We start from the raw sequence: 57,352 nt of genomic DNA, 5'->3' as shown, positions 1-57,352 counted from the left end.
TCACACGATAGTCCATACGCTTCTCAATACCAGGACTTTTGCAGAATTTCCCTAGAATCGTGGGATAGGGATGTTCTGGATGGCGACGGGTAATGCAACGTAGATCTGTTTTTTGAGTAGCGCGCTGTATGGCGAGACTTGAAGCGGGTTAGAATAACGTTACGTTATTTTGAGATAATCCGCGACCATGCCAAACTGGAACAAAGATGCTGCGGTTAATCACCTTCGCTTGCATGCGCAACCGTCGAGCCATAGCCTGTGCGCTCGGTATGTTCGCGAAGCTGTTGGTGCTGGTGGCGTTGAACTGGAACATACGGTCGCTGCGCGTAATTACGGTGGACCGTTGCTTTCGGCAGGATTTTATCCGTTGCTGAGTTCGGCGCATCCGATGAAAGGTGATGTTGCGGTGATTCAACCGATTCCGGATCACCCGTATGGTCATATGGCAATGTTTGACGGAAATATCTGGATTTCTGATTTTAGGCAATATCACGGATATTACCCAAGCCAAGCGTATAGAGATATTAAACCTCCTGTTGTGATTTACCGACACAATTAAGCCATGACTAAATTTATTGCGTCATCAATGAAGTTGTGGCTTGCGCTGTGCTTTATTTTTTGCCAGACCCAGGCCTTTGCGCAGGTCAATGCCTCTACGCCTGAGGCGACTGCTAGGGCTTTCTATAGCTGGTACATACCGCGACTGGCTAAGGACGGCAATTATCCGTTGATGGATAAAGAGATATACCATTACGTAAACAAAGGCACGGTTGATTTGCTTCGGTTTGATTACAAGAAAAATAAATTCGCTGATCGCGCAGAGTATTTTACAAAATCGCAAGATTTTGACGAGAAAGATTGGTTAGCCAATATGACGCTACATCCAGCAATTACGCTTGATGACGTTGTTATCGTCCCCGTGACGTTCGGTTCTAAAGAAAAGAACACAGTCGTCGTTTTTTTAAGGAAAATTGACGGAGTGTGGAAGATTACGAAAGTGGATGATCTTGTCGATTATTCGTGACGGTGAACGAGCGACAGCGTCCGTAAGTCTGCCGTGCAAAAGCCCCGGAAAGTGGGGCTTTTTTGTGCGTGCGTCTTTGTCATCCGTGTTGTTGCGTAATTTCTAGTTGTAGTTGCGACCATGTGTCCGGTGTGAGGAATGACGCGTCGTTCGATGCCGGCTGAGGCCGCATGTCGGTTGTTGCTTTATTTGCCGTTGCTGGTATTCGCGTTCAAACGCAGTGAATCCCGTCTGGTCGCGTATTAGCTGGTGCTCGAGCCGTAGGAGCTTGAGGACGGCGACGGTCCGGAACGGAATGGCGGCTGTGCCGTTGAGCCAGCGCTGGATCGTTTTTTCGTGGCGTTGGAGGATGCGGCGTAGGTCTCGAGGCGGCTTTTTGGGGCGATTTGCTGTGTGAGTCACGTCTTTCGATTAGCTTATGAAGCGTGCAAATGTCGAGGCCAGATTGAAATGTCCGGGTTCCGGCTTTTTAGAAATGTCCGGTTTCAAGGTCCATAAATCTCTATCTGAAAGGGCTTTTAAACACCGGGCCAACCCGCGTTCCGGCGGTCGCGAGGATCGCGGCGTTCAGGTCTTCCCGCGTCAGTTCGCGCTGTGTCCGGGTGCCTACCTTGCGCTCCTTCAGGCGCGGCGCCTCGCCCTGGTTCGTCCTCGACGGCGAACCGGAGATACGCCGGTTATCACGTTGTGCCTGGATCACCTGCGCCATCTGCAACGTGTGTCCCAGCCGCTTGTTATCGACTACAGCCGCCTGGTCAATCTCGGAGAGCCGGTCATACGGCACACAGGGCAGGGCAGCGCCATTGACGCGGAGCTCGATGCGCCCGTCAGGGTACTCAAATACGTCCAGATAGCGGTGAATCAGGCTGCGGTTTGCAGCCGTGTCCTCAAGCAGATAGATCACCCGGTCATACTGCACCGTCAATACCTTCGACACGCGCCGCGGCACGCGACATGTCAGGATCAGATCGAGATCGTCATCCGCACGTAACGGCCGGTGTGCATCGAATGTGCTCCTGGGCACCTTGCCAAACCGGCCGTTGAAGTCAGCCATGAAGTGGGGCGCATAAGCGTTGGCCGCTTCCTTTGTGCTGATGCCGCGCAGGCGCAGATCCTTGACAAGCCGGTCCTGCAACGTCAGGTTTGCGCGCTCGACGCGTCCCTTCGCCTGACTGCTGTTCGCACAGAATGTGTCCACATTCAACTCGTACAGCGCCCGCCCGAACTGCGTCACGCCCTTGCCAGGCGTCGCTGAATGGCTGTTGCAATGAAATACGCTGGCCTTGTCGCTATACAGTGCCACCGGCTTGCCATGCTGTTCAAGGTAGTGGCGCGTCGCCTCGAAATAACTGAAAGTCGACTCGGTGGCCGTGAAGTGCAACTCCATCAACCGGCCTGTTGCGTCGTCGATGAATACCAGCAACGTGCACGCCGGCGCGCGCTCCTCAAACCACCGGTGATCGCTGCCATCAATCTGGATCAGTTCGCCAGACACGCGCGGCGGTTCCTCGGCTGATGAAGCTTCGCTGGCCGCAGCCTGCGGGGAATCCACAGCCCGGCCTCACGCATCCAGCGCGGCACGGTTTCCTTGCCCAGTACCATACCGTGGCATTCAGCAAGTTTCTCGCACGCCAGCGTCGGCCCGAAATCGGCATAGCGCTCACGCACCAGCGCCATGGCACGCGCCCGTAGATCGATGGGCAACTCACGGTTACTGGGCTGTCCACGTCGCGCCGATACCAGCCCGGCGGGACCAGCGGCTTCATAGCGCTTCACCAGCCGGCTGACCTGACGCTCACATAGCTGCAGGCGTTCGGCTGCCAGCACGATCGTCAGACCGTGCTCGACGACTGCCTCGATGACCTTCACACGCTCGAGCTCGTGCATGCTTATCGTGATGAATCCACGTCCGTTCATGTCCGGCTCCCGGGCTGTGCGTCATGCCTGAGCATGCGCCACAGCTACAGCCCGGGGCCGGGAACCGGACATTTCTAATGAGCCAGAACCAGACATTACTAAAAAGCTCTGACACGAAAATTTTCGCTAATTTATATTATGTCAAATTTGTGGTCCAAACTTCGCCGTTTGCGGCGGACAGCCAAGGCAACCTTTTCCGCAGCTCTGCTTCGACCGGCAGCAAGCTAGAAAATCCAGAATCTCCCGCTTCGAGACGCCTGCAACCAGCAGGCGTTTTTTTTGGACCTCGATCTTACGATAAACACGCCGACGACGCGCGTCATGAATACCGCGACGCGTGTTCCGGATAAACCAGTACAGATTTCGAATTTCCCCAACCACGACCGCTAACTCGGCAGCAGACACTGTTTCATGCGGCCAAAGCTCAAACTGAATCACATAACCTCCCGGACGAGCGTAAATCCGGGAGAACGTCCTCCAAACAGCGAAACTGAACCCTTTTTGACAATCTGATTCAATGTTTTAGCTGGTCAAATAGCCGCTGGTGCCGGAGGTAGGTCCGGTGCGTCATTGAGCCTTTGCTCCGCGTATCGCGCAACGACATGACCAAAATCCAGCAATCTCCCCTCGCCGTCGCGGCTTCGATACGCATCTCGCAACAGACGCAACTCATCCGAACTGACAGTGACTAGAAAATCTGCATCAAAGACCCTACTCACCGCATCTTCTCGAGCATTCCGTAACGACGGCGTATTGAGCGCCAGCAGGTTCATCATGTACTTCGCGGGTGAGTCCAAAGGATCGAGTGGCACGACATCACCCAACTGAGTGTAAATAAAGCGTTCCTCACAGGTAATATCCAGCGGGGATATATGCTGCTCCTCGTCGAACTTATTTCCCTTGGCGTGCCCGCAATGCAACGGCATCCCCGGATCCAGTTCCCGAAAACAGGACGCAAACAAATTGTCATAGCTCAGTTGAAGATGACTGTACTTGCCACGCTGCGGTCGAAAATGCTCAATGTGACTATCGTTGAGCCCGACAGAACGCCCACAATAACAGCAGACACCCCCTTGCTCGGCAAGTAACGCCGTGTGTAAGTCCCGTTTCTGAGGATCCCGCAAAACGGGATAAGTAGGCTCCCAATCGGCGTTAGCCGAAGCCTTCCAATCTTCAAATGATGTCGGCGGCAAACCTTTCGTCACGGACTTCATCGGCCAATTACCTCTTTGCGCTTAAGCAATGCCTCCGCGCCGGCCAACTCCGGTATTCCCGGCGCCGAAACCTTCAACTTGAGCAGCAAATTGCGTGCATCAGCAAGCTCGTTCCGCTCTAGGGACTCAAATAGCGCAGACACGATATCCTCGATCTCCGACGCGCGCGGCTTCGCTTCCATGATCTGATCGAGAACGCGACTCGAATCTAAACCATAGCTAACTTGCGGATGGCTCCATCCGTCCGCATGCAAAAGGAGAATTTGCTCGGGCTGAAGCTCGCCAAGCACCTGCGGTGAATGACTGGCCGCAATAAACTGCACGCGCGGAAACGCAGCCGACAACCCCTTAGTGAGAAGGCGCTGCCATTTCGGGTGCATATGGACATCCAACTCATCGATAAGCACCACACCAGGCGTCTCTTTCGTAACCGCTAGGCCAAGGTGCGGATTCAGCAAGCACATGCGTCTCGCGATATCCGCAACCAGAGCGACGGCCACTCGCTGACCATCACTGAGATTTCGAAAGGGAGTGGGGTCAGCAGAACTCCACTCAATTAACAAGGTTTTCTGCGAAAAATCGTAACGCAGTCCCTCAACCCCCTCAACGACAGTAGACAGCGCGAGGTTCGCCAAAGCGAGTTCATCGTCATCAACTGCGCTCCACTGGATAGATCGGTCAGAAGCAAACTGCAACCGCTCCAGACTTTTGCCAAGAGCCCACTGTTGCAACCCTGTCGAATCGGACGCGGCATCCCACCAGCGCTGGTATCCGTCCGTTCGAGACGGCGGATCGCTAGCAGCAGCTATCTCATTGGGCTGGGAGGGGGGCCACTGGCGATAAGCGGGATAGAACGCGATAAGCGGAAGCGTGTGTTGTGCCGCGGTATCACCCGACTGCTGCATGCTCGTCCACACTTGCCCCGGAATTTGTCCGCCAAACTGCGAAGAATCTGGCTGGCTGGTCTTTGTCGCACTCCATTTACTGCTTTTCCCGAACGCTTCCCCAGTTGCCGTCACCTTGACGGGATACTGTGTCTCGAAACGGTATCGCCCTTCAAAGTCATCACGCTGGATCCGCACCGCATCGCGGTCGTGCAGCGGCATAACATTTCCCGCACGCATAGGCATATATAGGGTCAAGCACGCCAACGCTTCGCTGATACCTTTCAATAGCGACGTCTTGCCACTGCCGTTGACGCCAGCGATGACATTGAAGCCGGGCCGAAATGACACGTCGAATTCCCGATAACAGCGGTAGTTTTGCAGCTCAATTCGATCCACTCTCATGTCAAAAATCCTTTCCGGGGGAAAACGTCAAAAGCCGTACGGCCCCATTATCCTCGACAGAACGTCTGACGGCAGAAAATCTAACAGCCTGCGATTGTCGTTGCCCCAAATGCCGGACATCGCCACGCGCCCACAATCGAGCCCCATCGGGGCGCGATAGTCCGCAAACAGCAGCTTTGCAGTGAGGGGGGGCCTGCCCAGCCACAACGCTTGCGTTCTGCCCTCGCGCTACCACCCGCTACTCGGTCCGGCAGGCCGCGCTGAGCCGCGCGATAACCGTTCGCACTTCGCAGCACCGCCGCACCCGTACCAGCGACTCCGACCAGGTGCCGGACACTCCTGACGCTAGACGCCCGAAACCACGGGTGCGATACACTCACCGCAAAACAACGCAGACCGGGGATCTGTGTAGCGGTAGGCGTCTGTTCAAGACCGGGCGCACCGATGCCCGGATCGGGACCGATATTGATCTGTGCACCGCTGCCCGGATTGGTCGCGACCGGCACAGACGATGCAGGATTTGACGCCGCAGGAACGGACGTATCAAAAGGCGTAGAGCTTGACCCACCGGCCGTCGTGCCCGCACCACCGGTAAAGCTGCCTACGGTCGGCCACGATGCGCCAATCGAAGATTCAACGCCCGCAGCCTGGGCACCGGTTACCGGCGCATTCACAGGATACGGAAGCCCCTGATACCCTGGCTGTGATGCGACCGACGACCACAACGCATCAACGGTTGCAGCCGCCACTTTTGGATTCAATGAGTCGGCCTGATCTGCAGCGCTGGTGCCAGCGGCAGCAACTGCTGGCGATGTTGTTACGGGTGGAGGTGGTGGCGGGGGTTGTTGGGGCGCAAAGGCAGTACATCCACCGCTCGCCGTACCCATACCGGACGGGCAGGTCGGGCCCGTCCACTTCTGTCCGGACGAGGCGACCGTAAAGCTCGGTTTTCCTTCAGTACCCGCCTGGTTAGTCTGGGTACCCGTGCAGACGGCCTGATTTTCAAACGGCTCAGTGAGGGCACATTTGATGCTCCAGCTTCGCAACCCGGCCTGCTCCATAAACGCCTCACCCGCAGCATCCGCCGACGAAGCAGTAATCTGCATGATGTACCAGTACACCACCCCGGCCGACAGCGGGGCGTACGGCGACACCGTCCCACCAACGGGCGACCCTCCACCACCTGGAGGCGTACCCGAAGGTGGCGCATACACCGACACTGTTCCATCGTGATTGAATTGCCACTGCGTCAACGTATCGTTGCCAAGCGTCACCGGCACCGCACCAAGGACTGCCCCAATCCCGGCAGCCGCAGCGACAGCACCCCATGACACCGCCCCCAGCGCCGTCCCCGCAGCAGACGCAGCCGCAGCAGCAAGCGCCGCAGCACGCGCACCGATTGCAGCAGCCGTTGCAGCGATACGCGGGTCCGCTGCAGCGAAGCCGTTAGCCGCCGCATTGGCCGCGACCAGCGCCCCGAGCGTCGACCCGAACGACGCGGGAGGCGTCTGTGCATACGCCACCTGATGCGGCCCGGTGAACAGCGCACCGAACAGCAATACAGGACACACCGCAATCAACGAACGCACACGCATATCACCCCCTCATGCCCTGAATAACTGCCCATCCACTGAGCAGGCCCCACACGAACATCACGATGTACCAGGCCGTGTTTGAGTCCATCGCTACACCCCGTAGCTGGAAGAAAAAAGGGCGAGCACAAGGCCCGCCCCACCTCACGCAGGCACCCGGAATCAGCCCCCGCGCACCATGCCGATGACGATCTTCGCGCCACGCGTTGCCAGCACCACACCGACCACGAGCGCAGCAATCGACAGCACCGCCGCGATGGTCGTGGTGAAGTCGACACCGGCCAGCAGCGCCGTGTAGTCCGGACCCGCCGTTGCCGCGTTTGCAGCAGGCGCAACAGCCACGCCCGCACCGATTGCCACAGCCACGCCAGCAGCACGAGAGAGAACACCCTTCAAACCGAACATAGAACCTCCTGTTTGCAGAAAAACCGGGAAGCGCCCGGTGCGCATGTCACGCTCGCCGCAGAAAATTGACGACCGTTCCAATCCCTAAACACGCGAAATACAGACCGACAACCGAGGTAAACGCGACGCTCCAGAAACCGAACGCCTGCGTGTAGTCGAACGGCGTTGCGATGGCATCGAAGTAGCCCGCGCTTGCCGGATCGACCACATACGCCTGCACGGTGCTGAGATACAGCGGGTTCGCCTATGCGACCGGTCTGCGCGCAAGCGAGCTGGTCGGCGCCACGCTCGGCAATATCGAAACGGACGCCCACGGTGACCATTGGGTGAGCCTTATCGGGAAAGGTCACAAGGCGGGTAAGGTCGCGTTGCCGCCGCTCGGCCGCGCAGCGCTGGATCGCTACCTGGCGGAGCGACGGTTACCGGTTACACCGGTGCGATGGCGCCCGGATACGCCCCTGATCGTCAGCCTCGAGCAAGACAGCGTGGCCAGCATCAGTGCGGTGCGGCTCTGGAAAGTCATGCAGCGCTTCTTCGAGAAAGCGGCCGAAATTGTAGAGGCGGATTATCCCGCCCTCGCGGAGAAACTGCGCAGGGCCAGCCCGCACTGGATGCGGCACACGCACGCGTCTCATGCACTCGCGCGCGGTGCGGAACTGACGACCGTGCGGGACAACCTGCGTCATGCGTCGATCTCGACGACGTCCATTTACCTGCATAGCGATGAGATCAAGCGAGCCCGGCAGATCGCAGGAGCTTTCTCGTTGAGGAAATGAAGACCACGTGATTATCCGGCGGCAACGTGCTGCCCGGAATGCTGACGTTCATTGAGCGAAAGATGCTCTCTGGGCACTCACGGTGCTGGTAACTGGAGGCTATGCTCCTGAGAGAAATACTTGATTGAGTGTTTTTTCAGGCATGTACTGGCTAGCTGAGATTTCCGAATCGGCGATTCGGAAATCTCAGCCAGGATATCCGCTCAATTTTTGGAGCACGCCGCAGCACAATCGCTGCCCCTTACGGGCACTGGAAATGGTCAGTTATCGCGGTAAACCGCATCGGGCTTAAAGGGGGCCCAGCTTGAGCAGACTCGTGAGACGCGTGACGCTGACCCGACGAAGCTTGCTGCGCGGTGCGACGCGCAACAACCACGTCAGACAACCATATCCATTGCCGCTGCGACTAGACGAAAGCGCCAGATTTTGCATCGAAAGGACGCGGTATCGAGAAATTGCAGCGTATTCAAGCATTTGATTTTTAAAGGAAAATTAAAACAAACCGCCAGATTTTGCACGAAAAGGACGATTACCCCAACTGAGTGACATCGAAATGGCACGCTAGCGGATTGGCGAGGTAGCCATCCGCAACCGCGGAAGTCCCCCCGCAGCTCGTCAGTACTGCATGACTCATCGCCGACAGCGCAGTCGACGTGAGCAGAGACGCTGGCTGTTTCGCCGGAAGCACCCCGCCCCACATGAAACTCTCCATCAGATGGCTATAGGCCATCCCCGGCGATCCCGCATGAATGCCGTCATAGTCGGCGGGAAAATATTCGGCTTCCTCCATCCCCTCGGCGCCACCGGTCGAACAGCCCTCGTAGTACGCGTGCTGCGCACCGTGCCCGTAGTACGTTTGCGTGATCGCTTTGGCTGCAATCGTCATTAGATGAATCGACGTATGGCCCCAGTCGCTCAACTGAACCGGGTTGTTCATCCACGTGAACGTCGTGGAAGCGATGTGTCCGGTGTCGGTTCCCGCCGCGACGAACCCGCGCGCGGCGGCTGACACGATTCCGCTGTACGGGATTACGCCGCCGAAGCCTCCCGAGCCCACTCCAAACAGACGGCCGTTCCAGCCGCTTTGCGGCAACCACACCTCTATCCCCACCTGCTCTCCGGGTTGCGTGCTGACGGTCGCGACCACGCGGCAGGTTGGCGCAGCCAATGAGCCGGAAGTACCGGTGATGGACTTGAGATCCGTGCCCGCGGGTATCAACGTGGCGGTCGTGATCGTGGTGTTGGCGATCTGCGTATGCAACAGGCTCGCGCAGTCGGGTGCGATGGCGCTGGCCTCGATTCCATCGCTGGAGCAGCCTGAAAGCGCGGCGACAGACACCACGACCGCGAGAGATATCAACCCGCTCAGATGCCCGCGAATACCGCACGTTGCACGACGGCATAACTGCGTCACGACATCGCGACCGACGCGACGCCACACGAACACCGGGATTCGCGGCATGATTGTCTCCGATTTGTTGTAGATAGCCGGAGCAAGCGTAGAAGTCGCGCATCGATCAAACAATTGAAATGATTTTATGGCAGCAATCACGATGTGTGATCGATGCACAAGGCGGGTCATCGCCCGTTGAGTCGATCCGACCGGCGATGTCAGCTGTTTCAGGGACAGACATTGCGGCGCAAGCCAGGTTTAATGGTCGCCGATGTCGATTGGATCGTCTGGACGCGATATGTCTTTTCCATAACGCGGCCTGGTTCAATCTGAAACCGCAACCGTCGCCACCATCGCCCCGTCAATCGATGCTGGTCCCCATCCAACGTTCGTGAACCATCGATGTCGAAATGAGCTCTGCACACGCAGCAACACCCTTCTGGCTCTGGATCGTGCTCGCGCTGGTCATCTGGCGCGCGGTTCGTTCGTTGCGCCCGAGAATCATGTCGGTGACCAGACTATTGATCTTCCCCGCGCTGTTTTCGGTCTGGAGTCTGGGCAACATCGAGCAGCGCGTCGAAGGGCACGCGGTTTCCTTCGTGCTGTTGCTGATCGCGATCGCGGTCGGTTTGTGGGCGGGCTGGATCGTTGCCACTGCGGGCGCAGTCCGTGCCGATCACGAACGCAAGCTGATTGAGCGACCCGGCGGAATCGTTCCGCTGATCGTCGTGCTGGTCAGTCTTGGCGGCAAGTTGCTGTTTTTCTCTGGAGGCTCGCCAGGCACGGTGGGCATCCTGTTCTCGATCGTGCTTCTAGGCCTGCTGTGGGGACGCACGCTGCACTACGGAATCCGCTATATGCAGGCGCCTCAGACGCCGCTGGGCATGGCGCTCAGCTGAACTGAACTCACGCGCCCCACGCGATGCAACAAACGTAGCCCGCCCGCCCATCGATCCAGCGAAAACAGAGCGGCTGCGGTGCGCGTTCCAGCGAACGCACCTGCAGACACTGCACTTCGTCCGAGCGAGGATCGACGGTTGTGGCGCGCAGCACATCGGCAACCGCAATACCGAGGCCCGTCGCTTTCAGCAGCGCTTCCTTGGCGGTCCAGCAGCGCAGGAACATCTGCGGTTGCACATCGTCCGGCATGCTGTCGACCTGCGTGTATTCATCCGCACTAAGCGCAACTTCCGATATTTCCCGCCAGTCCAGCGCGGCATCGAGTTTCTCGATGTCGACGCCGACCATGCGTTGCGCCGACAGCGCAATCAGCGCCTGGTTGCCCGAATGCGACACGTTGAACGCAAGTGTCGGGTAATCGCGCAACGATGGCTTCCCGTGTGCATTGGTTTCGAATTGCAACGCTTGCGCAGGCTCCCCCGTGCGCGCCGCGAGCAGCGCGCGCAACATGTGGCGGGTGACGATAAAGCATGCGCGATCCACGAGACGGTGGAATTGGCTCGCGCGCTGCAATTCGGCGGCGTCGAGCGTATGCCGCATCGGCAGTAACGCGGCTTCGTCTTGCGGGATATCGAGGCGCCACAGTTCAACGTCGAGCGGAAGATCCGCGTGCGCGACACGTGTGGCGATAGCGGGATCCAGTCTCACGCTTCCTCGTCCTCTTCCAGCCCCGCCAGCAGATCGTCGACCGCGCGATACACACGCTCGACAACCTCGGGCCCGACCTTGCGCTCCAGTTCGCGATAGTTCGCCTCGAGGTCTTTCGATATCACCCGCACGAGATCGATACTTGCGTCGGTCAGCTCGACAAGCACGCGGCGTTGATCGTCAGCGAAGCGTTCTTTTGTAACGAGCCCGAGGCTTTCCATACGCGCAAGCACCCCCGCCATACTCGGACTCGAGATCGTACAGATGTCGGAGATCTGGCGCGGTTCCATCGGCCCCTGCTCATTGAGCGCGCGGATGATGCGCCATTGCTGTTCGGTCAACCCATGTGCGGTAATCAACGGGCGAAAGCGCTCCATCATCTTTTCGCGTGCGCGCAGCAGCAACATCGGCAGGTTGCGGTGCGAAACGAGCGTGGCATCGGTGACTGGCATGACGGGACCGTTCAATAGCAGAGGAAAGACGGGTGGGCATTCAGCGGTGGAGCGACGCTCTCTGTCAGCTTCGGGGAAAACCCGTGCATGAAGAAAAGTCTGTTGACCGCCAATCTGAGCAGGCTCAATAATACTAACATGTTAGTGTTTCGCCAAACCGCGATGCGCTACCCCTTGTTTGCAGACGTTATTGAACCTCATGTTCGCACTTGCCGACTATCTGTTTCACGTTGAAGGTGACCCGCTACCGCGCGATACCGATGCGCAGACAGCGGCCGCGCTGCTGTCGCAACGTGTGACGTGCGCGGTCCCCGTGACGGGTATGGTGTACGGCACACTGCTGAACGACCGTGCGGCGTTGTCCGCACTCGGCGATGCTGTGCATGAGGCACCCTACAAGGCTCCCCCTAAAGCGCCGATTCTCTACGTCAAGCCGCGCAACACGCTGACCGGTCACGGCACGTGCGTCACCGTGCCCGAAAACGTTGCTGGTGCGAGCGGGCCTGGCATCGAGGTCGGTGCATCGCTGGGCATCGTGATTGGGCGCACGGCAACGCGTATTACCGCCGCCGATGCATTCGAGTACATCGCCGGGTACACGATCGTCGCCGATCTCAGCATTCCACACGCAAGCGTGTATCGCCCATCGGTACGTTTTCGCGCACGGGATCGCTTCTGCGCGATCGGCCCCGCTATCGTCGCGCGGCGTCACGTCGCGGACCCGGACAATCTATCGATTGCGGTTCACATCGAGGGGCGTGCGCCTTTCGTCGCGAACACGGCGACAACCGTGCGCAGCGTCGCGCGACTGCTTGCCGACGTCACGGAGTTCATGACGCTGTCCGCGGGTGATGTGCTCACGTTGGGCGTGCCGTACGGCTCGCCTGTTGCGCACGCCGGCGATACCGCGATCATGACGATAGCGGACTGGCCGGCGCTGCGTCTGTCGTTCGTCGGCGCGGATGCCATGCAAGGAGACCGGTCATGATGCGCGCCCGCGTCGCCTATGCCGGCGCTATTCATGAGGCGCATCCTGCCGGCAACGGCGTGCAACTCGCCGATGGCCGCGTGCTGCGTGAAGAAGAAGTCGTATGGCTCGCGCCGTTCGAGGTCGGCACGATCTTCGCGCTCGGCCTGAACTATGCGGAGCATGCGAAAGAGCTGCAATTCTCGCAGCAGGAAGAGCCTCTGGTTTTTCTGAAAGGCCCTGGCGCGGTGCTTGGACATCGCGGCTTCACACGTCGCCCCGACGGCGTAGCCTTCATGCATTACGAGTGCGAACTCGCTGTCGTGATCGGCCGCACGGCACGCAACGTCGCGCGCGATGCGGCAATGGCCTGTGTAGCCGGCTATACGATCGCGAATGACTACGCGATCCGCGACTACCTCGAAAACTACTACCGCCCCAACCTGCGCGTTAAAAATCGCGACGGCGCGACCGTGCTCGGCCCTTGGCTCGTCGATGCCGCCGATATCGCGGACGTCACGCAACTCGGTTTGCGCACCTATGTGAACGGCACGTTGCAGCAACACGGCAATACGCGCGATCTCGTCACCGATATCCCCGCGCTGATCGAATACCTGAGCAGCTTCATGACGCTGGCACCTGGCGACGTCATCCTGACCGGCACGCCGGAAGGCGTCGTCAACGTCGAAGCCGGCGACGAAGTCGTCTGCGAGATCGACGGACTGGGGCGGCTCGTCAACACGATTGCAGCGGATGCGGTGTTCGGTCGCCGCCAGGCACGGCCCTGATCCGCTTCGCTCCCCGAGAACAAGGACATTGCCATGCGCATCGAACATCTGATCAACGGCCGCGAGCAAACGGGTGCCGACTATTTCGAAACCGTCAACCCGGCGAATCAGCAGGTTCTCGCCGAAGTTGCGCGCGGCACAGCGGCCGAAGTCGATGCCGCGGTGCATGCGGCAAAAGATGCGTTCCCCGCTTGGGCAAGCAAACCCGCGGCCGAGCGTGCCAAGCTGATCCGCAAGCTAGGCGAGCTGATTGCGAAGAACGTGCCGGACATTTCCGCCGCGGAAACCAACGACACCGGCCAGACCATTTCGCAGACGCGCAAGCAGCTCGTGCCGCGTGCAGCCGATAATTTTCATTACTTCGCGGAGATGTGCACACGGGTCGACGGCCATACGTACCCTACCGATACGCATCTAAACTACACGCTGTTCCACCCTGTCGGTGTGTGCGCGCTGATTTCGCCATGGAACGTACCGTTCATGACGGCAACATGGAAGGTCGCGCCCTGCCTCGCCTTCGGCAATACCGCAGTCCTGAAGATGAGCGAGCTGTCGCCGCTCACGGCTTCGATGCTGGGCCAGCTCGCACTCGAGGCCGGCATTCCGGCCGGCGTGCTCAACGTCGTGCACGGCTACGGTAAGGAAACCGGCGAGCCGCTCGTCGCGCATCCGGACGTGCGCGCCGTGTCGTTCACCGGATCGACGGCAACGGGCAACCGGATCGTGCAGACCGCGGGCTTGAAGAAATTCTCGATGGAACTCGGCGGCAAGTCGCCGTTCGTGATTTTCGACGACGCCGATTTCGAACGCGCACTCGATGCGGCAGTTTTCATGATCTTCTCGAACAACGGCGAGCGCTGCACCGCGGGTTCGCGGATTCTCGTGCAACGCTCGATCTACGCGCGTTTCGCCGAGCGCTTTATCGAACGCGCGAAGCGCCTCACGGTCGGCGATCCAATGGCGGACAGCACGACTATCGGACCGATGATCAGCCAGGCGCACCTCGCCAAAGTGCGCAGCTATATCGAACTCGGGCCGAAGGAAGGCGCAACGCTTGCGTGCGGCGGGCTCGATGTGCGCGATCTGCCCGATGCGTTGCGGCAAGGCAATTTTGTGCCGGCCACGGTATTCGTCGATGTCGACAACCGGATGCGTATCGCGCAGGAAGAGATCTTCGGCCCGGTCGCGTGCCTGATTCCGTTTAACGACGAAGCCGATGCAGTGCGACTCTCGAACGACATCGCCTACGGTCTGTCGAGCTACATCTGGACCGAGAATGCCGGTCGCGCGCACCGTGTTGCCGCTGCGATCGAAGCCGGCATGTGCTTCGTCAACAGCCAGAACGTGCGCGATCTGCGGCAGCCGTTCGGCGGGACGAAGGCATCGGGCGTGGGTCGCGAAGGCGGCACCTGGAGCTATGAAGTGTTTCTCGAACCGAAGAACGTGTGTCTGTCGCTCGGCTCGCATCACATTCCGCGCTGGGGCGTATAACCGATCGGCACGCGCATCGCGTTACCACGCGGCGCGTCACTGGAGACATCGATGGGCAAGCTCGCGCTGGCGGCCAAAATCACGCATGTGCCGTCGCTGTATCTGTCGGAGCTGGACGGTCCGCACAAAGGCTGCCGCCAGGCGGCGATCGACGGTCATCATGAGATCGGTCGTCGCTGCCGCGCGCTCGGCGTCGATACGATCGTCGTGTTCGACGTGCACTGGCTCGTGAACAGCGAGTATCACGTGAACTGCGCACCGCATTTCGAAGGCGTCTATACGAGCAACGAGCTACCGCATTTCATCCGCAACATGCCGTATGCGTATCCGGGCAACGTCGAACTTGGTCATCTGATCGCGGACGTCGCCAACGAAATGGGCGTGAAAAGCCGCGCGCACAGCGAGACCACGCTCGAGCTCGAATACGGCACGCTGGTGCCGATGCGCTACATGAATGCGGATCAGCATTTCCGCACGGTATCGGTGGCCGGCTGGTGCATGTGGCACGACCTCGCAACAAGCGCCCGCTTCGGCCTCGCCGTGCGCAAGGCTATCGAGGAACGTTACGACGGCACGGTCGCGATACTTGCAAGCGGCTCGCTGAGCCATCACTTCGCGGACAACGGCACCGCCGAGCAGTTCATGCACAAGGTCTGGAGTCCGTTTCTCGAGCAGATGGACCGCAAGGTCGTCGATCTCTGGGAGGCCGGCGACTGGTCGACGTTCTGCGCGATGCTGCCGCTCTACAACGAGAAATGCTGGGGCGAAGGCGGTATGCACGATACTGCGATGCTGCTCGGTGCACTCGGTTGGGACCGTTACGACGGCAAGGCCGAAGTGATCACGCCGTATTTCGGCAGCTCGGGCACCGGCCAGATCAATGCGGTTTTTCCGGTGACGCCGTTACCCGCCTGACCCGATCGCGACCAGAAACGAAGGAGTTCGCCATGCCCCATCTGACGCTCGAATACAGCGCAAACCTCGCCGACGATACCCGCCTCGGCCCGCTCTGCAAAGCGCTCGCACACAGCCTCGACGGACAACGCGACAGTGATGGCGGCGCACGCGTTTTTCCGACCGGCGGCATCCGCGTGCGGGCGATTCGCTGCGAGCATTACTGCGTTGCCGACGGCCGGCCCGACAACGCATTCCTGCATGCGAACCTGAAGATCGGCGCGGGCCGCTCCGAAGCGGTCCGGCGCGCGACCGGCGACGCGCTGTTCGAGATCATCAAACAGCACTTCGCCGCCGACTACGAGCAACGCGGCCTCGCGCTCTCGCTTGAAATCAACGAGTTCGGCGAAGCCGGCACGTGGAAGCACAACAACCTGCACTCCCGGCTTAAGGCCTGAGTGAGCACACTGCCGCACGGGACCCTCATGCTAGACGAACAGACTATCCGCGACCTCGCCGCCCAGCTCGATCACGCCGAGAAAAACCGCACGCAGTTGCGCCATTTCTCGCGCACCTATCCGCAGATGACCGTGCAGGACGGTTATGCGATCCAGCGCGAATGGCTGAAACTGAAACTGGCTGAAGGACAGGTCGTGAAGGGCCGCAAGATCGGACTCACCTCGCGCGCCATGCAACGGGCATCGCAGATCGACGAACCCGACTATGCACCGCTGCTCGACAGCATGTTTATCGAAAACGGTCAGGACATCCGTGCGGATCGCTTCATCGCGCCGCGCGTCGAAGTCGAACTGGCGTTCATCCTGAGTCGCCCGCTAACCGGCCCGGGCGTGACGCTGTTCGACGTGCTCGACGCGACCGCGTGGGTCACGCCGGCCGTCGAGATCATCGATGCACGCATCGAGCAGTTCGATCGCGAAACCAAAGCGCCGCGCAAGGTCTACGACACGATCTCCGACTTCGCGGCGAACGCCGGCATCGTGCTGGGCGGTCGGCCGATCCGGCCGCTCGACGTCGATCTGCGCTGGGTCGGCGCCCTGCTCTATCGCAACGGCGCAATCGAGGAAAGCGGGCTCGCGGCGGCCGTGCTCAATCATCCGGCGACCGGCGTGGCGTGGCTCGCGAACAAGATCGCACCGTACGACGAACATCTGAACGCCGGCGACGTGATCCTGAGCGGCTCGTTCACGAGTCCGATTCCGGCGCGCGCCGGCGATACCTTCCATGTCGACTACGGGCCGCTCGGCGCGATCGGTCTGAACTTCGTCTGAGCGCATCCAGTACGGCATCAGAACTGATAGTTGATCGACATGTCCGCCACCCCATTCGTCGAACGCTGCGTGATCGGACTATGCGCTGCACGACCCACTAGCTGTTCGATCGCGCCGTCGGCGGTCATGAACCAGTGCTTGTTGATGAACCAGATCATCGTGATACCGGCGCCGACCGACTTGAGCCCTGCATTGGCCGAATAGCTCGGGTAGCCTGAGCGCGCGGACTGCGCGCCGGTCACGCCGAACCAGCGGTTCATGTAGCGCGAATCCGCAAAGGTGGCGGTCGGTCCGCCGAACCAGAAGAACTTCTTCGAGCTGCCGGGCAGCGGCATATACGCGCTGATGTCGCCGATCCATCCATCGGTGCCCCCGAGACTGCGTCGCAAATCCGCGCGCAGCACGAGCGGAAAGTCTTTGGATATGACGTAGTCGGTGGCGATCTTGATCTCGGCTGCCGGGTTGATATTGCCGAGGCCGTTCAGGTGCTGCTGATCGTCGGCGGCGCGGCGCCCCAGGTCGTAGGCAATCGCAATGCTCGTGCGCCAGTGGTCGGTGTTGATCACGTTGGCGCCGACGCCCTCGCCGGTCGACGCGAAAAACAGATCGCGATAGCGCAAGTCGATACTCGGGCCTGCCAGCACGCGGTAGCGGTCCGAGCCATCGGAGCGCGGCTGGAAGGCGGCCGCCGCGCCGAAACTGAACTGCCAGTTGGGTGTGCTGGCTGGATCGGGGTCAAACATTTTTTGCAGCGGCACTCCGGCCGAATACTGCCATTCCGCGAGCGGTGAAGGCGTCTGCGCGTGAGCGGGCGCCATCGCCACACCGCAGCCGCACGCGATCGTCCACACGAGCACGCGTGGCGTCGGCTTGCAGGTCGGTTTTTTCCTTGTTATCCACATTCCACGAACTCCCGGCTACGCGCCGTCAACTCTTGCATGCGAGCGATCGGCAAAAATGGCATCGGGCGGCGCCATGATGCGGCGCTACGGTTGCCATCACGTAACAACGACACGGCGCAATGCAGAAGTTGCCGCGGCCGGAATGCGCTAACAGCGATTTCGCTTCAAACAGGTCAGATTTGCGCGTCCGGCTGTCGCATTCAAGCAAGTGGTGTACCTGGCGCGAACACGTGTGACTCAACTCGCGAGGCCCGGCAGGAATATCTCGGAGAGAATCGCCGAAGGCGCACGCCACTGGTCTGGGGAGTTGTAGTTGCCCGAAGTCACGCACAACACGAAATCGAGTCCGGGAAAGACAAAGAGCCGCTGCCCGCCGTTGCCGATCGCCGCGACGAAACGTTCGCCGTAGCTACCGCCCTTGCCTTCCTGCAATGCCTCGCCGACGTACCAGAGGTAGCCGTAATGCAGCCCGGGATAGCCGATATCGACGAGCGCAGCCGGGCGGAAACTCTCGTGCAGCCACCCGGCCGGCACGACCGTCTTGCCGTTCCACTGGCCGTCGGCGAGCACCATCTGACCGATCCTCGCCAGCTCGCGTGGCGTCAGCCGGAGGCCGGACGCCGCGTACACTTCGCCATCGGCGTCCTTGGCCCATTCCGTCGAACCGATCCCGAGCGGTGCAAAGAGCACCTCGCGCGCGAAGTCGGGCAAGTTGCGGCCCGTTCCCTTCTCGATGATTTTCGCCACCAGTGCGACGTTGCCACCGCTATAGATCCAGCCCTTGCCCGGGTCGCCGACCACCGGACGGGAGAGCACGTAGCGGTATCGATCGGCGGCGGCGTCCATCGCGGTCTCGCCGTTCGCTGGATCGGTGTACGGCAGCTTCTCGTTCCATTGCATGCCGAGCGTCATCGACAGTGCGTCGCGGATGGTCAGGCGGGCGCGCTGCGGGTCGGCGGCGAGATCGGGATACTCGGGGAACTGCGCAAGCAGCGACTGTTCGACTGCGGGAACCTGGCCGCGGGCGAGCGCGATACCGTACAGCAGCCCGACGATGCTCTTCGTCACCGAGCGAATATCGTGCAGTGTGTCGGGACCAAACTCGACCTCGCCCAACGGGCCGCGCCGGCTCGCATCGTCGCCTTTGAAGTAGCGCTCGAAGACGATGTGGCCATCTCGTAGCGCGACCACGCCGTGCACCCCGGCAAGCCGGCCGCTTGCCTCGAGCTTGTCGAAGCGGCCCACGAGACCCGGTTTGAACCCGGCTGCTTCCGGTGTGATGATTTGCCAGTCGGTTGCGGCAGGAACCGCTGCCTGCGTGGGTGTGGCCAGTAGCGTTAGCGAATTCGCAGCGCACATTGCGCCGAGGTTTTTCAGAAACGTCCGTCGACTGGCGGTGTTCATGGGGCGATGTCTCCTGGAAGAAATCGTGCAATCCGCGTGTCGCTGCGCGCGCAACGTTTGCGGTGAGCCAGTCTAGCAAATACCGTCGGGTCGATCATCAACGTCGTGCGCGGCGTCGTCAATGAACTGCCCACGTCCGCCACATCTGCCGGTAGGCGCGCTCTACCTGGTACGCGAAGCGGCTACCGTCCATCAGCGGCGATGCTTCAAGGCGCGTACGCAAACCGCTGCGCAGCGCCGACAGCCGCGGCAGATCGCGCGCCAGTTCGACGGCGATTCGCACGAATTCTTCGTCGGTATACGCCGCAAGTTCGGACAGGCCGAGATTCGCGAGCTGGCTCAGGCCGCCGCGACCGACCGCTGTCTGTCCAACCCGCGTGACGACCGGCACGCCCATCCATAGCGAATCGAGACTGGTTGTGTGGCCGTTGTAGGGAAACGTGTCGAGACCGAGATCGATGTCGTGATACGTGGCCAGATACGCTGCGCGCGGTCGGAACGGTACGAAACTCACGCGCGCAGTGTCGATGCCCTGCGCGTCGGCACGTTCGACGAGCCGTTCGCGGCCCTCGCCTGCCGCCGACATCAGCACCAGTCGCGCGTACGGCAACGCTTGCATGACACCGGCCCACATCGCCAGCGTGCGATCGGTCAGCTTGCATGGGTTGTTCAAACAACCCAATGTCACCGCACCGTTAGTCACGCGCTTCGATGCGGGCAACGCGTTGACCGCGGGCGTGTCGGTCAGCGGGTCGTAGCACCAGAACGACTCCAGCGCGCGGACCGATTGCTCGCTGTAGTGGCTATCGTGCCAGGACGGATCGAGATGCGCATCGGTCAGTCTGTAATCGATCGCGTCGATGCCGGTCGTGCCCGGATAGGCGAGCCACGCCACCTGCACCGGCGCTGGTTTGCGCACAAACAGCAACGGGCGCCCGTCGGCCATATGCATCGTCAGATCGATCAGGATGTCGATGCCGTCGGCGCGGATCGTCTGCGCGAGCTGTTCGTCGTCGAGCGTGCGTACGTCGCGCCAGACGTCGGCATAAGCGGCGATGCGCGCCGTGACCGCGTCCGGCCGCTCGACGCTCGAATAGCAGACGATCTCGAACGCGTCGTGATCGTGATGCGCGAGCAACGGAATTGTGAACAGCGCCTGGCAATGGTCGCGGAAATCGGCGGAGACATAGCCGATGCGCAGTCGCCGGTTGGGCGCACGATCGTTGCCATGCGGTTTCAGCGTGGTTCGCAAAGGGTCTTCGTGCCGCGCCGACCAGCGACGCGATTCGTCGCGCACCGTCTGCGCGTCGTCGCAGCGGAACGTCAGCGCATACAGCAGGTTGCTGTGCGCGATCACATTGTCCGCATCGCAATCGAGCGCACGCCGGTAACTGGCGATCGCATCGTCGAGCGCGCCGCCGTCCTTCAGCACGTTGCCGAGATTGTTGTGACTGACTGAATGCGTCGGATCGATCGCTAGCGCGCGGCGCAGGTATGTTTTTGCGTCGTCGGTTCGACCGAGTGTGCGATACAGGTTGCCCAGGTTGTTGCAGGCAGCAATGCTGTCGGGACGCAGCCGCAACGCACCGGCGAATGCGTCGGCCGCAGCCGCGAATTCGCCGAGCGAACGGTGCGCGTTGCCGAGGTTGTTGTGCGCGTCCGCGTGATCGGATTTCAGCTCGATTGCGCGACGGTACTGGACGATTGCATCGCGCGGACGACCGGTTGCGTGGGCGGCATTGCCGAGGTTATACGCGGCCTCCGCCGAAGTGGGATCGAGTTCGACTGCGCGTTCCAGCAATGCCAACGCCTGCGCATACTCGCGCCGTTCGCATAGCGCCACGCCAAGATTCACATGTGCCGCTGCATTGCGTGGGTCGCTTTGTACTGCCTTTCGGAGCCACATGGTCGCTTCGTCGAGGCGCCCGGATACGCGCAGCACACTACCCAGGTTGGTCAGCGCGTCCGCGTTAGCGGGTTGCACGGCCAGCGCGCGACGATATGACTGTTCCGCTGCGCTCAGGTCACCAAGATGCCGATATGCATTGCCAAGCTGATTCAGCGCCTCGATGCATGCAGGGTCGAGATCGAGAACGCGAAGCCACGTATCGACGGCTGCGCGCATGTCGCCTTTTGCCTGCAGAGTATGGGCCAGGACGAAAAGTATATCGACGGATGCCGGTTGTCCGATGAGCAGATCGCGGCAGACGTCGATTGCGTCGTCGAAACGCTGCAATGCGACGAGTACCTGAGCGCGACCGAAGCGGTAGCGTGTCTGATGCGGCTCGCAGGCAAGCGCGCGCTCGACCGATATAAGCGCGCGCCCGGCGTCGCCGCATTGCAGGTCGAGGATACCCAGTCTGAAGCTCGCGTCTGCATGCGCAGGTCGCTCGGTGAGCACGGCTTCGTAGAGTCTACGTGCCGTAGTCAGATCGCCGGACAGGTGATGGGTTTTCGCCTGTGCGAGTAAAGCGGCGATGCCCTCTTCCGTTGCGCGTGCATCCGGATTCGCAGCAGCGGCCGGCCAGTTACTCATGCAGCGGGTGTACCCATGCGCGACGCCTGCAGCCGTTCAAAAGCATCGACGATCGGTTGCACGAAGGCATTCTTGTGCGCAAGCGGACCATCGGCCGCCTCGCGATGAATCAGCATCGTCGCGTTTGCTTCGAAGACGAAAACCCGTCCATCGGGCAGCAACGTAAAGTCGATGCCGCCATAGTCCAGATCGAGCCGGCGCCCGATCGCCGCGATTGCCTTCGCCGCGCGTTCACCAAGCGCCGTTCGCGGGTCTTCAAGAAAGCGTCGTTCCTCGTCGATCTTCGAGCGGTTCACCGTCATATCCGCGGAAAAATAATGCACCATCCAGTGCGACGAGATCGCGAGGTGATAGGGAAACGGCTCGCGATCGACGAACACCGTCCGGTACTTTCGGTAATGGCCGTCCGCGCTGCGAAAGTCGATGAATTTCGTCAGATAGCACGGTGCGGAGAGCGCCTTGAGCGCGCTCCATAGTGTGTCGAACGATTCATGCAGCACGAGTCCGTCGCCGCCGTGCGTAGCAAGCGGACGCATCAATAGCGGAAAACCGATGCCCGCAACCTCGAGCCGCTCGGCCAGCGTGCGGTATGAAGCGGGCCGCGCTTCGACGCGAATGCACGGCGCGGTCACGACGTTGTCGATGCCGGCCAGCAACAACGCCATCCGGTGACGCTGCGTACGGGCAACCCTGTCTGGCCGGTTCAGCATCGCCTGCCCGCAGCGCTGCGCAAAACGCTGCAACCGTGCGGTGAGCGGCTGCGCGACGTCAGGCTCGCCGATTGCGTTGAACACGAGATCGAACGGCGGTAGTTGCGCGTCTTCTGTGTCGTGCGCGTAGTCGATCGCGTACTTGATGCGGTAGGTGGTATCGGGCGGCAGCAAGGTTTCGAACGGCACATTGCCGCACGCGTGCCCCGAACACAGGATCAGCAGATGCCGCCGCGCATTCTGTGCCGGCTCGATAAACACGCGCTGCAGGCTGTATGCACGCGAGCGGTGTTGCTGGGCATCCGCAGCCTGCCCTTGCGCTTCGAAAATCGCGGCGAGATTCTGGTGGGCGATCGCGAGATCGGGGTGCACCTTCAGCGCGTGGCCATACCAGTGCTTCGCCGCGTCGTGCTCGCCCTTCATGTAGTAGACCGTGGCGAGGTTGTAGAGCGGAATGGCGGCAAGGCTGGGCTCGCCGGCAGCGATCGTATCGAAGGTGGCGAGAGCGATGCGGTGTGCGAGAAAACCGGTGTCGTCGCCCGCCGCTTGCAACGCTTGCGCCAGCGCGGCATGCAACGCGAGATTGAGCGGATCGTCGTCGAGTTGTCGAGCGAGAGCGGTCACGGCGGTCGGCGAGTCTGGCGCCCCTGCGACGGCAACGGCATCGTCGCACGCGGTGTGGAGTGTGCTCATACGTGCTGCAGCGAGAATTCGGTTAGCGTGTCGCACAGCATGTCGACTGCAGCTTCCGTCACCGCGTTGTACAGCGACGCGCGCAAGCCGCCGATCGAGCGATGTCCTTCCAGTCCGACAATCTGCCGCTCGCTCGCCGCTTCCAGAAACGCGCCATCGAGCCGGCTATCGCCGAACGTAAATGCAACGTTCATCTGCGAGCGCCACGGCGGCTGCGCATGGATCATGACTGCGTCGCCGAGCGCGTGCAGCGTGTCGTAGAGCCGCACGGCCTTGCGCGCGTTGATGCGCTGCATCGCCTCGAGTCCGCCGATCTCCGTACGCAACCAGCGCGTCACCAGCGCCAACACATAGATCGCGAACACCGGTGGCGTGTTGTAGTTCGAACCGTGGGCGATATGCGTGCGGTAATCGAGGATTGCAGGGAGTCCGTCGGGAATGCGTTCGAGCATCTCGCGATGAATCGCGGCAACCGTGACGCCGGCCGGTCCGAGATTTTTCTGCGCATGGGCGTAGATCATCGAGTAGCACTCGGTGCGCACCGGTTTCGACAGAAAATCCGACGACATGTCGGCGATCAGCGGTACCGGCAACGTATGTTCTCGCGCGGGAAACTGCAGACCTTCTACCGTCTCGTTCGTCACGTAGTGCAGATACGCCGCCGATGCTGCGACGTTCAAAGCGTCGAGATCAGGCAAGCGGCAATAGCCACTACTGCGGCCATCCCACGCAATCTTTGCGGCCCCAACACGTGTCGCTTCTTCTGCGGCCCGCCCGCTCCAGTAACCCGACGCGATGTATTCGGGCGCACCGGCATTGCCCATGGCGCCGGGCGCGAAGTTCATCGGGATCATCGCGAACTGCAGGCTGCTGCCGCCTTGCAGGAACGTCACCGCGTAGTCGTCGGACAGCGCGAGCAGCGTACGCAGGTTCTGCTCCGCTTCATCGAGGATCGCGCGAAACCACGCCGACCGATGGCTCATGCCGAGCACGGAGAGCCCGGTTTCCGGCAACGCCACAATTGCCTCGCGGGTTTGCCGTAAAACCGATTCCGGCAATACGCCGGGACCGCCGGAGAAATTAAGGGCATTGGTCATCGTCGGGGACCGGAATAAATTCGTTAGCTCGATGCAAGCAAGGCCGCGCGTGGACGCACGACGAACCGCACTGCCGGTCCAGACTAGCAACGCGTTTCGTCATGCAAACAATCGATGAAGGGGGTGAAGCGCCGTCAATTCGGCGATATAGGCGGGATTGCGTAGAGCGAAGGCGCAGATCGCGGCTTTTGTCCGGCCACGTGGTTGCTCGACATATAGGCGCAGGTCGCGAGCGATCCTCGATACTTGCGGATTACGCCAGAACAGCTTTCAAATTACTTCCGTCAGCAGCGGGGAATTTTGCTAACTGACAGCTACGGAGATGCTGGTTGCCGTGTCGGGTGCCCAGTCGCAACGCTGCGACAGGCGCACAAAGCACCCGCCCCGTCACGCCCTTAGCAAGACCCTACCCTCCACTTCGCTGAAGAACGATGCTTTGATCGAACGATCCCCACACCGCTATCGAGCGAGGTCTGCTGTTATCCCAACTCCTGATCGGTGCTGTCACAACGCCGGACAGACTGCTTGTCAGCGCACTGCCGGGGAAGCTGAGCGCAAGCCCGCTAAACCGGTTGACGATGCGATACGCGAAGGCATCGCCGGTGACGACTTTCTGGAAATACCACTGCTGCTGCACCGACGAACCGGCCGGCGAGAGTTTGACCGGTGCGCCCCAGGCTCGACCCGCGTCGCTATTGTCCACGCCAAGGTAAGCACCGTCGATCGAGATCGTGAAGAATCCATCGCCCGTCGCTTTGAACCCCCACGCGCCAGATGCGAGTGCCGGCACATTAGCCAGTGGATTGCCCGGATGTGCAATGAAGTATTCGCCGTTGGGCGAGTCAGCGGTAATCGAGTGACCAGCGGCATCCGCGTAGTAGACCGGTACGGGATCGGTCGACGGATCGAGGTGTGCGGTGATGTCGATATATTCGCCGTCGGACTGCGAGCAACTGAACGCGCAATAGGTACGGAAGGTCTGGCCGAGCGGGCTGGATGACGTTTTCGTTGCGGTGTCCACGAACCATCTGTACCAGGAGGCCGAACTGTACGGGACACTACCGGCATAAGTCCATTGCTGGGTAGCAAGATCACTCGACGTATAGAGTTTTAGCGTCGTGGCAGGCAGGCCGTAATCGAAACTGGGGGTTCCGGGCTTTGAGATCGTTCTGTCCTCGGCTACCGCGATGTACTTCTGCAGATAGACGTTCCATGAAATGCTCATAACCCGCAGCGTTGCGTTGGTGTAGCCCGCGTCAAGCAAACTGCCTGTGTTGCCCGTGGGGGTGACAAAAGTCTCGCTTCCGGTGGCGTCGGCCGCGGGACCGCCCTGAGCAGTGAGATCGACAGACGGGCCCTGAATATTCGATTCGAGCGAGCTCGACACAGGGGCGCGCGCGCAGGGAGTCGTAGCCGCGCTCGATGCGTCGCAAGTCCAGTTCGTTCCCAGTACCTGTTGCCATTTCCCGTTGTAGAACTTCTGCCACGACGAAGACGTCATCTTGCGGCTAATCGGCGCTCTTGCGACATGTGCCCACATGTAGTTGTCAAAGCCAGACGGAGCGCCGTTCTGACCGAGTATTCGACTCGTATAGAAGATATAGAAATATCCCGATGCGTAGTCGACGAACAGCCGGGGGTCGCCGTCGCCATAGTAGTAGTAAGGCGTATGAGGGTCGCCTTTGCCGTACGGCGAGGTCACGATCGGAGACTGCAGGGTCCAGCTCGCCCCACGGTCTCTCGAGATAGCGTAGGAAATCGCGTCGACCCGCGGATTCGTGCCGAACAACTCGTTATGCACGATGCCATACCAGTCCCCTGTATCGGGATCGACCCAGACGCCGATCATGTCGCAGTAGTCGGCCTGCGTATAGGAGGTTTGCGATTTGACCGGTTTTCCGAACAACTCGATTGCTACCGGGTTACCGTCGTTGCAAAGCACGCGTGTATCGTACTGGGAGTGAGCCTGCGACAGCGAAACGGAGTCGGCATTTGCGCCGCTATAGAAATCCCACACGTGATCGGCAGGGACATCGTCGTACTGCGAGTAGGCGTTTTCGAGGAAGAACGTGCCATCCCTATCGATGAAGAGCGAGTTGGGGCTATCCGAGTAGATGCTCATCGGTACCGGCGCCGACGCATGGAACGTGACGGCCTGCGCGGGCGCGGCCTGCAGCAGCCCGAGCAGGATCGCTCCCAGTGCGGTCAGCGAAATACGGCTTCCAGATCGCTTCATGATTCCCCTCGTTTCCATAGAATCGACGTACATCGGTAGACATGGCCGATGCGTTGGCGCGCTACCGTCAGGCAAGCGTTGCCGCGAATTCGATCGGCTGCGCATCCAGCTGATGGAGATCGAACACGATGATTTCGTTGTAGCCCGGCCTGAGCCACGGTGCCGGGCAATAGAGTCTGGTCTGCGGACCGATGTGCCAGTAGCGGCCGAGATTCCGGCCATTCACCCATACCATGCCCTTGGTCCAGCGACTCATATCGACATAAGTATCGCCAACCTCGTTCAGTTGAAACTCCACCTTGAAGAACAGGCCGCCTTTTCTGGCATTCGTGGTCCCAGGACGAAGATTCGCTATGAATGCGTCATCCATCGGCAACAGGTGGACCTCCCATCCGGTCAGCACGCTGCTCTGGCCGCTCTGATCCTGCAGCGCGACCGATTCGAGAATGCCTTTGCGATCGACGATCGCATGACCGAAGTTGACCCGCCCCATGCCCTCCACCAGGATTTCGAGTACAGGAGAAGGCGACGTCACTGCGGTTGATAGCGGCAACGGCGCATGGTGCGTGACGTGCAGACGCTGCGCGTAGGCGGCCGGTATCGCCGCCCGCGAAATGCCGCCCATGTACTGATCGCCGATGCACACCGTCGCGTAATCGTGAACGTCTGTGACGGTAAGCGCCCCACCGTCGTAACGTGGCAACTGCTTGCGGTACAGAATGAACCCGAACGCCTGGCCGTACATCTCGAACGGCTGCGGGTTGACCGTTTGGGAAGCAGGCAGTGCAGCAGGCAGGTTGTCCCAGATAGAAGCATAGGGAACGGGCGCGAGTGCCTCGGACCGGTTGCGCGTGATCGTGGCAATCGGTCGCGGCACCGCAGGAAGCGAGGATGGCAGATAGCCAGCGATGAGATTCCGGTACCTCGTGTAGTGCGCGGTCGCAACACCTTGTTCGCTAATCGGAGCCGCGTAATCGTAGCTCGTGATATCGGGCTGATACTCGCCGGTATTGACATCGGTATTGGCGCCCGAGAAGAAGCCGAAACTCGTACCGCCATGAATGACGTACAGATTGAACGACAGCTTTTGCTGCATCAGCGTGGTGAGCGTTGCAGTGATGTCGGTGGCGGTGCCTTGCAGGAACGGGTCGCCCCAATGCGTGAGCCAGCCTGGATAGACTTCGCCCGCCATCGCCGGCACGCCCGGATAGGCATGCCGCGACGCCGCGATATCCGTGGCCGTTCCGCCGCTCAACCCGATCGCGCCACCTGTCACGTTCGAATGATTCTGCTCGAGCTCCGTGAAACCGTCTTCCGTATAAAACGGCCCCTGTATCCCGCCTTGAACCCAGAGCTGGCGAACCTCCTCCATATAGGTCGGGTCGTTCGCATAGGAGCCAAACTCATTCTCGATCTGGATCATCAGGATCGGTCCGCCGTTGGCGACGAGCAAGGGATTGATGCGCGGTATCAGTTCGTTGATATAACGCGTAACCGCGGCCATGTAATGCGGATCGCTAGCCGAATTTGTCCTTAGCTTGATGTCACGATGGCGCAGCAGATAAGACGGAATACCACCCAGGTCCCATTCGCCGCAGATATACGGACCGGGACGCAGCAGCACCCACATATCCTCATCCTGACAAAGCTTGATGAATGCTTCGATGTTGCGATTTTCCGTTTCGAAATCGAAGTGACCTGGCGTCGTCTCGTGGTAGTTCCACATGATGTAAAACGCGACGGTGTTCATGCCCATCGCCTTCGCCATCCTGATCCGATGCCGCCAGTATTCGACCGGGATGCGTGCAGGATGCATTTCGCCGCTGCGAATCTGCAGCGCGCGCCCATCCAGCAGAAACTGACTGCCGTCCGGGCTAAACGAGAAGGTATGGCGTGCTTTCACACGTGGACTGACAGATTCGGCGGAAACGTTTTTAGCGGTGTTCGTGGAATTCAGGGTGCCGCTATCGTTCTCGCTACCGTATGCCGATATGAACGGCACCAGCGCGGCCAACGAGACAAATCTTCTTCTATCCATTTCGCCTCCTCCAGCAAGTTCGACTTTGCGTAACCGGTTTTTTTAAGCCCATCACTGTGGACTGCCGGGCGACGATACACAGCGGATAGAGAGGTGTGCAAACTTTTGATGACGATTCCAGATACTGGATGCTTTGGCATCATCACGCCATGTCGCAAGCTTCAACAATACTCAAAGCCACTGGTCCTTCCATGTTTCCCGAACGACTCTATATAGCGAACCAGCGCGCAAGCGACCTTCGTAAAGCGGTATCCAAACTCATTCAACAGGGATAGAGATGAAGCCAGACAGGAGCTGTAACGGTAGCAAGCAGGGCCGGCTAGCTGCACTCAGTATCGTGACGATCGGAATGCTGGCGCTGGCGGGATGCGGCGGCAGTGATGGTGGTTCGTCCTCGAGTAGTGCCGCGAATCTGAAGCAAACCTCAAACAACCAGGCAAACCCCGCAGCAAGCAATCAGCCTTACGTCGATACGATCGCCTATTCGATGAACGCCACCGATGGTCTGGCCGCGTCACAGGTCACCGAAAAGGCCGCCGTGATGCAGCACCAGTGGAAATCCGGCAGTACGACGATCGACTACACGACCACCACCGGTCACCTGACCGCCGCGGACGCGCAAGGCAACCCGGAAGCGTCGATGTCCTACGTCGCCTACACCGCGCCGAGCACGAACGGTGCGCCGCGCCCGGTGACGTTCATCTATAACGGCGGCCCGGGTTCGTCGTCGATCTGGCTGCGTCTCGGTTCGTTTGCGCCGACGCGCGTCGCCACGCCCGACCCGCTGTTCGGCAACAACTGGCCGAACTATCCGCTCGTCGACAACAAGGAAAGCATGCTCGACGTGTCGGACCTGGTGTATATCGATCCGCCGGGAACCGGGCTCTCCGAAGCCGTTTTGCCGAACACGAACCAGGTCTTCTGGGGCTGCGATCCGGACGTCAAGGTGATACGCGATTTCGTCGAGCGCTATATCGCCGTCAACAATCGCAGCAAGTCGCCGCTGTATCTGTACGGGGAGTCGTATGGCACGCCGCGCACCGACATGCTCGCGCTGTCGCTCGAGTCCGCCGGTGTCCATCTGACGGGGATCGTGTTGCAGTCTTCGATCCTGAACTATGGGTCAACCGACGATGTCGCCGACGACCTGCCGAGCTACGCGGAAGTATCGGCCTACTACAACCAGGTTTCGCCGGCACCGGTTAGCCTGAGCGCCTATGCACAGCAGATGGAGCAGTTTTCGACCGCTCAGTATCGTCATCTGAACAACGGCACACCGCCTTTGCGCACGCTGCAGTCGTGGTCGCAAACATCGGGCATGAGCGTGCAGGCATTGCAGAGCTACTTCAGTCAGAACTGGTTCTCGGACACTCTGGTCAGCAACGGGCAGATCGGCCGTTATGACGGACGCGTGACGTTGCCGGACTCCGACCCGCGGCTGCAGAGCGACAACGATCCGTCGGACATCCTGATCTCGCAACCGTTCACGAACGCGCTTGCAACACAGATGCCGCAATATCTCGGCTACACGGCGCCGAACTCGACCTACGTGCCGTTGAACGACGGCATGACCTGGGACTTCTCGCATGGTGGCCAGTCTTATCCGGACACGATCCCCGATCTGCTCGGTGCACTGACGCTCAACCCGCGGCTCGAGATCCTGTCGGAAAACGGCTATCACGATCTGGCCACGCCGTTCTTCAATACCGAGAAGCAACTGGCACGACTCCAGACGGTGCCTCACCTGAATCCGAACCTGCAGGTGAATTTCGTCCAGGGCGGTCACATGATCTATCTCGACGACGTGGCACGGCCGCAGGTGAAAGCGCACCTCAAGCTGTTCTACGCGGCGAAGCAGATTCCGGGTGCCCTCACGCTGACGACGCTGCCGCAGCCGTGGCGTGACGAAAGCCCGGCGAGTTCACCGACCGTTAGTACGCCCAGCACTGTGACGCAGGCGGCCGCGCCCTGAGCGCTGCAGCAGTGCGCGTTTTTAACAGCAACCTGCTGTTCACCCATCTAATGCGAGTGATCATGTCTCTTATCAATTTGCTGCGACGTATGTCTCCGTTGATTGTCCTCGGTGCTGTCATGAGTAGCGCTCACGCGTTGCCGCCGCAAGCGGTCGCGCCCGTGACGTTGCCGCATGGCAGTCATGGTGTCGACGGTCCGTTCTTTCCGCAGAACCGTGTGGCGGCCGTGACGCCGTCCACCGGCGCGACCTTGCAACAGCAGGCGCAGCAGCGCGTCGAAGCACGACTCGGCGCCAACACGGCGCTTAGCAATGGCGCTTCTGTTACGAAGGCACAGGCGCAAAGCAGCGGTCTCGGCTATGTCGCTAAACACTTCGAAGAGATCGATAGTGCCCATACCGGGCGCGTGTCGATGAGCGATGTCAGGCAGTATCTGCAGCAGCAACAGCGTTAAGCGATAACAACGCGATAACAGCGCGACAACAGCGATCCGGCCGCCCCCGGATCGCCGTTTACCACCTTTTTACTTGCCGCCGAGATACAGATATCTACAATATCGGCAACATCAAACCGCGAACGGGTCCCATGAATAACCGATGTCGTCGATCGTCGAACCATCTCACTGCCTGACCGGCAGGACGTCCGCGTGCCCTTTCTTCTAGCCGCCGTCTTGCCAGCAGGCAGACGGTGCGCGCCGCAGTAGCCTTTCCAGGTTCTCTATCTAGCGCCAGCTGAACGCGGGGTTGTCCCGCGTCTGGATGATCGTGCCTTGCGAGTGAGACTCGCAGCGCGGCGGGATGAGTGCGCGCGCATCGAATGCGGCATCGCGCTGTATTTAGCGCTGCCAGGTCAATGCTTTCTACGTAGCAACCCTGCGCTACGCATCACACCGAGGTCTCTCATGTTTGAAATGAACAAAAACTATAGCCGCGAGTACATCCACACCGTCTGCGGCGGCAGCAAGCAAGCTTTTCTTCCGACGAAGAATGGCAAGGTAGTCGCCGCGTGCCTGCGGCCCGACCTGAACCCACACGCACCTGAGGTCATCCTCTGCGACGGCGGTGCCGCGGCCCGTGCCGCCGGCAGAACGCTCGCAAGACAGGCCGGCGAGATCCCGGTGTTCATCAAGATCGAGACCGATTCGTTTCGCTACGTGGGTCAGTTCGCCGTAAGCGAATCTTTGACGGCGCCGCTCGACTGCGCGCCGTATGCTCACAGGAGCAGTTTCACAGCTGCCCAGATCTCGCGCGTGATCAAGATGAACCGCTGCTAGCTTGCGCGAGGCGTGCTGGAATGAAGCGCCGCCGTTTCCAGACCGGCTATGCGTCCGCATAGCGTGGCCGAAAACGGCGGCGTATTCATACACAACTCATGCACAACCCGTGGCGGTATTACGCAGCGGCCGCCGTCAACTGCACCGGCAGATAGTTCTGCAGATACTCCTCGAATTCCGCCCGCACCTCGGGATGCCGCAACGCGAATTCGACAGTCGCCTTCAGATAGCCTAGCTTGCTGCCGCAATCGAAGCGCGTGCCGAAGTAGCGATATGCCAGCACCTGCTCTTCGGCAAGCAACGACTGCAATGCATCGGTGAGTTGCAGTTCACCGCCTGCACCGGGCTTCAACGCGCGAATGTGCTTGAAGATGGTCGGCATCAACACATAGCGGCCCACTACGCCGAGATTGGACGGCGCCTTTTCCGGCGCGGGCTTCTCGACGATGCCCGAGAGCTTGATCACATCCTCTTCCCACTCGCGGCCGTCCACCACGCCATACGAGCGGCTGTCTTCGCGGGCGATCGTTTCGACGCCTACCACCGAGCTGTGATAATGGTTGAACACGTCGACGAGCTGCTTCATGACCGGCTTCGTGCTGTGCAACAGATCGTCCGCGAGAATCACGGCGAACGGGCTCTCGCCGACCAGTTTTTCGGCGCACAGCACCGCGTGTCCAAGACCGAGCGCGGTGGCCTGTCGCACATAAAAACAATCGACGTTGGCCGGCTTGATGCTACGAACGAGTTCGAGCAACTGGTCCTTGCCGCGTGCCTCGAGCTCGGCCTCGATTTCATACGACTTGTCGAAGTGATCTTCGATCGCGCGCTTGCTGCGCCCGGTCACGAAGATCATCTCGGTGATGCCGGCCGCAATGGCCTCTTCTACCGCGTACTGGATCAGCGGCTTGTCGACGATGGGCAGCATTTCTTTCGGACTGGCCTTGGTGGCCGGCAGGAAGCGTGTTCCGAGGCCCGCCACGGGAAACACGGCTTTAGTGACTTTCAGCATGGTCTGCATTCCCACATCGGTTAATCAATCTTTGCGGTCCGTTAGCGTGGACGACACTGAACGCCACGCGGTCCGGAAACTGTCCTCAAAAAGGTTAGCGGAAAAATATTCGTTTTCCGTAATGAATTCATGCGATCGATCGTGAATCGGGCCTTTCGATCGCATGCTGTCACATCGCGAAATCTGATCGGGAAGTGTTACGTGATGAAGCGGCTGACTAAAACTCAATGCGCAATTATTACGTGAAATACGGCCGCGGCTTATTCGCTTTCGTCGAACGGCGGGAGCTTGCCCGGATTCATCCGGAAGCGTCCGATCGGTTCGTTGCGCAACGCTTCCCGGTAGGCGGATACGCCCACCAGAACCAGCAGGACGGCGATCCCCGCGAGCAAGTGCATGTTCATGGCTTTACTCCTGGTCAAATGAGTCCGAGACTCAAACTAGCACGAAAAAATCGACAAATAATTCAGCGACCCCGCCAGTTAATTTTTTCAATCCATTCGAGTCATCAATTCGACTTGTTATTTCAGTTCGTGAGAAATTTTTATTCATTTTTCGAATTGCCGTTGCTCTACGATAGACCATGCGAGCCCGTGCCTGCAGAACATGTCGTGCGTCGGGTCTGCGTTGTGTATATAAGCAAATCACGCGGTATGGATAAGGAGCGCGCATGAGCGATTCGGCCTTCGAAGCAACCGGCACTTCGCTGCCCTTTCAGGCGCTGCCGGCCAGCGGAGCCCGCGCGGAAAGCGCCAGCAAGGATCACGTCATCGACGCCATGCGCGGTTTCGCGGCGCTGCTGGTGGCCTATTTCCATTGCCGGCAGGTTGAATGGATCGGCATGCAAAGCTTTCACCAGACGGTGGGCCGGTCGCTCGATTTCAGCAACATCGTTGCGTATCTGACGTTTCCGGTGGCCTGGGGGTCGGCCGGCGTGCCGATTTTCTTCGTGATCAGCGGTTACTGCATTCATCGCGGCGCGGCGTTGCGGCTTGCCCAGAACCCGGCCTGGCGGCTCGACGCCACCAATTTCTGGGCGCGCCGCTTTGCGCGCATCTATCCGGTACTGTTCGCGGCGCTGCTTCTGACGCTCGCGCTCGACTGGGCCAGCCTGCAATTGCCGCCGGTCAGCCATAAGATCCGCGAGATCGGCCTGCAGGCGTTCCTCGTCAACCTGTTCTCGCTGCAAGGCGTAGCCGGCAAGACCTATGGTTCGAACGGCGCGCTCTGGACACTGTCGCTCGAAGTGCAGTTCTATGCGATTTATCCACTGTTGTTCGCCTTGCGGCGGCGTATCGGCATCACGCCGGTGCTGGTGCTCGTCGCGCTCGTCAATGTCGTGTCGGCATTCGGGCTCGAGCGCCATGACATCCAGTTCTTCACGTCGTACTGGCTGTCGTGGACGCTCGGCGCGTGGATTGCCGATACGAAAGCGCACGCGGCTGCTTCTACGCAACGGCCGTCGCTATTGCTCTACGGTGCGGCGGCGGTGTTCACGGCACTCGGCTGTGTCGCGTTCCATTTCGGGCAGTACGTTGCGTTCCAGTTGTGGGCGCTCGGTTTCGCCTGCTACCTGTATCGCGCGCTCGACACGCGCCGTACCGCCGGCGGCCCCGCGATGCGCGCACTGTCGCGGCTCGGCGACTTCAGTTTTTCGCTGTACGTCGTGCATCTGCCGATCTTCGTGCTGCTGTCGTCGCTGCTGTTTCGTTCGGCGCTGCAACAGTCGATCTGGCCTTCGTTCGGCTATATGCTGGTCGCCATTCCGGTTGCGTATGGGTTTTACCGGCTGGTCGAGCTTCCGGCGATGAAGTGGTCGGCGAGCCTGAAACCGCGCAACGCCAATTCCGGCAAAACCTCGAAAACGGCAGTGCAGGCCTGACGTCACGCAACGCAACGAACGTCAACGATCAGCGCGGCAACCCGGCAACGCGCCGGGTACCGCTGCGCGGTACCGGATTTCGCCGCAAGGCAAACGCGTACCTCGCCGCGCAGTTTTGCGCGCGGCGGCAGACCCTCAGCCCGCCACCGCCTTCAAGATCCGCTCAACCGACGCCACATAGTTGCCCGGACCGAAACGCTGGCGAGCGACACGGTTGCCGTTCGCGACCAGTTGCTCGCGCAGGCTCTCATTGGCGCGCAGTTCGGCGAGCGTATCGGCAAGACCATGCGCATCGCCTGGTGTACACAGCAGACCGTTCACGCCGTCGTCGATAATCTCGACCACACCGCCGGCGCGCGCCGCAACGACCGGGCGCTGCGCGAGCATCCCTTCGACGATCACCCGGCCGAACGGCTCGGGCGTGATCGACGTATGCACGACGACGTCGACGGCTCGCATGCAGGCCGCGATATCGTTCTGGAAGCCGACAAAATGCACGCGATCGCCGATCCCGTGATTGACGACGAACGCACGCAGCGTAGCCTCGTAATCGTCCTCGCCGAACAGCGGCGCACCGACCAGCACCGCATGCATATGCGGGTTCAGCACGACGGCTTCGAGCAGCACGTGCTGGCCTTTCCAGTGCGCGAGGCGGCTGAACGAGCCGACCAGGAAACCTTGCTGCGGCAGATTCAGCAGCGCACGCAACGTCGCTTGCGGGACATCGGCCAGCGCGTCGAACGGCGCAGCGGAGATGCCGTTGAACACCACGTCGACGCGCTTGCTGTCGAAGTTCGTCAGTTCGACGAACGCGCGCTTCGACGCAGCGGAATTCGCAATGACATGGGCGAGCCCGAGTTTCGCGCACCACTTGATGATCGCGAGTTGCTTGCCGCCAAAGTGCTCGCTGGTGACGATATCGCGCAGATGCCAGACAACCGGCTTGCGGGCAAAGCGGCCGGCGAGCGCGCCGATCACCATCGCGCGCTGCGTGTTTGCATAGATCACGTCGGCGCGCCGGGCCTGTTTCACGACCGCGCGCACCAGTGCGACGATGTCCTTGAACGCCGCCCACTTCGGCACCGACCCACCCCGCTTGCGTACCTCGCGCAGCGCACCCGATTCGAACACGTTGACGGTAACGCCGGCCTGGTCGAGCGCGGTGCGAAACGGGCCGTCGTCGAACAGCACGACCTCGGCACGCGCCCGCAGCGCCTTCATGATTTCGAGCAGCGACAGCTCGGCCCCACCCAGCACACCGGTCTGATCGACGGCGAGGATGCGTGGGGTATTCGCCGACGGTACGTGCGTGTCCGCGGGCGGTGCATCGAATGCAGGGAGTGCCGCGCCCTGCATCTTGGGCACGGCAGCGCGTACATGAGCGAAGAAACGCTCGCGAAAATGTGTAGCGGAGAAACGCTCGGCGTTACGGCGACAATCGGCGGCGATAAAGCGCCGTGGATTGTCGGCGAAATCTTCGACTGCCGCGATGATCGACTCCACGCTCTGCTCGGCGAAGAACAACCCGGTTGGCTGCGGGTGCGTGAGATCGCGGACCGTTTCGAGTGCGCCGCCCTTGCCGTAGGCGATCACCGGCGTGCCGCAGGCCTGCGCTTCGACGACCGAAATACCGAAGTCTTCTTCGGCGGCGAAGACAAAGGCCTTCGCGCGACGCATCCGGTCGTGCAGCACCGCAAACGGCTGATAGCCCATGATCTCGATGTTCGGCGTCGCCTTCGCGCGAATCTTCTGCATGTCGGGACCATCGCCGATCACGACAAGCTTACGCTCGGGCATCTGCGCAAACGCTTCGACGAGCAGATCGATCTTTTTATACGGCACCATTCGCGACGCGGTCAGATAGAAATCTTCTTTCTGCTCGTTCAGCGTGAACGCATCGACGTCGACGGGCGGAAAGATCACGTCCGCTTCGCGCTGATACACCTTGTGAATGCGGCGCGCGATAAACGCCGAGTTCGCGACAAACGAATCCACCGAATTCGACGTACGGACATCCCAGTTGCGGATGTAATGCAGGACGAGGCGCGCCAGCATCGACTTCGGTCCGCGCGTCAGTTGCGACTGTTGCAGGTACTGATGCTGCAGGTCCCATGCGTAGCGGATCGGCGAGTGCACGTAGCTGATGTGCACCTGGTCGGGACCGGTCAGGATGCCTTTGGCAACGGCGTGGCTGCTCGAAATCACGACATCGTAGGCCGATACGTCGAGCTGCTCGATCGCGAGCGGCATCAACGGCAGATAGCCGCGATAGCGGGTCCGCGCAAACGGCAGGTTCTGGATAAACGACGTCGTGGCCGTTTTGCCGCGCAGGAACGTGCGGTCGTCGAGAAAATCGACGAGGCTGAACAGGTCGGCATCCGGAAAGCACGCAACGATCTGCTCGAGCACCCGCTCGGCGCCCGCACAGGTCACGAGCCAGTCGTGCACGATCGCGACACGCACTTTGCCGTGCGCACCTTGCGGCGTGCGTGCGGCGGCTACAGGGGTACTGACAGCCGGCGTAAGCACCGGTCCGGTCAATCCACTACGTGCGGCAGGACGCAATGCGGCTTCTTCGACGAGATCGTGGTTCATGCGCTTTTCCTCGAGTTCAGTCGCACCAGCAGCGAACGCGCGAGATCGCGCAAAGCAGGCGTCATCGTGAGCGACCAGCCCACGTTCGCGCCGACCACCAGCACCACGGCGAGGGCCGCGGCACCGATACCGGACAGGAACGTCGACAGCCACAACGTGCCGAGCAGGAACGCGAGATGCGCGAGCATGTCGAGCACGATCGGACGCATACGGATCGCGGACAGCCACAGCAGCACGCCGTAATCGAACAACGCGCGGGCGGCCACGATCACCGCCGCACCGGTCAAACCGAAGTGCGAGATGCCGATCCACAACGCACCTGCATAGAACGGCAGCTCGAACAATCCGACCCGCGCAGCCACCGCGGGATTGACCTGCGACTGCACGAGAATGCGCGTCACACCGGCCTGACCGACGAGCCACACACCGATGATCAGAATGCGGCCTACCGGGCCGGCTGCATTGGCGATCTCGCTACCTACCCACAGATGCAGGAACGGTTCGAGCACGATGATCGCGACCAGCGCGATCGGTGTGAACACACCATTGAGGAATTCGAGCGATTGCCGCGTAATCGTGTCCGCATGATCGCGACCAACGGCGGAAAGACGTGGAAACAACGTTCGCGCCAGCGCGGTCGGGACAATGTTCAGACGCGTGACGAGGTTCTGCGGCACCGTGTAGTAGGTGACGAAACGCGCGCCGAGCGACGTGCCGAGCATCACGCGATCGAGCGATTCGGCGATCATGTTGGTGACGCTCGCAATCAGCATCCAGCCGCCGAAGCTAAACAGCCCCTTCGCGACGCCGAACTGCGGCGCAAGAATGCGTTTGATATCGAGCACCTGCAATGCGGAATAACCCATCAGCAGCGCGGCAACCAGACGCGCGAACACGGCAGCCGCCAGCACGAATTGCAGCTTCGGCGCAATCAGCCACGCCGCGGCAAGCGGCAGCAACTGAAACAGAAACGTGCCGAGCGTCTGGTTCGTGTTGTAGACCCCGAAGCGCTCCGCACCGTTGATCGCCCCCGCAAAGACCCACGACACGTTCGCAATCGGAATCGCGACCGCGAGCCACGGCAGCGCCATATAGACCTCATGCTGCAACTCGGGCGAGACCTTCGTGAAGTAGGCGGTGTAGATGAACGCGCCGAAGTAGATCGTCAGGCCACCCAGGACGCCGGTCGCGAGGTTGAGCCACGTCGCGCTCCAGAACACGCGTGCGCTTTCGGTCGTGTCCGCGCTCGCGCGCGCCTTCGAGATGTGATTCTGCGCGGCCATGCTCATACCGAGATCGAGAATCCCGAAGTAGCCGATCAGCGTCCAGACGAGGCTGATCACGCCATAGCGCTCGACGCCGAGCAGCTTGATATAGGCCGGCACCGTGACGAGCGAGACGAACGTGGGCAACACCAGCCCGAGGAAATTGATCGCTACGTTCTTGAGGATGCCTTTGTCCATCGAGTCCTTCCGGTTCGGTCACGCGCGCTTGCAGGTGCGCGATCGCATCGAGTAAAGCACGTCAAAACGCTCGTTGTGCGGTGCGGAAAATGAAAATAAATCGGCGCTTGCATGCTTTCTGCATGCTCAGCGCATACGAGGCGGATGCGCGTTAAGCCGGTTTCCAGCGATACATCATCACTTTGCCGCGCGCGTCCTCTTCGACGAAGATCAGGTACTCGCCGTCGCTGCGGCGGTACGCGCTGATGCCGTTCGGCACATCGACCCAGCCGGACGCGCGTCCGACCTCGGGACCCGGCCGGATCACGCCGACTTCCTTGCCCGAGTCGCGCTCGTACACATGCACCGCGCCGACCGGTTCCACTGCGAATACGTACTGCCCTTCCACCGTCAAGCCGATGATGGTGACGATCGGCTTGCCCTTCGTGTCCCACGGCAAGGTGATCGTGTAGCGCGGCACCGGCTTGCCCGTCGACCAGTGGTCGTAGCGCACCAGCTGGCGACCGACTTCCTTCCAGAAGCCGGGATCGAACTTCAGGTCGGCGGTATAGCCGCTGACGTACAGCGAATCGGTCGCGGGGTCGTAGATCGCGCGGCGCAGTTCCGTGAACGGTTGCGGTACCGGGTAGGCGGTGATGCTGTCGTACGAATAGACAGGATTACCGCGCCCATCGAGCCCGCCGAAGCGGAAGCGAAACACGCCCTTGTTGTCGCGCGCGCGCCAGATGTCGCCGTTCGTATCGACCCACCAGCCCCAGCCGCCGACCAGTTTCGGACCACTGGTATTTGGCGTGAATTCGTTGCTGTCGAACTTGCCGTCGCCGTTCGCATCCCGCCACATCCAGTCGCCGCCGGCCGGCGCGTTCGGGATCTGCGCGACGCCGCGCGGGCGGCCTGCAATCAGGCCCGACGGCGCGGCGACTTCGCCGTCGTGCGCCGGGTCGAAGCGATAGATCACGAGGTGATCCGAATACATGTCGGTCAGATACAGAAACGTGTGGCCCTTCAGCTTGCGGGCGATCGGCAGGCCCGGCCGGTCGGTGTCGAACACGGGGTCCTGCGGATACTTGAAGCGGTTCGACAGAAAGCCCGCATAACGCCAGTCCTGGCCGGCCGGCTTCGACAGATCCAGCTCGAAACGCTTGTTGCCCGTATAGACGCTGTCCGGTCGCGACGGGTCCATCCACGCGCCGTCGACGAACAGCAGCCCTTCCACTTTCCACAAGCGCTGGCCGTCGGGCGCGTAGCTTTCGAGCGTCGCACCGAGCCCCGCACCGATCGATGCGAAGCGCGGGCCGACGCCGTTGGTCGACACATACACATTGCCGCGCGCATCCACACCGACGCCTGTCAGGCCGTTAAAGCGTTGCGGTCCCGGCTTGCCCGCGATGCCGGAAAAAATGCCGCCGCGTTCGCCGAGCGTGCCCGATTGCGTATAACGCCCGCCCGCGCCGTCCGCCTTGCTGAAAAACAGGATCTGCTGACGCGGTCCGTTATCCGCGATCAGCACGCGACCGCGCGGATCGACGGCGATGTCCGCGGCATCTGTGTCCGTGGGCAATGACAGCGTGTCGCCGAGGCGCTCGCCGCTCGCGCTGAAATGCGCGACGCGTGCACTCTTGCCGGTCGCCGTATCGGTCAGCACCCACAACGAGCCGTCCGCGGCCAGCGCGAGATGGCCGGGTTCGTGAACCGTCCACGCCGACTTCTTCAGCATCGATTCCGCGTCGTACACCTCGATGCGGTCGCGCGATGTGTTCGATACGTACAACGTCGTGTCGCTTGCAGCGAGGCCGCCGATGTCGCTGCTCACGGGCGTGACGTCATTCGCAGTGCCCGGCGTACTGTCCGCGCGTGTAGGCGTCGGCACGTCGTTGATCATCAGAAAACTGGCAGCGAGTTTTGCGCGCAGATCGAGCGGGTTCGCGGCCGGTTGAAACGGTGCGCTGAGTCTGGTGTCGCCGATCTCGCGCCGCGAAATGCCGTACCACTGACGCCCTTTCTCCGGCCAGATTCCCGGTGAGACCAGGTGCCCCTTCTCGTTGCCCACCGATATCGCCACAAACGCATAGCGCCGGTTGATCGCTACCGCATTGCCGCCGCCGTTGCCCCAGCCATGCGTGCCGCCCGCGAAGCCGAGCATTTTGCCGTCCTGATAGACGCTCGCTTCGGCACCGCTCTCGTCCCACGGCGCATTCGTGTACACCTTGCCGTCGGGCGCCACGGCGATCGCCGTGATGTTGATCTGCGTCCACGTGCCGTCGTCGAACCCGAACGTGTTGCCGATCCACGAGGTTCGCGCGTTCAGCGCGGTTTCCGCACAGGCCGCCGATGCGACGAGAAAGACAAGGCTCGCACACAGGAGCCGGGCAAACCGGGGACGCAGCAAACGGGGATCTCCTGTAGCGAGGTCGAACGGGACGGGAACAGCAAACGGGCACAAGCCGGGCACAAGCGGGCAGACCTGCCCTGACTGCACATGACGATACGTGCAAGTCTCGCTCCAAAGAAAATCTAAAATAATTCAAAAATATTCAAACGCGCTGTGAATCCGCCCGATAAGCAGAAAGAAATAGATCGAAATGAAACAAACCGCGTTATCTGTGCACACGGCGTGCCTGACAGATCGTTTTTACCGCCTTGCGCGGAGCGGGTTTGCAGTTTTTGCAGATATATCCTGAAGTCAATTCACTTCACTGCGCCGTTAATCCGATCATTCACCCGATGACGGTGTGATGTCATTCGCAGCATTCGACTGTTTCATTCCGGTTTTTTTGCAGTTTCTTTTCCTTAGAATGGACTCCACTTCCGTGGCCACGCGGAAAGCGTCAGCGTGTGCGCGTCACGCGCCGCATGTGGGGTTTTCCGCGGGCCGGTACGGCGCACTTTCCGGACGGTTCATGACAGCCAGCGCATTGCCTGCCCCACCCTCCCACCAGCAGCGCATCGTGCAGCTCGACGGTTTGCGGGCGATCGCCGTGCTCGCGGTGTTTGCCCAGCATGCGCTCAAGGCGCCGCTGTGGATGGGCGTCGATCTGTTCTTCGTGCTGAGCGGTTTTTTGATCACCGGCATCCTGCTCGAGCGCAAGTCGCGTCAGCAGAGCTACTTCGGTTATTTCTATGCGCGGCGTGCACGCCGCATCCTGCCGCCCTACGTGCTGCTGATGATCGTCTCGTCGCTGCTGTTCGGCCTCGGATGGGCGCAACACTGGCAGTGGTACGCGTTCTTCGCGACCAATATCGGCGATGCGCTGAACCAGAGCGGACATGACAGCCTCAATGTGCTGTGGTCGCTGGCGGTCGAAGAGCAGTTCTACATCGTCTGGCCGTTTGTCATCCTGCTCGTGCCGCAACGTGCGCTTGCGTGGGTCGCGGCGGCGCTGATAGTCGGGGTGCCCGTATTGCGCGCCATTGCGACGCCGTGGTTCGATTCGTTCTGGCCGATCTACTACCTGACGCCGTTCCGCATGGATCTGCTGGCCGCGGGCGCCTTGCTCGCGGTCACCGTACGGCGCGATCGCGATGCGCTCGAACCGTTCAAGCTGCTCGCCGTGGTTGGCGCGCTCGTTGCACTGGCCGTGCTTGCGTGGCTGCATCTGCACTATCCGCGCTTTCGTGCCGCGAATACGCCGCTGTCCAATGCGGCGCTGTACAGCATCTCGCTGGTGCTGTGCACGTCGCTTGTCGTGATCGCGTTGCAAAGCAAGGGGATCGTCAAACGCCTGCTGAGTAACCCGGTGCTCGTGTATATCGGCACCATCAGCTATACGATCTACCTGATTCACCTGACCGTGCTGTATGCGCTGTGGCCGCTGCATCACAGCCGTATCGTCACCGCGGCGCTCGCGCTGATCGTCACGCTGGCGTATGCGAGCGTGAGCTGGTTCGCGTTCGAGCGGCGCTTGATTCACGGCGCGACGCGCCGCGGGTCGGCCGTACCGGTTGTACCTGTTGCAACGGTGCGCCCTGCGCCTGCCGATGCCACGAGGACCAGCGCATGAGCGGCCGCACGCGTTTTAGCGCGTGGCTGGCCCGGATCTCGATCGCCGCAGTGGCCGCGACGGCATCGCTGCACTGCGTCGCAGCCGGCACACGACAGGTGCTGATCGAAGCCTATGGAGACTCGACCACGCTCGGCATCACGTGCCGCAACGGCGGCTGCGGTCCGCAGGCGGACAACGCAGTCACGTTCCTGCAAGACCAGTTGCACGATGCGCACGGCGAGCGTGTCAGCGTGACGAATCTCGGCGTGGGCGGAACGATGGCTACGCAATTGCTGAGCGGCACCGGGCGTGGCGCCGGCTTGCAGTGGAACGAACGGATCGCCGCATCGCATGCGCAGATCGTGACGTTCAACTACGGCATCAACGAAGTGATGCAGAACCAGACACCCGAGCAGTTCTACGAAGCGGAAACGGCGCTCGTGAAAGCGGCGCGTGCGCAAGGCAAGTTGCCGGTGCTCGAAACGTCGAACCCGATGCCGGATGGTCGTCGCAACGCGCGACTCGCGGAGATGGTCGCGATGACGCGACGCGTGGCCGCCGAACAGCACGTGCCGCTCGTCGACCAGTTCGCGTATATCACTGGTCTGCCCGCCTGGCAGACGATGATGTCCGACGGCGCGCATCCGAAGCCGGAGCTTTATCGGCTGAAAGCACAGCAGGATTTTCGCGTGCTCGATCCGCTCGTGGCGCGCATGCTTGATGGCAGCTCGTAGCAACGCGTAGCTATTCGTAGCTGTTTGCAACGGCGCGCAGATTCCGATTATTTACTACCGAAGGCAACTCATGACCAACCAGCGCAAAGCGATCATCACCGGCGTGTCCGGCCAGGACGGCGCATATCTGACGAAACTGCTGCTTGGCAAGGGCTATCAGGTGACCGGCACCTATCGTCGCACCAGTTCCGTCAATTTCTGGCGCATGGACGAACTGGGCGTAACCGACCATCCGAACCTGCGGCTCGTCGAGCACGATCTGACCGATCTTGGTTCGACGCTGCGGTTGCTCGAGCATGCGCAGGCCGACGAGTTGTACAACCTTGCGGCACAGAGCTTTGTCGGTGTGTCGTTCGATCAGCCGGTGACGACGGCGGAAGTGACCGGTATCGGTGCGTTGAATCTGCTTGAAGGCATTCGCATCCTCAACCCGCGGATGCGCTACTACCAGGCCTCGACCTCCGAGATGTTCGGCAAGGTGCAGGCCGTACCGCAGCGCGAGGACACGCCGTTTTATCCGCGCAGCCCGTATGGGGTGGCGAAGCTGTTCGCGCACTGGACGACGATCAACTATCGCGAGTCGTACGGTATTTTCGCAACCAGCGGCATTCTGTTTAATCATGAGTCGCCGTTGCGTGGTCGTGAGTTTGTTACGCGCAAGATCACCGACACGGTCGCCAAGATCAAGCTTGGCAAGCATGACGTGCTTGAGCTCGGCAACATGGATGCGAAGCGCGACTGGGGGTTTGCGCAGGAATATGTCGATGGTATGTGGCGGATGTTGCAGGCTGACGAGCCCGATACTTATGTGCTCGCGACTAATCGTACGGAGACTGTGCGTGATTTTGTGCAGATGGCGTTTGTTGCGGCGGGTTATCAGCTGGAGTGGTCGGGGAAGGCGGAGAGTGAGACTGGTATTGATGTCGCTACTGGCAAGGTGCTGGTTCGTGTGAATCCGCGGTTTTATCGGCCTGCTGAGGTTGAGCTTTTGATCGGGTGCGCCGATAAGGCTCGGGAGAAACTGGGGTGGGTGCCGGAGACTACGCTTGAGCAGCTCTGTCAGATGATGGTTGCTGCCGATGTTGCTCGGAATCAGGTGGCAGAGACGTTTTAGGTTTTTTGCCTGCAGCAGGCTTTGGCTTTTGCCTGCAGCGGGCTTGTTCGTTTGCCTGTGCAGGCGGCTCTTCGTTAGCGCCTCGCGGCGCAGGCGTTGCCCCTGTGCGGGGCGGCACTTACTTTCTTTGCGCGGCAAAGAAAGTAAGCAAAGAAAGCCGCTCGAGACGTTACCTGGTCCTTTCCGTGTGTAGCCTTCGTGGCCCGCGCCTAAGTGTCGTCCTCGCACCGACGCGGTAGTGGTCCGAGACGAGATTGTCCCCTGCGCCCTATGCCTTAGTGACAAAGCCGTCATTCATCCCGCTCGCACTGCGTGCTTGCGGTTGGGTGACCACTTGGGACGGCCGTGGCCGTCCGCTTTCCGTACCCCCTACCCCAGCGCAATCGCTTCTTCGTATACCTCGGCTACTCTGCCGGCGATCACGCTGTTATCGAAATTGGCGCGTGCATAAGCTTTGCACGCTTGCTCGTCCGGCAACTTCAACGAACCGTTCAGCGCGCGTGCGAGTCCATCCGCGATCGCGTCCGCGCCCGTCGTCGGTAGTACGAGGTCCTGCGATAGCCCTGCAACCGCTTCGGGCAAGCCACCCACCGGTGTCACCAGTACCGGTGTACCCGATGCCAGCGATTCCACCGTGATCAACCCGAATCCCTCCAGCGCAACCGTCGGTACGACACTGATCGTTGCCGCGCGGTACAACGCCGCCAGATGCTGATCGGGCACGAAGCCGAGCAGCTTCACGTTCTCCCCAAGGCCCGCTTCGTCGATACGCGTCTGCAGTTCGCCTTCAAGCCGACCCTTCCCTGCAATCAGCAACAACACGTCCGGTTCGCTGCGCTTTAACAGCTTCACCGCATCGATCAGATCTTCCAGCCCCATACGTCGCACGAGGCGTCGCACCGCGAGCACGATCGGTCGTCCAAGCGGCAGTTGTAGTTTCAGACGTGCTTCGTTTTGCGACATCGGTAGATCGAACTGGTCGACGTTTACGCAACCGGGCACCACGCGAATGCGGTCCTGTGGAATGCCGTAGCGTGTCGTCAGGATCTTGCCGAACGCGCTGGATAACACGATCAATCGCGACGAACGTGCGTACACGGTCTGCTCGAGGTAGCGCTTCGCGCGCTGACCCAGCGAATCGGCGCCCTCCACGTGGCTTTCGTCGGCCCACGGTCCCTGGAAATGCGAAACCTGTGGAATGCCGCGCGTGACGTCGAGCCCCGGAAACGTGTACAGCGCGAAGTGCGACGAGATCACGTCGGGACGCTGCGCTTCGACCTGCCGACGCAGCGCGCGGCGCGCGGCCATCAAACGCAACGGCAGCGACTGTGCCGCCGATCCGAAACCTTCGATTGCACCATCCGTGTCGGCAGCGACTCGCGCCGAACCCGCAACCACGCCGCGCACCGCGACGCCCGCCCCCGGCAGTGCGCCGACCAGCGAGTAATACATCCGGTCGAGACCGCCGGCGCGTTCGGGAAACCAGTGCATCCCGATCTGCAGTGAACGGATCGAACGGATAGGCGTGGCGGCTGGAACAGCTCTCAGTGTGGTGGCCTGCATTATTTCGCTCCCTCGTGGCCTGCGTTGTGACCTGCGAACAGGTTCGTTGCGGTTGTAGCGGTTGTTGTATTCGTCACGCTAGCGACCTTCGCGACATCCGCGGTATCGGTGGCACTGCCGGAGCTAGACCGCACCGTACGCTGTCCCGCCAGTTGCCGGTACAACGCAATGTATTGCGCCGCCATCCGCGGCCAGCCGAAACCGGTCGCGAGATCGTGCGCCGCGGCACCCATCGCACGGCGTGCATCGTCGGCACCGGCAAGCTTCGCAATCGCCGCAGCGAGCGCCGTCGGATCGTCCGGGTCCTCGAGCACGATGCCGCACTCGGGCGTAATGATTTCGGCGCCGCCCGCCGTGCGCGCGGTGACCACCGGCAAGCCCGCTGCCATCGCCTCGAGCAGCGACAGGCTCATCGCTTCATAACGCGACGGAAACACGAAGGTATCGACCGAATGCATCAGCACCGGCATCTCCTTCACGAGCCCGAGAAAATGCACGCGATGCGCGATACCAAGTGCCTTCGCCTGCTCCGGATAGGGACTGCCTGGCAGATACCCGGCCACCGCAATCTGCACACGCTCCGGCAGATGCCGCAGCGCTTCGAGCACGGTGCCGAGATTCTTGCGCGGCGTGCGTAGATCGCCGACGAAGAGCAGCAGAAACGCATCCGCGGGCAGACCAAACTTCGCTCTGTCACCCTGAGCCGCTGCAAAGCCCTGCGTATCGACGCCGTTATAGATCACGTCGAGCCGGTTATCCGGCGTGAGCCCGATCGCCGCGATTTCCGCGGCGACTTTCTGCGAGACCGCGGTAATCACGCGCGAGCGTCGGTACGCACCGCGTTCGAGCCATGCGTTCAGACGCGTATAGATCGCCTGGTAAGCGGACCACAGCCCCTTCGTGATACCGAACGGGTAATACGGGCTACGCAACCAGCCGCTGTGCACGAAGTGCGCGGTGTTGACGTCGGCGGTGGCCCAGGTGATGAAGCCGTTCACATGCAGTACGTCGTACTCGCGGCGATGCAGCCGCAACCACAACGCGCTGCGCAGTGCGAAGACCTGCTGGCGCAGCAGATTGGTCGGCCACCAGCGGCCGATCTTGATCGGTACCCAGCGCACCAGCGGATGTGCCAGCAGATCCGGCGCGACATGCGATGCGACGAGCGTCACCGCGATGTTCTCGTTAAGCGCCGCTTGCGCGATCTCGTGGTTCACGCGCCCCTGGCCGTCGTTATGGCGAACGACGTGCGTGACAATGGCGACTCTCACTCAGGTGCCTCCGTTAAGAATCAGATTGTGTCTGCGGTTCTGTTTTTGCCAGTGGGCCGCGGAAAGAATCGAAAACATGCTCATGAAAAGCAGCAGCCCGCCGGTGCCGACCAGCGAATTGGTGAACACCAGCATCCCAACGATCGCCACACTCAAGCTGACACAGGCCGACGCGAACTTGTCGTCGCGCAGGCGGAACGATGCGCGGATCGCCCGCGCCAGCACCCACAGGATGCCGGACAGGTACAGCAGCGTGCCGGGCCAGCCGAGCACGAACGGAATGTTCATCACGCCGCTGTCGAAATTGCCGTATTTGCCGAGTTCGCCACCGTCGTTGGAGAGCTTCGTCGAGGAGCCGGTCGCGCCGAGACCCTCGCCCGATACGTCGGTGAATGCGGTCTTCGCAAACGATGCGTAGAACTCGTTGCGTGCCGCGTAGCTCGCATCGTCGTTGAGATTGACGAGCGTTTGCAGGCGCGCCTGCATCCGGTCCGCAACCGGACCGACCGCGAGCAGCGGCACACATAGGCCGGCCAGCAGCACCGCACTCACGATAATGCGGATGCGGATGCGGTTGTTCGACTTCAGCAACTGGATGGCCAGCGCGATCACCCAGCCACCCCATGTAGAGCGCACGAGGCTCAGCGCAAACGACAGGAAACCCAGCGCGCCGGCAATCCAGCGCACACGGTGGTTGGCCGCCATCACATAGACCATCGCGCCCATCATCGCGAACGCGAACGGTCCCGATGAGTTCATCGTGCTGAACACGCGCACGCCATACGGCACCGGGTCACCCTGCGAATTCATCTGCGAGCCGATCATCCACATCGCGTCCCACTGCGGCATCAGGAAGAACTGCACGATCCCGTAGCCGCCCATCGCGAGCATGCCCCAGATGAAGGTGTTGACGATCGTGTCGCGGTACTCGGGGTACTGGCGCGGATTCGCCATGATGTGAAAGCCGATCAGGATCGGATAGATCCAGTTGGCGAGATCGTAGGCTGCAGCAAGTGGCCCGCTCGACATCACGCCGATCAGAAAACCGTAGCCGAGGCCGAGCAGGATCAGCAGTACCGGCAGGCCGCGTCGCTGCGCGAGCACCGGGTAGTAGCGCACCAGCGACAGCCCGCTGATCAGCGTCACCGCCAGCGGCGCGATCTGGATCAGACTGGTCGGCGTGAAGCCGCCCTTCGACCAGTCGGCGAGACGCCGCACTTCGGGGCTCAGGAACCACAGCCACCACATGAAGCCGATATAGCGCACGGGGCTCTTGAAGTAGAGCCAGAAGCCCGTGAGGATCGACAGCACGGGGAACGCGAGCGTCAGCACCGTGCCCTGGTGCGCGAGGATCAGCGCGGCCGTGATCACCCACAGCAGCACGGGTGGCAACCAGACCTGCGGATCGCCGCCGAAGGGACGCGCCGCACCGGTGGCGGCAGCTCGCATGATCGACGACATCGCTTACCTGCCCCCGCGGGCTTCACCCGACGATGTGTGCTGCGCAGTGACGGGCGACGGTGACGAAGGTGTAGCGCCCGTGCTCTGCCGGGCACGCGCGGTCGGATTCCGCTGCAACAGTTCTTCCGTGATACGCACGTGCTGGAGCGCGAACTGGCGCGTTGTGAAATCGCGCGACATCAGTTGCAATGCTGCCGATTGCGCCTGGCGCAGCGCCATGGCCGGTTGCGCGACGAGGCGGTCGGCGGCTTCGCGTAGTGCGGTGGCATCGAACGGCGGCACGTAAGCCGCGGCCTGCGCCGAAAAGTAATCTTCCAGTGCACCGACCTGCGTGACGATCATCGGTTTGCCCACGGCCGCGGCCTCGAGCATCACGGTGATACCCGACGCGTGCGAGTTCGGGCGCAACGGCACCACCACGACGTCGGCCCAGTCGTACAGCTCGCGTTGTTTGCGCAAGCCCGCGGCCGGTGCGATCTCGACATTCGGTGCACGCAACGTCTGCGGGATCTTGCGCCGCGTCGCAAGCCGTACGCTGTAACGCGCGTCGTTGCCGAACGCGGCAATCAAGGTTTCCCAGTCGCGGTCGCGATCGTTGCCGATCGCGGCAATGCGCAGCGGCGTGTGCGGCAACCATTCGGCGGGCGTTTGCACCGGGAAATCCTGGGTGTTGAGCCCGTAGTACACATGCGTCGCTTCACGGCCGAGATAGCGCCGGCACAGCTCCGCGTTCTCGCTCGCGAGCGTCGTCAACACGTCGGCACGCGCAATCAGCTTGCGATACAACCAGCGCCGCAGCGCGCCATAGTGCGGCCACTTGTCGAGCAGCCAGACACTTTGCGCAAGCAGCAACGGCGGCGCGGCACGCCGGCCCGCCAGCAACAGCACCAGCGCAACCGACAGATACTCCTGCTCGGTATGCGTCCAGATCACATCGGAGGCGAGGATCTCGCTGCGGTTGCGCCAGGTATGGATCAGGTCGAAACCGAGCACCGCTTTCAGTCCGCGACGAAACAGTCGCACCGGCGCGCTTTCTCGCGCGTCCTGCGAATAGCTGAGCGCGAATTCGTCGGATTCCGCGTGGTGATAGCCGTACAGGCAACCGAAGTTCTCGCCCTTGCGGTAAGACCGCGGGTCGGCGCCGTAAAAAAGATGCACGTGAATGTTCGTCGTCATGCAGATACTCCGGACCGCCAGTGCAGCCAATAGTTAGTGCTCGTCGTATGCATCGACAGCGATGACTCGAAGCATGGAGCCACAACACTCACGACAGCGCGCGCCGTGCTTCATGCGCACCACCGCGCACCGCGCGCCAGCGCGACCATTGCGAGCGTCCGCGTTTCGACAGCAGCGCGAGTACCGCATGTGCGAGACCGGGATAGACGCGCGTGCCGACCAGTGCGTACCACCACCACGCGGTCTCGCGGTGCAGCGGCGGCAGTTTCTCGCGCAGGATCAGATGCAGGTTGTACGCGGCGTTGCGCACCGCGATGAGTGTCTGTGCGTCGCGACGGTCCTCGTCGAAACGCTCGGCAGGATAGTGGTCGACCGCGACGCGCGGGTCGTACACGAGCTTCCAGCCCGCGTTTCTCACGCTCAGACTGAACGCCATGTCGTTGTGCACCTGGGCGCCGCTGCCGCGCAGCCGCGCATCGAAGCGGATCGAACCGATCGCGGCGCGCCGGTAGCTCATGTTGGCGCCCTTCAGCAGATCGACTTCGCGCGCTTCGCCCACGCCCAGATGGTGATTGCCGATGATCTTGCCCGACGGCGTCAGCTTGCCGACCAGCGGCCGCGAGCCATCGAGGATGCGTCCTCTTTCGTGGACCCAGTCGCGTCCGCCGAGTGCACCGAGCCGCGTGTCGCCGGCGAATGCCGCGGCGATGCGCTGCACCCATTCCGCACGCGGTGCTGCGTCGTCATCGGTGATGGCGATCACGTCGCCGGTCGCGGTATCGAGCCCGCAGTTCAGCGCGGCCACCTGTCCGGGCAACGCGACCGGCGCGACCCGCAACGGCAAATTGCCGGTAACGGCCGGGTCGCGCAGGCAAGCATGCGTTGCGTCGTCGTCGGCGCGCGCGACCACCACCACTTCGTCGGGCGCGCGCTGCTGCAGTTGCAGCGCCGCGAGGCAGCGCGCGAGATCGGCCGGGCGGCGGAACGTCGGAACCAGTACCGTCACTTTCATCAGTTGTTCTCCAGTCTTATCGGATGAATTTCACGTACTCAGATATTCCTGCACAGCTGCATAACTGCGGTCATAGCCGCGCGCACGCGCCGGCATCGCGTTGAAGATACCGCCCTGCACGTGCACGCCGGCTACCTTCAGACGCTTCAACGCATCGCCGATCTCGCCTTCGTTGTGCATGCCCGAGCGCATTACGAAGAACGTCGACCCTGCATAGCCGCCGATGATCGACGCGTCGGTCACCGCGAGGACCGGCGGCGTGTCGATCAGGATCACGTCGTAACGCTTCGCGAGACCGTCGAGGTATTGCGGCAGACGCGGCGACATCAGCAGTTCGGACGGGTTCGGCGGACGCTGGCCGCACGAGATGAAGTTCAGGTGTTCGACGTTGGTCGGGCGAATCGCTTCTTCCAGCGATATCTGCCCGGACAGTAGTTCCGACAGGCCGTTCTCCTGCGGCCCGCCAATGTGACGTTCGAGCGAGCCGCGCCGCATGTCGCCGTCGATCATCAGCACGCGCTTGCCCGAGTGCGCGAGCAGCACGCCGAGGTTGATCGTCAGGAAGCTCTTGCCGACGCCGGGCATCGGCCCGGTCAGCACGATCACGCGGTTGCGCGCATCGAGCAGCGTGAACTGGATCGACGTGCGCAGACTGCGCAGGCTCTCGATGCAGACATCCTTCGGGCGCGCGACCGCCAGCACCGCACGCTGCCGGTCGCCGCCGCGCACGACCGCCTGTTCGAGCGCCGCCTGTTCCGTGCTCAACGGGATGAGGCCGTACACCGGCAGATGGAACGTGCGCTCGACGTGTTCCGGATCGTCGATGCCCTTGAACATGTTCCGGCGCAGGAACACGAAGCCGGTCCCCACGATCAGCCCGAGGATCGTCGCCGCCGACAGGATCAGCACCTTCTTCGGCTTCACCGGCGAACCGGGGCGCAACGCGGCATCGACCAGATGCACGTTGCCGCCGGTACCGGCCTTCTGCACCGCCAGTTCCTGCACACGGTTGAGCAGCAGCACGTAGATGTCTTCGGCGACCTTCGCATCGCGCTGCAACTGCACCGCTTTCACTTCGGTGGCCGGCAGATCGCGGAAGCGGTCGCTGTACTTCGTACGCTGCGATTCGAGTTCGGCCAGTTGCTGGCGCGCGGCCTTCAACATCGGATGGTCTTCGCCGTAGCGCTGCTCGAGCGATGCGATCTCCAGACGCGTCGACGAAATCTGGTTCTCGTACTGGACGCTGCCTTCCAGATAGACCTTGGCTTCGTCGCTTGCGTTGATCGAGCCGGACTTGCTCTGATACGCGGTGAGCGCCGCTTCCGCACGCTCGAGGTCGCTCTTCAGACGCGGCTCTTCGCTCTTCAGGAAGTCGAGCATCTTGCTCGCGTCGGCCTGCTTGGTCGCGATGTGTTCGCGCAGATACGACTGCGCGAGTGCGTTGGCAATCTGTGCGCCACGCGCCGGGTCGCCATTCTCGAGCGAGATCTGGATCACGCCGGTGCCCTTGCCCTGCTCGGTCACCTGGATCGCGGACTGGAACGCGGTGATGGCGTCGAGATCGTTGGCGCGCATGACGTTGAACTGCGTGCCGGGCCGTGCAATCAGCTGATTCACGAGGATCGACACACCGCCGCCCTGCGCGAGCTGACCGGCCTGACCGTTCAGCAAGACGCTGCCATTGGGGGCCTGCAGCTGATAGCGGCCGTCGCCGAGCGCGGTCAGCGTCAGCTTCTGGCCTTCGAGCGCCGGGGTGACTTCAACGGAATCCACGTCGGCCACTTCACCGCCCCATGCGTACGAACTCATGCCGAGCCACGGACGCCCCGGCTTTCCCGGCGTCGCGAGCCGCGCCGCAAGACTGCCGAGTATCGGCAGCGTTTTCGGCCCGACCATGAAGTTGAGCTTGCATTGCTGCACGACCGGTGCAAGCACGCCACGGCTCTTGATGATCTCGATCTCGGCGTCGGTCGGCAGTGCCGTCGAGCCGCTCGTGATGGCCGCGCCAGTCTGCGTCTGCGTGAGCGCCTGCGACGTGTTGTCGGACTGCTCCACGCGCACGTGCGCATCGGCCGAATACACAGGCTTCGCGATGTAGCAGTAGAGGCCGGCCATCGCGACGACGATCGCCGCGATGCCGATCAGCCACCAGATGTCGTCGACGATGACCTGCAGCAGCTGACCGAGGAGAACATCCTCTTCCTCGGTCTTCGCCATCAAGGCCAGATGCGGATTTACTTGATTACTCATCATTCGGTCCCGGGTGGGTCGCCGCGGATATGCGCTCCGGAGGGAACGCATGCCGCACGGCGGTTCAGGCCTCTAGTGGGTCAACTGCTTCACGTAGAACATGGTCTGGATGGTTGGCAGCACCTGGTTCAGCACGCGGTTGAACGTCGCCGATGCGGCCGTGCCGACGTAGATCACGTCCTGTGGCTGCAACTGGAATTGCGCCGACAGCATGATCGCGTCCGGCTGCGTCAGGTCGAGCCGGTACGCTTCGGGCTTCGTCGGGTTGTCCTTCATGCCGCGCAGCACGTAGATCTGCCGCGGGTTGGCGTCGGTGTCGAGAATGCCGCCTGCCTGCGACAACGCATCGGCAATCGACAGACGGCCCTTCAGCATGTACATCGGCTGCGGCGACTTCACTTCGCCGAGCACGAACACGCGGCTGTTGGTGTTGTCCGGTACGTTGATGATGTCGCCCGCCTGCAGCATTACGTTCTGCGTCGTGTCGCCGCGATCGAGCAGGCCGTTGGCGTCGAGCACGTACAGTTGCTTGTTGCGCGTGAGGCGCACGCGTTGCAGATCGGCATCGGAGTTCGTGCCGCCCGAGCGCGTGATGGCATCGACGAGCGTGAGCGGCACGTCGCTGATCGCGAGCGGCCCCGGCGTCTTCACTTCACCGGTCACCTGGACTTTCTGGCCGCGGTACGACAGCACGCGCACGTCGACCTGCGGATTCTTGATGTAGGGCGTGAGCCCCGCGGCGATCTGGTCGCGCAGTTCGCCGGCGGTCTTGCCGGCCGCGCGGATGCGGCCGATGAACGGAAAGTAGATCGTGCCGTCGGCGGAGATGGTCTGGCCGAACGGATCCGCCTGACCGGGCAGCGCGGTCGTGTACGGTTGCTGCAGCACCTGGCCAACCGACTGGGTGGTATTGCCGCCCGCCGACAGCGTGGTGCCGTTAGGCGTAGTCAGTTCGGGGTGATCCCACACGGTCACGCCGAGAATGTCCTGCGGCGAGAGCCGGTAGATGTACTGTGCCGGGTCCGCAAAGCGCGACGGCGGCAGCGCCTGCGACGCAGCCGCAGCCGCCTGCGCCTTCGCCTCGGCAAGCACGAGATCGGAGTCGATCACCTTGACCGGATAGGTTTCCTGCGGCGTCGTACGCGGTTCCTCCTTGAGCCGCGACGTGTCGAGAAAGTATCCCGGCACAGTCGAGCAGGCTGACAGAAAGGTCGTCAGCAAAATGGGCGCCGCAAGCGCAGTGAGCGACTTAAGCGAGGTGAGCGGCGTAGGCTTGCGCATCAACATATTCAGCATATTTTGTTCAGCCATCCCATGACCAGTCGATCGATAAACATCAGGCTCTTCCGGTAGTCCGACTCGGCGCGGCCGTGCGGATCGACGACGTCGGCGTCTTCCCACTTGCCGAGCGGATAGACCTTGCCGCGGGCGGCCGGGTCCAGCGACTCGACGTCCTCCACCTGACGACGTTCGGTGACGAGCACCAGATCGGCGTCGCGCACGATGCGGCGCGTGAGCCGCCGCGACCGATGCTGCCCGGCCCGGATGCCCTGCTGGGCCAGCAGCCAGCTCATCACCGGGTCGATGTCGGCGCCGTCCTTCGCGCGCAGACCCGCTGACTGGAAAGCGATCGGCTGCGCCACGTCGCTGCGCTGGCGCGCCTTGAAGAGCGCTTCAGCCGCGGGCGAACGGCACACGTTGGCGTGACAGACGATCAGGACATTGGCGAACATAGGCAGCTCCTCTTGACACCCATCAAAGCGCGGCAGTGGTACGCGCGGGCTCGCGCGACACGGCCTGCGGTACCTCGTCGCGACCGGTGGTCGGCGAATGCTGGCGACCGATCGCGTGATACTCGATGCCGAGTTCGCGCAGCGCATCCGGTTCGTACAGGTTGCGGCCGTCGAAGATCAGCGGGTTCTTCAACAGCTGTTTCAGGCTGTCGAAGTCCGGGCTCTTGAACACCTTCCACTCGGTGAGGATGACCAGTGCATCGGCGCCATCGGCCACTTCCATCTCTTCGTTCGTGAACGTCAGGCGCGCGAGCTGCTCGGGCGCATGCTGCAGATCGAGCGCGAACACGCGGCGCGATTCGTCGCGCGCCACCGGGTCGTAGGCCTTCACGGTTGCGCCGCGCGAAAGCAGTTCGGCGATCAGCGGGCGGCTCGGCGCTTCGCGCATGTCGTCGGTATTCGGCTTGAACGCAAGGCCCCAGACGCCGAACGTGCGGCCGCTCAGATCGTCGCCGAGCCGCGCGACGATCTTGTGCGCGAGAATCTTCTTCTGCGCTTCGTTCACGGCTTCAACGGCTTGCAGGATGCGCAGGCCTTCGTCGTATTCGTCGGCGGTGCGGATCAGCGCCTGCACGTCCTTCGGGAAGCACGAGCCGCCGTAGCCGCAGCCCGCGTACAGGAAGTCGTAGCCGATGCGCGGATCGGAACCGATGCCACGGCGCACGGCCTCGATGTCGGCACCGACGCGGTCGGCGAGATTCGCCAGTTCGTTCATGAACGAGATGCGTGTGGCGAGCATCGCGTTGGCCGCGTACTTCGTGAATTCGGCGGAACGCACGTCCATGTACAGCGTGCGTTCGCGATTGCGGTTGAACGGCGCATACACGCGCTTCATCAGTTCGCGCGCTTTTTCACCAGGCACATCGTCGTCGCAGCCGAGCACAATGCGATCGGGCCGCGTGAAATCTTCGACAGCGGCACCCTCTTTCAGGAATTCCGGGTTCGACACAACCGAATACATGTGATGCTCGCCGCGCGTGGCCAGTTCTGCCGCGATCGCTTCGCGTACGCGCAGCGCGGTGCCGACCGGCACCGTCGACTTGTCGACGATCACCTTGAAGCCGTTCATGTAGCGACCGATGTTGCGCGCCGCGGCGAGCACGTATTGCAGGTCGGCGGAACCGTCCTCGTCGGACGGCGTGCCGACCGCGATGAACTGGATGTCGCCGTGCGCGACGGCCGCTTCGACATCGGTCGAGAACTTCAGACGCCCCGCCTTGCGGTTGCGCGCGATGACCTCCAGCAGCCCGGGTTCATGGATCGGTACGCCGCCGTTGTTGAGGACGTCGATCTTGCGCGGATCGACGTCGAGACAGAACACGTCGTTGCCGATGTCGGCAAGACAGGCGCCCGTCACAAGGCCTACGTAACCGCTACCAATGATCGTCAGGTTCATGAATTACACCTCGGAGATTGAATGCGTCCAAAACGGAGAAAGTCGGCTGCGATGCGCGGGCACCGCATGCGGAAATGGATCTGTGCCTGTTGCAGCCCGCGTGGGTCCACCGGCGGCATATGAATCGGTCAATACGCGTTGCGGCCGGTGAAACCCTTCCATAGCGTCAGCACGACGATCTTGATGTCGAGCCAGAAGGTCCAGTGCTGCATGTAGTACAGGTCGAGCTTCACGCGCCCCATCATCTTTTCGATGCGGTCGGTCTCGCCCCGGTAGCCGTTGATCTGGGCCCAGCCCGTGATGCCGGGCTTGATCCGGTAGCGGTGCATGTAGCCCTTCACCAGATCCTTGTAGATGTCGTCGTGTTCGAGTGCATGCGGCCGCGGTCCGACCACCGACATCTCGCCCTTCAACACATTGATGAACTGCGGCAGCTCGTCGAGACTCGTGCGCCGCAAAAACGCGCCGACCGGCGTAATGCGCGAATCGTGGCGCGTCGCCTGGGTCACCTTGCCCGCGACCTCCGCGTGCACTTTCATCGAACGGAACTTGTAGATCTCGAACTCGTTTCCATCGATGCCCTTGCGCTTCTGCCGGAAAAACACCGGCCCGGGCGAAGTCGTCTTCACGAGCGCCGCGATCACGAGCATCACCGGCGCGAGCGCAGTGAGCGCGCCGAGTGCGAA

47 protein-coding genes and 2 pseudogenes (1 of these 49 cut by a window edge) are annotated in these 57,352 nt (G+C 61.5%); 18 read left to right on the top strand and 31 right to left on the bottom strand.

Going from position 1 to position 57,352, the window contains the following annotated elements; all coding sequences use genetic code 11:
* Positions 1 to 187 precede the first annotated feature (187 nt).
* A complete protein-coding gene (locus tag M0D65_RS27935) occupies positions 188 to 559 on the top strand; it encodes a CHAP domain-containing protein (RefSeq protein ID WP_266255454.1) in 372 nt (123 codons plus the stop codon).
* 3 nt (positions 560 to 562) lie between these two features.
* The gene (locus tag M0D65_RS27930) at positions 563 to 1,024 is read left to right on the top strand and encodes a DUF3828 domain-containing protein (protein ID WP_266255453.1); all 462 of its coding nucleotides are present in this window, start codon (positions 563 to 565) and stop codon (positions 1,022 to 1,024) included.
* A 502-nt stretch (positions 1,025 to 1,526) separates the two neighbouring features.
* Here the strand turns inward: M0D65_RS27930 and M0D65_RS27925 are convergent.
* A pseudogene (locus tag M0D65_RS27925) lies at positions 1,527 to 2,941 on the bottom strand (ISNCY family transposase).
* A 77-nt stretch (positions 2,942 to 3,018) separates the two neighbouring features.
* Here M0D65_RS27925 and M0D65_RS27920 point away from each other — a divergent pair.
* Positions 3,019 to 3,291, top strand: a complete 273-nt coding sequence (locus M0D65_RS27920; protein ID WP_266255452.1) for a hypothetical protein — start codon at positions 3,019 to 3,021, stop codon at positions 3,289 to 3,291.
* A 180-nt stretch (positions 3,292 to 3,471) separates the two neighbouring features.
* On the opposite strand, the gene M0D65_RS27915 is transcribed toward M0D65_RS27920, so the two are convergent.
* From M0D65_RS27915 to M0D65_RS27895, 5 genes are all read right to left on the bottom strand, one after another.
* Positions 3,472 to 4,155, bottom strand: a complete 684-nt coding sequence (locus tag M0D65_RS27915; RefSeq protein ID WP_266255451.1) for a retron system putative HNH endonuclease — start codon at positions 4,153 to 4,155, stop codon at positions 3,472 to 3,474.
* Positions 4,152 to 5,444 (bottom strand): AAA family ATPase, encoded by a 1,293-nt coding sequence (locus M0D65_RS27910; RefSeq protein ID WP_266255450.1) that lies wholly within the window; start codon positions 5,442 to 5,444, stop codon positions 4,152 to 4,154. The genes M0D65_RS27915 and M0D65_RS27910 overlap by 4 nt, the downstream gene beginning before the upstream one ends.
* Before the next feature lie 80 nt (positions 5,445 to 5,524).
* Entirely contained in the window at positions 5,525 to 7,039 is a 1,515-nt protein-coding gene (locus M0D65_RS27905; RefSeq protein WP_266255449.1) for a hypothetical protein, read from the bottom strand.
* Between the two features lie 159 nt (positions 7,040 to 7,198).
* The gene (locus tag M0D65_RS27900; protein WP_266255448.1) at positions 7,199 to 7,441 is read right to left on the bottom strand and encodes a hypothetical protein; all 243 of its coding nucleotides are present in this window, start codon (positions 7,439 to 7,441) and stop codon (positions 7,199 to 7,201) included.
* Between the two features lie 46 nt (positions 7,442 to 7,487).
* Entirely contained in the window at positions 7,488 to 7,649 is a 162-nt protein-coding gene (locus M0D65_RS27895) for a hypothetical protein (protein WP_266255447.1), read from the bottom strand.
* A 16-nt stretch (positions 7,650 to 7,665) separates the two neighbouring features.
* Here M0D65_RS27895 and M0D65_RS27890 point away from each other — a divergent pair.
* Positions 7,666 to 8,217, top strand: a pseudogene (locus M0D65_RS27890) (tyrosine-type recombinase/integrase); the annotation flags it as partial.
* 529 nt (positions 8,218 to 8,746) lie between these two features.
* Here M0D65_RS27890 and M0D65_RS27885 read toward each other — a convergent pair.
* Entirely contained in the window at positions 8,747 to 9,679 is a 933-nt protein-coding gene (locus M0D65_RS27885; protein ID WP_266255446.1) for a tannase/feruloyl esterase family alpha/beta hydrolase, read from the bottom strand.
* A 341-nt stretch (positions 9,680 to 10,020) separates the two neighbouring features.
* Between M0D65_RS27885 and M0D65_RS27880 the strand changes: the two genes are divergently transcribed.
* Positions 10,021 to 10,509 carry a hypothetical protein gene (locus M0D65_RS27880; protein ID WP_091016783.1) on the top strand — a complete coding sequence of 163 codons (489 nt, stop codon included), beginning with the start codon at positions 10,021 to 10,023 and terminating at the stop codon, positions 10,507 to 10,509.
* 7 nt (positions 10,510 to 10,516) lie between these two features.
* Here the strand turns inward: M0D65_RS27880 and M0D65_RS27875 are convergent, their stop codons facing one another.
* Both M0D65_RS27875 and hpaR read right to left on the bottom strand, forming a co-directional pair.
* Complete coding sequence (locus M0D65_RS27875) at positions 10,517 to 11,218, bottom strand: 4'-phosphopantetheinyl transferase superfamily protein (RefSeq protein WP_266255445.1); 702 nt, start codon at positions 11,216 to 11,218, stop codon at positions 10,517 to 10,519.
* Positions 11,215 to 11,625 carry a homoprotocatechuate degradation operon regulator HpaR gene (gene hpaR, locus M0D65_RS27870; protein WP_091016904.1) on the bottom strand — a complete coding sequence of 137 codons (411 nt, stop codon included), beginning with the start codon at positions 11,623 to 11,625 and terminating at the stop codon, positions 11,215 to 11,217. The genes M0D65_RS27875 and hpaR overlap by 4 nt, the downstream gene beginning before the upstream one ends.
* Positions 11,626 to 11,869: 244 nt before the next feature.
* Here hpaR and M0D65_RS27865 point away from each other — a divergent pair, with 244 nt between their 5' ends.
* Genes M0D65_RS27865 through hpaH form a run of 6 tightly spaced genes read left to right on the top strand, consistent with a single transcriptional unit; the run spans position 11,870 to position 17,099 of the window.
* The gene (locus tag M0D65_RS27865; protein WP_266255444.1) at positions 11,870 to 12,658 is read left to right on the top strand and encodes a fumarylacetoacetate hydrolase family protein; all 789 of its coding nucleotides are present in this window, start codon (positions 11,870 to 11,872) and stop codon (positions 12,656 to 12,658) included.
* A complete protein-coding gene (locus tag M0D65_RS27860; protein WP_266255443.1) occupies positions 12,655 to 13,425 on the top strand; it encodes a fumarylacetoacetate hydrolase family protein in 771 nt (256 codons plus the stop codon). The genes M0D65_RS27865 and M0D65_RS27860 overlap by 4 nt, the downstream gene beginning before the upstream one ends.
* Positions 13,426 to 13,458: 33 nt before the next feature.
* On the top strand, positions 13,459 to 14,916 hold the full coding sequence (hpaE, locus tag M0D65_RS27855) for a 5-carboxymethyl-2-hydroxymuconate semialdehyde dehydrogenase (protein WP_266255442.1): 1,458 nt from the start codon (positions 13,459 to 13,461) through the stop codon (positions 14,914 to 14,916).
* A gap of 51 nt (positions 14,917 to 14,967) precedes the next feature.
* Positions 14,968 to 15,831, top strand: a complete 864-nt coding sequence (gene hpaD, locus M0D65_RS27850; RefSeq protein WP_266255441.1) for a 3,4-dihydroxyphenylacetate 2,3-dioxygenase — start codon at positions 14,968 to 14,970, stop codon at positions 15,829 to 15,831.
* Positions 15,832 to 15,863: 32 nt separating this feature from the next.
* Complete coding sequence (locus M0D65_RS27845; RefSeq protein ID WP_266255440.1) at positions 15,864 to 16,268, top strand: 5-carboxymethyl-2-hydroxymuconate Delta-isomerase; 405 nt, start codon at positions 15,864 to 15,866, stop codon at positions 16,266 to 16,268.
* Positions 16,269 to 16,295: 27 nt separating this feature from the next.
* The gene (gene hpaH / locus M0D65_RS27840) at positions 16,296 to 17,099 is read left to right on the top strand and encodes a 2-oxo-hept-4-ene-1,7-dioate hydratase (RefSeq protein WP_266255439.1); all 804 of its coding nucleotides are present in this window, start codon (positions 16,296 to 16,298) and stop codon (positions 17,097 to 17,099) included.
* Positions 17,100 to 17,116: 17 nt separating this feature from the next.
* On the opposite strand, the gene M0D65_RS27835 is transcribed toward hpaH, so the two are convergent.
* The 7 genes from M0D65_RS27835 to M0D65_RS27805 all read right to left on the bottom strand — a co-directional run bounded on the left by M0D65_RS27835 (position 17,117) and on the right by M0D65_RS27805 (position 28,715).
* The gene (locus M0D65_RS27835) at positions 17,117 to 18,001 is read right to left on the bottom strand and encodes a MipA/OmpV family protein (protein ID WP_266255438.1); all 885 of its coding nucleotides are present in this window, start codon (positions 17,999 to 18,001) and stop codon (positions 17,117 to 17,119) included.
* A gap of 237 nt (positions 18,002 to 18,238) precedes the next feature.
* On the bottom strand, positions 18,239 to 19,405 hold the full coding sequence (locus tag M0D65_RS27830) for a serine hydrolase (RefSeq protein WP_266255437.1): 1,167 nt from the start codon (positions 19,403 to 19,405) through the stop codon (positions 18,239 to 18,241).
* Between the two features lie 118 nt (positions 19,406 to 19,523).
* On the bottom strand, positions 19,524 to 21,941 hold the full coding sequence (locus M0D65_RS27825) for a tetratricopeptide repeat protein (protein ID WP_266255436.1): 2,418 nt from the start codon (positions 21,939 to 21,941) through the stop codon (positions 19,524 to 19,526).
* Positions 21,938 to 23,344, bottom strand: coding sequence for a hypothetical protein (locus M0D65_RS27820; protein WP_266255434.1), 1,407 nt, complete (start codon positions 23,342 to 23,344; stop codon positions 21,938 to 21,940). Before M0D65_RS27820 ends, M0D65_RS27825 begins: the two co-directional genes overlap by 4 nt.
* Positions 23,341 to 24,441, bottom strand: coding sequence for a 3-phosphoserine/phosphohydroxythreonine transaminase (gene serC, locus M0D65_RS27815; protein WP_266255433.1), 1,101 nt, complete (start codon positions 24,439 to 24,441; stop codon positions 23,341 to 23,343). Before serC ends, M0D65_RS27820 begins: the two co-directional genes overlap by 4 nt.
* A 406-nt stretch (positions 24,442 to 24,847) precedes the next feature.
* Positions 24,848 to 26,677 (bottom strand): RICIN domain-containing protein, encoded by a 1,830-nt coding sequence (locus M0D65_RS27810; protein ID WP_266255432.1) that lies wholly within the window; start codon positions 26,675 to 26,677, stop codon positions 24,848 to 24,850.
* Positions 26,678 to 26,744: 67 nt separating this feature from the next.
* A complete protein-coding gene (locus M0D65_RS27805; protein WP_266255431.1) occupies positions 26,745 to 28,715 on the bottom strand; it encodes a beta-galactosidase in 1,971 nt (656 codons plus the stop codon).
* Between the two features lie 277 nt (positions 28,716 to 28,992).
* Here M0D65_RS27805 and M0D65_RS27800 point away from each other — a divergent pair, with 277 nt between their 5' ends.
* The 3 genes from M0D65_RS27800 (at position 28,993) to M0D65_RS27790 (ending at position 31,961) form a co-directional block, all read left to right on the top strand.
* On the top strand, positions 28,993 to 30,687 hold the full coding sequence (locus M0D65_RS27800; protein ID WP_266255430.1) for a peptidase S10: 1,695 nt from the start codon (positions 28,993 to 28,995) through the stop codon (positions 30,685 to 30,687).
* A 50-nt stretch (positions 30,688 to 30,737) separates the two neighbouring features.
* Positions 30,738 to 31,142 carry a 2-oxoglutarate dehydrogenase gene (locus tag M0D65_RS27795; RefSeq protein WP_091016900.1) on the top strand — a complete coding sequence of 135 codons (405 nt, stop codon included), beginning with the start codon at positions 30,738 to 30,740 and terminating at the stop codon, positions 31,140 to 31,142.
* 447 nt (positions 31,143 to 31,589) lie between these two features.
* Positions 31,590 to 31,961 (top strand): DUF6697 family protein, encoded by a 372-nt coding sequence (locus M0D65_RS27790; protein ID WP_091016748.1) that lies wholly within the window; start codon positions 31,590 to 31,592, stop codon positions 31,959 to 31,961.
* Positions 31,962 to 32,079: 118 nt separating this feature from the next.
* Here the strand turns inward: M0D65_RS27790 and galU are convergent, their stop codons facing one another.
* Entirely contained in the window at positions 32,080 to 32,973 is an 894-nt protein-coding gene (gene galU / locus M0D65_RS27785; protein WP_091016897.1) for a UTP--glucose-1-phosphate uridylyltransferase GalU, read from the bottom strand.
* 260 nt (positions 32,974 to 33,233) lie between these two features.
* The gene (locus M0D65_RS27780; protein WP_170275818.1) at positions 33,234 to 33,377 is read right to left on the bottom strand and encodes a hypothetical protein; all 144 of its coding nucleotides are present in this window, start codon (positions 33,375 to 33,377) and stop codon (positions 33,234 to 33,236) included.
* 266 nt (positions 33,378 to 33,643) lie between these two features.
* Here M0D65_RS27780 and M0D65_RS27775 point away from each other — a divergent pair, with 266 nt between their 5' ends.
* A complete protein-coding gene (locus tag M0D65_RS27775; protein ID WP_266255429.1) occupies positions 33,644 to 34,855 on the top strand; it encodes an acyltransferase in 1,212 nt (403 codons plus the stop codon).
* A 135-nt stretch (positions 34,856 to 34,990) separates the two neighbouring features.
* Here M0D65_RS27775 and M0D65_RS27770 read toward each other — a convergent pair whose 3' ends face one another.
* From M0D65_RS27770 to M0D65_RS27760, 3 genes are all read right to left on the bottom strand, one after another.
* Complete coding sequence (locus M0D65_RS27770; protein WP_266255428.1) at positions 34,991 to 37,450, bottom strand: glycosyltransferase family 4 protein; 2,460 nt, start codon at positions 37,448 to 37,450, stop codon at positions 34,991 to 34,993.
* On the bottom strand, positions 37,447 to 38,913 hold the full coding sequence (locus M0D65_RS27765; RefSeq protein WP_266255427.1) for a flippase: 1,467 nt from the start codon (positions 38,911 to 38,913) through the stop codon (positions 37,447 to 37,449). Before M0D65_RS27765 ends, M0D65_RS27770 begins: the two co-directional genes overlap by 4 nt.
* A 151-nt stretch (positions 38,914 to 39,064) precedes the next feature.
* On the bottom strand, positions 39,065 to 41,275 hold the full coding sequence (locus M0D65_RS27760) for a hypothetical protein (RefSeq protein ID WP_266255459.1): 2,211 nt from the start codon (positions 41,273 to 41,275) through the stop codon (positions 39,065 to 39,067).
* Between the two features lie 538 nt (positions 41,276 to 41,813).
* Between M0D65_RS27760 and M0D65_RS27755 the strand changes: the two genes are divergently transcribed.
* The 3 genes from M0D65_RS27755 to gmd all read left to right on the top strand — a co-directional run bounded on the left by M0D65_RS27755 (position 41,814) and on the right by gmd (position 44,744).
* On the top strand, positions 41,814 to 42,914 hold the full coding sequence (locus tag M0D65_RS27755) for an acyltransferase (RefSeq protein ID WP_266255426.1): 1,101 nt from the start codon (positions 41,814 to 41,816) through the stop codon (positions 42,912 to 42,914).
* On the top strand, positions 42,911 to 43,630 hold the full coding sequence (locus M0D65_RS27750; RefSeq protein ID WP_266255425.1) for an SGNH/GDSL hydrolase family protein: 720 nt from the start codon (positions 42,911 to 42,913) through the stop codon (positions 43,628 to 43,630). The genes M0D65_RS27755 and M0D65_RS27750 overlap by 4 nt, the downstream gene beginning before the upstream one ends.
* Before the next feature lie 70 nt (positions 43,631 to 43,700).
* Positions 43,701 to 44,744: a GDP-mannose 4,6-dehydratase gene (gmd, locus tag M0D65_RS27745; protein ID WP_266255424.1), complete on the top strand. Its 1,044-nt coding sequence runs from the start codon at positions 43,701 to 43,703 to the stop codon at positions 44,742 to 44,744.
* A 369-nt stretch (positions 44,745 to 45,113) separates the two neighbouring features.
* On the opposite strand, the gene M0D65_RS27740 is transcribed toward gmd, so the two are convergent.
* The 10 genes from M0D65_RS27740 to M0D65_RS27695 all read right to left on the bottom strand — a co-directional run.
* Complete coding sequence (locus M0D65_RS27740; RefSeq protein ID WP_091016733.1) at positions 45,114 to 46,307, bottom strand: glycosyltransferase family 4 protein; 1,194 nt, start codon at positions 46,305 to 46,307, stop codon at positions 45,114 to 45,116.
* Positions 46,307 to 47,578: a glycosyltransferase family 4 protein gene (locus M0D65_RS27735; protein ID WP_266255423.1), complete on the bottom strand. Its 1,272-nt coding sequence runs from the start codon at positions 47,576 to 47,578 to the stop codon at positions 46,307 to 46,309. Before M0D65_RS27735 ends, M0D65_RS27740 begins: the two co-directional genes overlap by 1 nt.
* The gene (locus M0D65_RS27730) at positions 47,579 to 49,039 is read right to left on the bottom strand and encodes a glucose-6-phosphate isomerase (RefSeq protein ID WP_091016729.1); all 1,461 of its coding nucleotides are present in this window, start codon (positions 49,037 to 49,039) and stop codon (positions 47,579 to 47,581) included.
* Between the two features lie 3 nt (positions 49,040 to 49,042).
* Positions 49,043 to 50,215: a glycosyltransferase family 4 protein gene (locus tag M0D65_RS27725; RefSeq protein ID WP_266255422.1), complete on the bottom strand. Its 1,173-nt coding sequence runs from the start codon at positions 50,213 to 50,215 to the stop codon at positions 49,043 to 49,045.
* Positions 50,216 to 50,303: 88 nt separating this feature from the next.
* On the bottom strand, positions 50,304 to 51,227 hold the full coding sequence (locus M0D65_RS27720; RefSeq protein WP_266255421.1) for a glycosyltransferase family 2 protein: 924 nt from the start codon (positions 51,225 to 51,227) through the stop codon (positions 50,304 to 50,306).
* A 30-nt stretch (positions 51,228 to 51,257) separates the two neighbouring features.
* Positions 51,258 to 53,477 carry a polysaccharide biosynthesis tyrosine autokinase gene (locus M0D65_RS27715; protein WP_266255420.1) on the bottom strand — a complete coding sequence of 740 codons (2,220 nt, stop codon included), beginning with the start codon at positions 53,475 to 53,477 and terminating at the stop codon, positions 51,258 to 51,260.
* 72 nt (positions 53,478 to 53,549) lie between these two features.
* Entirely contained in the window at positions 53,550 to 54,758 is a 1,209-nt protein-coding gene (locus M0D65_RS27710) for a polysaccharide biosynthesis/export family protein (protein ID WP_091016893.1), read from the bottom strand.
* Between the two features lie 8 nt (positions 54,759 to 54,766).
* Entirely contained in the window at positions 54,767 to 55,210 is a 444-nt protein-coding gene (locus tag M0D65_RS27705) for an exopolysaccharide biosynthesis protein (RefSeq protein ID WP_091016721.1), read from the bottom strand.
* A gap of 22 nt (positions 55,211 to 55,232) precedes the next feature.
* A complete protein-coding gene (locus M0D65_RS27700) occupies positions 55,233 to 56,666 on the bottom strand; it encodes a UDP-glucose/GDP-mannose dehydrogenase family protein (protein ID WP_266255419.1) in 1,434 nt (477 codons plus the stop codon).
* A 128-nt stretch (positions 56,667 to 56,794) separates the two neighbouring features.
* A protein-coding gene (locus M0D65_RS27695) for an undecaprenyl-phosphate glucose phosphotransferase (RefSeq protein ID WP_266255418.1) crosses the window boundary here: on the bottom strand, positions 56,795 to 57,352 show its 3' end. Its footprint extends 840 nt past the window's final position; only the last 558 of its 1,398 coding nucleotides appear in the window; the start codon falls outside the window, past its right edge; its stop codon occupies positions 56,795 to 56,797.

It is taken from the genome of Paraburkholderia sp. CHISQ3 (genome assembly GCF_030464945.1).
In the GTDB taxonomy this organism is placed as follows: domain Bacteria; phylum Pseudomonadota; class Gammaproteobacteria; order Burkholderiales; family Burkholderiaceae; genus Paraburkholderia; species Paraburkholderia megapolitana.
This window is presented reverse-complemented; position numbering and strand designations above follow the sequence as displayed.

What these genes read in the sequence shown, in the direction of transcription:
- M0D65_RS27935 (WP_266255454.1), top strand. Translation starts at nt 188, where the DNA reads ATGCCAAACTGGAACAAAGATGCTGCGGTTAATCACCTTCGCTTGCAT.
- M0D65_RS27930 (WP_266255453.1), top strand. Translation starts at nt 563, where the DNA reads ATGACTAAATTTATTGCGTCATCAATGAAGTTGTGGCTTGCGCTGTGC.
- M0D65_RS27920 (WP_266255452.1), top strand. Translation starts at nt 3,019, where the DNA reads ATGAGCCAGAACCAGACATTACTAAAAAGCTCTGACACGAAAATTTTC.
- M0D65_RS27915 (WP_266255451.1), bottom strand. Translation starts at nt 4,155, where the DNA reads ATGAAGTCCGTGACGAAAGGTTTGCCGCCGACATCATTTGAAGATTGG.
- M0D65_RS27910 (WP_266255450.1), bottom strand. Translation starts at nt 5,444, where the DNA reads ATGAGAGTGGATCGAATTGAGCTGCAAAACTACCGCTGTTATCGGGAA.
- M0D65_RS27905 (WP_266255449.1), bottom strand. Translation starts at nt 7,039, where the DNA reads ATGCGTGTGCGTTCGTTGATTGCGGTGTGTCCTGTATTGCTGTTCGGT.
- M0D65_RS27900 (WP_266255448.1), bottom strand. Translation starts at nt 7,441, where the DNA reads ATGTTCGGTTTGAAGGGTGTTCTCTCTCGTGCTGCTGGCGTGGCTGTG.
- M0D65_RS27885 (WP_266255446.1), bottom strand. Translation starts at nt 9,679, where the DNA reads ATGCCGCGAATCCCGGTGTTCGTGTGGCGTCGCGTCGGTCGCGATGTC.
- M0D65_RS27880 (WP_091016783.1), top strand. Translation starts at nt 10,021, where the DNA reads ATGAGCTCTGCACACGCAGCAACACCCTTCTGGCTCTGGATCGTGCTC.
- hpaR (WP_091016904.1), bottom strand. Translation starts at nt 11,625, where the DNA reads ATGTTGCTGCTGCGCGCACGCGAAAAGATGATGGAGCGCTTTCGCCCG.
- M0D65_RS27865 (WP_266255444.1), top strand. Translation starts at nt 11,870, where the DNA reads ATGTTCGCACTTGCCGACTATCTGTTTCACGTTGAAGGTGACCCGCTA.
- M0D65_RS27860 (WP_266255443.1), top strand. Translation starts at nt 12,655, where the DNA reads ATGATGCGCGCCCGCGTCGCCTATGCCGGCGCTATTCATGAGGCGCAT.
- hpaE (WP_266255442.1), top strand. Translation starts at nt 13,459, where the DNA reads ATGCGCATCGAACATCTGATCAACGGCCGCGAGCAAACGGGTGCCGAC.
- hpaD (WP_266255441.1), top strand. Translation starts at nt 14,968, where the DNA reads ATGGGCAAGCTCGCGCTGGCGGCCAAAATCACGCATGTGCCGTCGCTG.
- M0D65_RS27845 (WP_266255440.1), top strand. Translation starts at nt 15,864, where the DNA reads ATGCCCCATCTGACGCTCGAATACAGCGCAAACCTCGCCGACGATACC.
- hpaH (WP_266255439.1), top strand. Translation starts at nt 16,296, where the DNA reads ATGCTAGACGAACAGACTATCCGCGACCTCGCCGCCCAGCTCGATCAC.
- M0D65_RS27835 (WP_266255438.1), bottom strand. Translation starts at nt 18,001, where the DNA reads ATGTGGATAACAAGGAAAAAACCGACCTGCAAGCCGACGCCACGCGTG.
- M0D65_RS27830 (WP_266255437.1), bottom strand. Translation starts at nt 19,405, where the DNA reads ATGAACACCGCCAGTCGACGGACGTTTCTGAAAAACCTCGGCGCAATG.
- M0D65_RS27825 (WP_266255436.1), bottom strand. Translation starts at nt 21,941, where the DNA reads ATGAGTAACTGGCCGGCCGCTGCTGCGAATCCGGATGCACGCGCAACG.
- M0D65_RS27820 (WP_266255434.1), bottom strand. Translation starts at nt 23,344, where the DNA reads ATGAGCACACTCCACACCGCGTGCGACGATGCCGTTGCCGTCGCAGGG.
- serC (WP_266255433.1), bottom strand. Translation starts at nt 24,441, where the DNA reads ATGACCAATGCCCTTAATTTCTCCGGCGGTCCCGGCGTATTGCCGGAA.
- M0D65_RS27810 (WP_266255432.1), bottom strand. Translation starts at nt 26,677, where the DNA reads ATGAAGCGATCTGGAAGCCGTATTTCGCTGACCGCACTGGGAGCGATC.
- M0D65_RS27805 (WP_266255431.1), bottom strand. Translation starts at nt 28,715, where the DNA reads ATGGATAGAAGAAGATTTGTCTCGTTGGCCGCGCTGGTGCCGTTCATA.
- M0D65_RS27800 (WP_266255430.1), top strand. Translation starts at nt 28,993, where the DNA reads ATGAAGCCAGACAGGAGCTGTAACGGTAGCAAGCAGGGCCGGCTAGCT.
- M0D65_RS27795 (WP_091016900.1), top strand. Translation starts at nt 30,738, where the DNA reads ATGCGAGTGATCATGTCTCTTATCAATTTGCTGCGACGTATGTCTCCG.
- M0D65_RS27790 (WP_091016748.1), top strand. Translation starts at nt 31,590, where the DNA reads ATGTTTGAAATGAACAAAAACTATAGCCGCGAGTACATCCACACCGTC.
- galU (WP_091016897.1), bottom strand. Translation starts at nt 32,973, where the DNA reads ATGCTGAAAGTCACTAAAGCCGTGTTTCCCGTGGCGGGCCTCGGAACA.
- M0D65_RS27780 (WP_170275818.1), bottom strand. Translation starts at nt 33,377, where the DNA reads ATGAACATGCACTTGCTCGCGGGGATCGCCGTCCTGCTGGTTCTGGTG.
- M0D65_RS27775 (WP_266255429.1), top strand. Translation starts at nt 33,644, where the DNA reads ATGAGCGATTCGGCCTTCGAAGCAACCGGCACTTCGCTGCCCTTTCAG.
- M0D65_RS27770 (WP_266255428.1), bottom strand. Translation starts at nt 37,450, where the DNA reads ATGAACCACGATCTCGTCGAAGAAGCCGCATTGCGTCCTGCCGCACGT.
- M0D65_RS27765 (WP_266255427.1), bottom strand. Translation starts at nt 38,913, where the DNA reads ATGGACAAAGGCATCCTCAAGAACGTAGCGATCAATTTCCTCGGGCTG.
- M0D65_RS27755 (WP_266255426.1), top strand. Translation starts at nt 41,814, where the DNA reads ATGACAGCCAGCGCATTGCCTGCCCCACCCTCCCACCAGCAGCGCATC.
- M0D65_RS27750 (WP_266255425.1), top strand. Translation starts at nt 42,911, where the DNA reads ATGAGCGGCCGCACGCGTTTTAGCGCGTGGCTGGCCCGGATCTCGATC.
- gmd (WP_266255424.1), top strand. Translation starts at nt 43,701, where the DNA reads ATGACCAACCAGCGCAAAGCGATCATCACCGGCGTGTCCGGCCAGGAC.
- M0D65_RS27740 (WP_091016733.1), bottom strand. Translation starts at nt 46,307, where the DNA reads ATGCAGGCCACCACACTGAGAGCTGTTCCAGCCGCCACGCCTATCCGT.
- M0D65_RS27730 (WP_091016729.1), bottom strand. Translation starts at nt 49,039, where the DNA reads ATGTCGTCGATCATGCGAGCTGCCGCCACCGGTGCGGCGCGTCCCTTC.
- M0D65_RS27725 (WP_266255422.1), bottom strand. Translation starts at nt 50,215, where the DNA reads ATGACGACGAACATTCACGTGCATCTTTTTTACGGCGCCGACCCGCGG.
- M0D65_RS27720 (WP_266255421.1), bottom strand. Translation starts at nt 51,227, where the DNA reads ATGAAAGTGACGGTACTGGTTCCGACGTTCCGCCGCCCGGCCGATCTC.
- M0D65_RS27715 (WP_266255420.1), bottom strand. Translation starts at nt 53,477, where the DNA reads ATGAGTAATCAAGTAAATCCGCATCTGGCCTTGATGGCGAAGACCGAG.
- M0D65_RS27710 (WP_091016893.1), bottom strand. Translation starts at nt 54,758, where the DNA reads ATGCGCAAGCCTACGCCGCTCACCTCGCTTAAGTCGCTCACTGCGCTT.
- M0D65_RS27705 (WP_091016721.1), bottom strand. Translation starts at nt 55,210, where the DNA reads ATGTTCGCCAATGTCCTGATCGTCTGTCACGCCAACGTGTGCCGTTCG.
- M0D65_RS27700 (WP_266255419.1), bottom strand. Translation starts at nt 56,666, where the DNA reads ATGAACCTGACGATCATTGGTAGCGGTTACGTAGGCCTTGTGACGGGC.